We start from the raw sequence: 57,398 nt of genomic DNA on the forward strand, positions 1-57,398 counted from the left end.
TTCCCGGCCTCGCCAAGACAAAGCTGGTGACGACGCTGGCAACCGTGCTGGGGCTCAATTCCAGCCGCATCCAGTTCACGCCCGACCTGATGCCATCCGATATTCTCGGCTCCGAGGTCATGGACCAGGACGAGAACGGGCGACGCTCCTTTCGCTTCGTGGCGGGACCGATCTTCACCCAGCTGCTGATGGCCGACGAAATCAACCGCGCCAGCCCGCGCACGCAATCGGCCCTGCTGCAGGCGATGCAGGAATATCACGTCACCGTCGCTGGCCAGCGCAATGACCTGCCGCAGCCGTTCCACGTTCTGGCCACCCAGAACCCGCTGGAGCAGGAAGGCACCTATCCTCTTCCAGAAGCCCAACTCGACCGTTTCCTCATGCAGGTCGATGTCGGCTATCCGGAACTTGCGGCCGAACGGCAGATCCTGCTTGAGACGACCGGCCTTGACGAAGCGGAGGCAAATCCAGTTCTCGATGCCGCCAGACTTCTGGATATCCAGCACCTGATCCGCCAGATGCCCGTCAGCGAGAAGGTGGTGGATGCCATTCTGTCGCTGGTGCGCTCCGCAAGACCGGGCAATGGCAACGCCGCCACCGACAAGAACGTCGCCTGGGGCCCAGGCCCGCGCGCTGGCCAGTCGCTGATGCTCTGCGCCCGTGCCCGCGCACTCTATGACGGCCGGCTTGCACCTTCTATCGACGATATCGTCGCCCTTGCCGAGCCTGTCCTGCAGCATCGCATGGCGTTGACGTTTGCAGCCCGCGCCGAAGGCATGTCGGTGCGCGATGTGATCTCCAGCCTCGTCAATCAGATCAAGGGATAATGAATGGCCTCGATCGGGCAGATCGTCGAGCGTACCCCTTCGGGCGAGGTGCTGTCGCGAGCGCAGATGCGCGCACGGCTCATTCCCGATTGCATGGTCGAGGCAAAGCGCATCGCCAATACCGTCATCTCCGGCTGGCATGGTCGGCGCAAGCGCGGCATCGGCGAAAATTTCTGGCAGTTCCGGCCCTATAGCGACGGCGAAAGCCTGACGCGCATCGACTGGCGCCGCTCCGCACGCGACGACCATACCTATGTGCGCGACCGGGAATGGGAAGCGGCCCACACGATCTGGCTCTGGGCTGATCTCTCGCCCTCGATGATGTACAAATCCCGCTTCGGCACCGTTTCCAAGGAGAGCCGCGCGCTGGTCGTCATGCTGGCGCTGGCGGAAATTCTGGCGCGCTCGGGTGAACGGATCGGATGTCCCGGCGTCATGGAACCGCTGTCCGCCCGCAACGCCGCGGAACGGCTCGCCACCGCGTTGATGCACACGCCGCTCTCCGGTGGCCTGCCAGACACCGGCATGATCCGCGGCTGGAGCGATCTGGTGCTGATCGGCGACTTCCTCGACCCCGCCGATGAGATCATGGCGCGGCTCGGGCCGCTTGCTCGGCGCGGCATGCGCGGCCATGTCGTTGAGATCGCCGATCCCGCGGAAGAGACATTCCCTTATGCAGGCCGCACGGAATTCACCGATCCCGAGACCGGCGACAAGCTGACCGCCGGCCGTGCCGAAATCCTGGCCGAAGACTACCGCCGTGCCTATCTCGCGCGCCGCGATACGATGGGCACGGATCTCCGCCACATGGGCTGGACCTTCACGCCCCACCGCACCGATCATCTCGCCTCCGAGGCGCTGGTCGCGGTGCATATGTACCTTTCCGGCATGCCGGCGCGAGCGACACATGGGGGGCAGCTATGAGCTTCCTGTCGCTCTTTTTCGCCAATCCGATGATGCTTGCGGCGCTTGTCGCGCTACCCGCAATCTGGTGGCTCCTGCGCCTGACGCCGCCGAAGCCGGTGACCGAGGCCTTCCCGCCGCTGCGCATTCTTGCAAGCGTGCTGAAGCGCGAGGAAACGCCGTCGAAAAGCCCGTGGTGGCTGACGTTGCTGCGTATGCTGATGGCCGCCGCCGTCATCCTCGCCATCGCCGATCCGGTTCTCAATCCCCGCGCGAATACGCTGTCCGGTAGTGGCCCTCTCGTTCTCTTCATCGACAATGGTTGGGCGACTGCTCCGGACTGGGAGCGTCGGGTCAACACGATCGATGCCCTGCTGTCCGATGCCGAAAGCCGCGATGTTCCCGTCTCCGTGGTCTTCACCGCTGACCGTGAACAGAACGCCGTACCAATATCCCCGGCCGAGGCCCGCAACCGCCTTGCCGCCGCCGCACCCCAACCGCTGACGCCTGACAGGAAAGCCGCCTTCGCAGCACTTTCGGCAGCATTAAAGGGCTCCGCGCCCGGAACTGTCGCCTTCCTTTCGGATGGCGTCGCGTCCGGCGAAAACGACGTGATGGCTGATCTCGCCTCGCTCGCGCCTGCCGAGTTGCGGCTCATTGGCGGCAATCCCGAAGCCGTCGCCATCACCGCGTCCACCAACGAAGCGGATGCCATGTCCATATCCGTCAGTCGCCTTGATACGGCGGGCGCACGCGTTTTGCCGTTGACGGCCTATGATATCAGAGGACGCGCCATTTCCAGCGGAACCGTGTCCTTCAATGGTGGCGAGGCGACAGCGAAGGGCTCCATCGCTGCCCCGTTCGAACTGCGCAACGATTTCTCCCGCATTGGTATCGACGGTCAGGCAACGGCGGGCGGAACGTTCCTGCTTGACGACGGCTTCCGCCGCAGGCGCGTGGCGCTGCTGAGCGGTGAAGCCCGCGACCAGTCGCAGCCACTGCTCTCGCCGCTCTATTATATAAACCGGGCGCTGGCGCCCTATGCCGATCTCGTTCAGCCCAACGAAGCCGATCTGGCCGTGGCCATTCCCGAGCTTCTGTCGCAAAAACCGTCCATGCTGATCATGGCCGACATCGGCCGCCTGCCGGAAGAAACATACGCACCGCTTGGCAAGTGGATCGACAACGGTGGCACGCTGATCCGCTTTGCCGGCCCGCGCCTTGCCGCAGCCCCGGCAGATGATCCGCTGGTGCCGGTGACGCTGCGCCAGGGCGAGCGCGCGCTTGGCGGCGCGCTGTCCTGGTCCGAGCCGCAACCGCTTGCCGACTACCCCGCCCTCAGCCCGTTCGCCGGCATGCCCAAGCCGGAAGGCATCCTCGTCAAGCGTCAGGTTCTCGCCGAACCGACGGCGGATCTCTCCTCGCGCACCTGGGCAAGCCTTGCCGATGGGACGCCGTTGGTGACCACCAAGACCCAGGGCACGGGCCGCATCATCCTGTTCCATGTCAGCGCCGAAGCGACATGGTCGAACCTGCCGATCTCCGGCGCCTTCGTGGAAATGCTGCGACGAAGCGTGCAACTGTCTCGCAGCGGCGGTGTCGCAAGTGAAGGCGCGCCGAGCGGCCAGACACTGGCGCCCTACCGCTTGCTCAATGCCAATGGCGTTCTTGTCGGCGAGACGGCGCGTGCCCGTCCACTTGAGCCGAAGGCAGGTGCCGTTCCCGTCTCCGACGCGGAACATCCGCCGGGGCTCTATGGCTCCGAAGAAGGCTTCACGGCCGTCAACCTGCTTCCCGCCGGTGCAGAGCTGAAACCGATCAACACGGAAGGCTTGACTGTCGCCTATACCAGCGAGCCTTTACTCGGCGCGGAAACCGTCTCGTTCAAGCCAGCGCTGTTCACGATAGCGCTCGTGCTTGCGTTTATCGATACGCTCGTCGTGCTGTTCATGGCCGGGACCTTTGCCCGCATCCGCCTGTCGCGCGCCGCGACCGCAGCGGTTTTCTTAGCTGCCGCAACGGTGGCCACAATGTTGCCGGACGCCTCTCGCGCCGATGATAGCAAGCCGGGCGACGACGTGATCCTTCAACGGCTGGACAAGACGCATCTCGCCTATGTCGTCACCGGTGAAGCCGAGGTCGATCGCATTTCCGAGCGTGGCCTGGCCGGCCTCACGGATTTCCTCACCTATCGCACGACGCTGGAGCCCGGCCCGCCGGTCGGCCTCGACATATCCAACGACGAGCTTTCCTTCTATTCGCTCATTTACTGGCCGATATCAGCCAATGCCCCGATGCCGAGTACGCAGGCGATCAGCCGGGTGGATGCCTATATGCGCGCTGGTGGCACGGTGCTCTTCGATACACGCGACCAGTTCAATTCATTGAGCGGCGGCGCGGCAGCCAGTCCCAACGGCGAGCGGCTGCAGGCGATCCTCGCTGACCTTGACATTCCACCGCTCGAACCCGTGCCGACCGACAATGTGCTGACGAAATCCTTCTACCTGCTGTCAAGCTTCCCCGGCCGCTACGCCGGAAGCCCGCTCTGGATCGAAGCCCATCCGGACAGCACCGCTGCAGATGCAGGCCGCCCGGCCCGCACAGGCGATGGCGTTTCGCCAATCATGATCACGGGCAACGACCTCGCCGGGGCATGGGCCATCGACGGCAACGGCGCGCCGCTGCTGCCGACCGTTCCGCCTGACGAAATGCAGCGCGAATATGCCTATCGCGCCGGGGTCAACATCATGATGTACATGCTCACCGGCAACTACAAGGCAGACCAGGTTCACATCCCGGCGCTGCTCGAACGGCTTGGGCAATAGGAGACGACCATGACGATCTCCTTCTCCCCCCTCCTGCCCTGGATCGTGATCGGCGCATTTGCTGTCCTGGCGCTGCTGCTATCCGGGGTCAGCCTGTGGCGCGGCATTCGTGGCGCGGTACTGCGCAGCTTTGCGCTCGCAGCCCTGGTGCTTGCAATTGCCAATCCGGTGTTCTTCCAGGAAGAGCGCGAGCCGCTCTCCACGGTCGTCGCCGTCGTCGTCGATCGCAGTCAGAGCCAGGATTATGCCGGGCGACGCGAGACGACCGATGCAGCGCTCGCCGAACTCAAGGCGCGACTTGCCAAATTCCCGCAGATAGAACCGCGCATCGTCGAGGCCGCCGATGACGCCGACACCGAGGCCCCGGCCACCAGACTCTTTGGCGCGCTTTCGACCGCGCTTGCCGATGTGCCGCCCGCCCGCGTTGGCGGTGCCATCTTCATCACCGACGGCCAGATTCACGACATCCCCGATGTCAACCAGCCGCTTGGTTTCGATGCCCCCGTGCACGGGTTGATCACCGGCAAGGCCGACGAGTTCGATCGTCGCATCGAGATCCGCAGCGGCCCGCGTTTCGGCATTGTCGGCGAAGAACAGACCGTGACGTTCCGGGTTATTGACGACGGCGCGGCACCCGGCGGCACCGCCGAGGTATCGATCAGCCTCAACGGAAACCCGCTGGCGACAGAACGGGCGGAGCCGGGAATGGACATTCCCTTCTCCTTCAAGGTTCCACGCGGTGGCAGCAATATCCTAGAGTTCGCGGTTGCGTCCGTTGCCGGCGAGGTCACGGACACGAACAACCGCGCCGTCCATGTGCTGGATGGCATCCGGGAAAATCTGCGCGTCCTGCTTGTCTCCGGCGAGCCCCATGCCGGCGAGCGCGCCTGGCGCAACCTGCTGAAGTCAGACGCCGCCGTCGATCTCGTGCACTTCACCATTTTGCGGCCACCGGAAAAACAGGACGGAACCCCGATCAACGAGCTGTCGCTGATCGCCTTCCCGACTCGCGAACTGTTCGTCGACAAGATCAACGAATTCGACCTAATCATCTTCGACCGCTACCAGCATCGCGGCGTGCTGCCGATCCTCTATTACGACAATATCGCGCAATATGTCGAAAACGGCGGTGCGCTGCTGATCGCGGCAGGCCCCGAGCATGCGGGCGACGACTCGATCGCGACGACGCCACTTTCTGCCGTGCTGCCTGCGTCACCCACAGGCTACATGAATGAAAAGGCCTTTTATCCGCGCCTGTCGGAAGAAGGCCGCAAGCATCCGGTCACGCGCGGCCTGGAAGGCGCCGATTCCGAGCCGCCGCATTGGGGTCGGTGGTTCCGTACAGTCGATGTCAATCGCCCGCTCGGCCAGACGGTGATGGAGGCCGCGGATGGCAAGCCGCTGCTCGTGCTGAACCGCGTCGGCAAGGGGCGCGTCGCCATGCTGCTCTCGGATCAGGGCTGGCTCTGGTCGCGCGGCTTCGAGGGTGGCGGCCCAAGCGTGTCGCTTTATCGCCGCACCGCCCATTGGCTGATGCAGGAGCCGGCGCTGGAAGAAGAGGCGCTCACGGCGCGTGCCAGCGGCCGCTCGCTGGAAATCTCGCGCCAGACAATCAAGGGCGATCCCGGCCCGGCAAAGCTTGCCTATCCCTCTGGCCGACAAGAAGATTTGGCCCTGACCGAAGCCGGTCCCGGCCTCTACAAGGCAACCGTCCAGACGTCCGAGACCGGCTTGTTCGAAGTGACCAACGGCGATCTCTCGACCCTCGTCCATGTCGGCGCCGTCGATGCACCGGAATTCAAGGCGACGATCTCGACAGAGGAAACGCTGAAACCGTGGGCGGAAAAGACCAAGGGCCTCGTGCGCCGGGTGGCCGACGCGAGCGGCGCCCTCGACATGCCGCCGCTTCTGCCTGTGCGCGGCGCGGTCCGTGTCGCCGACGACAATCGCCTGTCGCTGCGCATGACGGATGAAACGGTGCTGAAAGGCATCAACTCGCTGCCGCTCTTTGCCGGCTTCCTCGGCCTTGGCCTGCTGCTTCTGGCGCTTTCGGCGACCTGGCACCGCGAAGGGCGTTGATGCGTCATCGGGCAGCGGCGATCATCTCCGCCAGCCGATAACACCCTTCAGCCGAGCATGGACATCCCCCACCATGGGGACGACGAGGACACGCGCGGGATCAACCGGGCCTGGGAATTCCAGTGCCGCGTATGCGACCCTCTCGAAACCGAGAGGCTGGTAATACGGCGGATCGCCAACGAGGATCACGCCCTCAGAGCCCTTCCGCCGCGCAGCTTCCACAGCGATCCGCACGAGTTCGCGGCCGATGCCCCGGTTCTTGTGGGAGGGTCGAACGGCAAGCGGGCCGAGCAGATGGCCGTTGACCGAACCGGCCAGAACCGGCGTCATCCGCACCGAGGCGATTGTCTCGCCATCATCGGCGCAGACAAAGGAAAGCGAAAGGTCGTGCGGCCCCTGCTCGCGGATACGGGCAGCAGCCCTGACGAACCGGCCGGGGCCGAATGCTTCTTCGTTGATGATTTCGATGGCAGCGTCGTGCGACGCATCTTCCGTCAGATAGACGAGATCGTGCTTTTTCATGAACATGAGGAAACCGGATATGCGAGACGTGTAAGGGTGATAGCGCGCCTGTCGGCGTTGAGCATCAGCGTCGTCGCGGGTTTCCTGGGAAGTACATCGACGAGAATTCCGAGTTGTTCAAAAAGACTGATTGGCCCGATAGCAGAAAAATTCCCGCCGTCAAAGCCAAAAACGCACTGTTCATCATCCAGCGGCTAGCGGATGCGATTTTGTCCGCTATCTATTGCCTCAAGAGCACGGGACAAAAGCTGCCCGAGGCCAAGGAGATGAGAACATGGGCATGCTGGTCGATGGCATATGGAAGGACGTCTGGTACGATACCAAGGAAACCAAGGGACATTTCAAGCGCGCGCAATCGCAGTTTCGCAACTGGGTGACATCAGATGGTTCCGCCGGTTCGAGCGGCGAAGGCGGTTTCAAGGCGGAAGCGGACCGCTACCATCTCTATGTGTCGCTCGCCTGCCCCTGGGCGCATCGCACCCTGATCTTCCGCAAGCTGAAGAAACTTGAAGGCCTGATCTCGGTTTCCATCGTCGATCCGCTGATGCTGTCGAATGGCTGGGAGTTCAAGAACGAAATCGGCGGCACCGTGGATCACCTCTTCGGTTCAGAAGCGCTGTGGCAGGTCTATGTGAAGGCCGACCCGACCTATTCCGGGCGCGTTACCGTGCCGGTGCTGTGGGACAAGAAGAGCAACCGGATGGTTTCCAACGAAAGCTCCGAAATCATTCGCATGTTCAACACAGCCTTCGACGGGTTGACCGGCTCTAACCTCGACGTCTACCCCGAAGATCTGCGCGAAGAGATCGATACCCTGAACAGCCGCATCTATGACGCCGTCAACAACGGCGTCTACAAGGCAGGGTTTGCAACGACCCAGGAAGCCTATGAGGAAAACGTCACGGTGCTCTTCGAGGCGCTGAACGAATTGGAAGACCGGCTTTCGACCCGCCGCTACCTGACCGGCGACCGGGTCACCGAAGCTGACTGGCGGCTTTTCACGACGCTTGTGCGCTTCGATCCCGTCTATGTCGGACACTTCAAGTGCAACATCCGCCGCGTTGCCGATTACCCGAACCTGCAGAATTATCTGCGCGACCTCTATCAGGTCGACGGCGTTGCCGAGACGGTCAATATGCGCCACATCAAGCAGCACTATTACCGCAGCCACACGACGATCAACCCCACCGGTGTCGTCCCCGTCGGCCCACTGCTCGATCTCGACGCGCCACATGGTCGCGAAAAGATCGGCGGCTGATCACCAGACGTCGGCGAAAGGCGCCTTGCCGGAAAGCTCGGCAAGGCGGCGAAGCGTGGCAGGTGTGGTCTCGGCAGGCAGATCATTCAGCGCGAAAAATCCCGCCTCCCGGATTTCGTAGTCGGCGCGCTTCGGTTCGGCCTGCACGACGTTGAGACAACGATAGAAGATGACGTGGTCTCGGCGGCTGGTCAGGCGGTTGTGATAGACGTGGACGAGTTCAGGAGGATCGCCAAGAACGAGGTTCCCCTCCTCCCGCAATTCCTTCGCCAGCGCCTCCCCTGCTGTCTCGTCCCGTTCGATGCCGCCGCCCGGCATAAGCCAGCCAGGGACATAGGACTGACGCACAAGGAAAACGCGCCCTTCCGCATCAAAGCAGGCCGCGCGAACCCCCATCGTCATGCCCCGAGCGCAGGCGAAATAACTATGAATCGCGCGGGTAAAGAGCCTTGCTCTCCAATTTCGCATCTCCGGCGGAATTTCGCTCATCGCGGCCGGTCTCCTTACTGTGAACAGGCAAATGCCGAATATCCCTGGCGAATGATTCCCCTTTCCCGGAATATGCGCTAGTTACCCAATATGTTTAAATTCGCGCATATTTCAGACATTCATTTGGGCCCTCTGCCTGATCTCTCGTTTCGCGAACTCGCCTCCAAGCGGATCACCGGCTTCGTCAACTGGCACCGCAATCGCCGCAATCATCTCGTCGGCAACACACTGAACCTGCTGATGGACGAGATCGAGCGCATCGATCCCGATCACCTCGCCATTACCGGCGATCTGGTCAACCTCGCATCATCTCGCGAAATCGAAATCATGACCGCGTGGCTGCACGAAGCCGGTGAGCCTGAAAACATCTCCGTGATACCAGGCAACCATGATGCCTATGTTCCAGGGGCTTATGAGAAAACGACCAAAGCCTGGTACCCCTATATGCGCGCCGACAAGGGGCCGCAGGAATGGGATGACGATTTCCACTGCTATCCTTACATGCGCGTACGAGGGCCCATTGCAATCATTGGCTGCTCAACGGCGGTTGCTACGCCCCCCTTTGCCGCCTCCGGCTACTTCGGCCAGCGACAGGCCCGCGAAACGGTCAACCTCCTGAAAGCAGCCGGCGACGCCGGGCTTTTCCGAGTGGTGATGATCCATCATCCGCCGATCCGCGGTGCAACCCCAATGCACAAGCGCATGCTCGGCATCCGTCGCTTTGCCGCGACGATTTCATCCGGCGGCGCCGAACTCGTGCTCCATGGCCACACGCATCTTAACACGGTTCATTGGCTGAAGGGGCAAACCAATCCTGTCCCGGTTGTCAGCATCGCATCGGCCTCGCAAGGACAAGGCGGAAAGAAACCACCGGCTGCATTCAATCTGTTTTCGATCACCGGCGAGCCAGGAAGCTGGAACCTGCTGAGGGAACGCTTCGAGCTTACCCTGGATGGCCGCTCCGTTACCCTTGCGGAGACGACACGTTTCTGAAAACCGCTCTCGCCAAAAAAGCAAAAGACGCTATCCTGTGAAATAAATGGAGCGGCTTGACCGTCCCTGCATAACCGGACAACGGCGCTTGGCGTTGCCTCGCCTCGAACCGGCAGATGTTCAAAATGGAGATGCACAATGTTTGCCCGTAATTTTGCACTGATAAGCCTGTTCCTCGCAAGCTCCGCCCTCGGTCTTTCCAGCGTTTACGCGGCGGGAGAGGACACCACGGCGCCGCCGGAAAAAACCAAGACCACGAGCCAATGCAAGGACGGCAAGGTCTGGAATGAAGCCAAAAAGGAATGCGCCAACGCCAAGAAGAGCGGCCTGGACGACGACACCCTGTTCAAGGCGGCCCGCGAACTTGCCTATGACGGCCAGTACGAGAACTCATTGAAAGTGCTTGATGCGGTGAGCGACCAAAACAGCGCCCGCATCCTGAACTATCGCGGCTACTCGAACCGCAAGGCCGGACGCATGGAACTCGGCATGCAGTATTACCGCAAGGCGATCCAGGCGGACGAAAACTACATCCTCGCGCGCTCTTATATGGGGCAGGCCTTGGTTCAGCAGGGCAAGATCGAGGAAGCCAAGGTACAGCTGATCGAGATCCGCGACCGCGGCGGCGAAAAGACATGGGCCTACCAGGCGCTGCTTGAGACGCTCGGCGGCGTGCGCCAGTACTAAGGTTTCGCGGCCCGCAATCGGCCGCATGTCATTTCAATATCGGGATTTTCGCGGCGATGCCCTGTCCAACGGACACGTGGCCATGTCGCGGGATCCCGATAGCAGTAAAATTATGGGGTCTCAGGCATTGGGCGGCTTGCGGATCATCGACCAAGTGTTTCATATCAACGAACGTAAAATCGATCGGGGCGAATAAGAACCCGACAGGAAACGTTTCATTGGAAGTGCAATGCGCCCAGCGCCGGATTCAAGCGAATTTCGACGGGACTTGGTCAGCCTGCTGCCCAAGTTGCGCCGCTTTGCGCTGACATTGACGCGCAATGCCGCCGACGCAGACGATCTGGTTCAGGAAGTCTGCGAAAGAGCGATCTCTCGCAACCATCTCTGGAACGGTGAAGGACGGCTTGAAAGCTGGATCTATGCAATGACGCGCAACCTCTGGGTCGATGAAATCAGAAAATGCAAGGTTCGCGCCGGTAGCGGTACGGTCAACGCCCAGGACCAGAACGAACTTTCGATCGACGCTGCCGGTGAAAAGGCCGTCTATGTCAACCAGCTACACAAGCTCATCCTCTCTATGCCGGAAGGTCTTGCCAGCGTCTTCGTCCTCGTCAACGTCGAGGGCCATAGCTACAAGGACGCCGCCGAGATTCTGAAAATTCCGATCGGCACCGTGATGAGCCGGCTCTCGACGGCACGGCTGCGGCTTGCAGCCATGATCACGGAAACATCCGAAAGGAGGGCTTGAAGGTTGCAAAACACAAAGGGTTTGGCCCTCGAAGTCCGGTTATCGGCTTATATTGACGGCGAAGTGAGCGAAGTTGAGCGGCGTGAGCTGGAGCATCTTGTCCATTACGATGATGAGGCGCGGTTGCTCCTGGAAATGTTGAAGGCCGGCAACAATTTCGGCAACAGCGCCTTCGAAGAGTTCCTGCATGATCCCGTGCCGCTGTCGCTGGTACGCCATATCAAGCAGGGCTCCGGCGCCATGCCGCGCAACGAACGCGCGCCCGTGGCGCCACAGCGCAAGAACCGTGTGAAAATCTGGCCCCGTGCTTTGGTCGCGTCCCTGGCGTTGTTCCTCGTCGGCGGTTCGACAGGTTTCATTATCGGAAAGGCGAGCAATGACACAGCCCTTCCCACAACCGCTGTCGCCGCAAGAACCTGGCTCGATGACATTGCCGACTATCATCGCATCTATGCGCGGCAGGCCAAACATCTCGTCGAAGTGCCCGCCTCCCAGGAAGAGACAATCAAATCCTGGCTGTCCCAAAGCGTCGGCATCCCCTTCCGCCTGCCCGACCTTGAAGCTCAAGGCTTGACGTTTCAAGGCGCGCGCCTTTTGGTTGCCGCCGGAAAACCCGTTGCGCAGCTGATGTACAAGTCGAGCGACGGCGACGTCGTCGCAATCTGTTTCCTGAAAAGCAAGCCCGGCAGCACAGATTCTCCCGCCACGGAAAGCATCCGCGACGACCTGGCCATGATTTCCTGGCAAAAATCAGGTGCATCCTATGTCGTGGTAGGTTCATCTGCGAAGGCAAACCTGCAGGAACTGGCAGACAGGGTCTCGGCTCAGATCATCTGATCTCGACATCTCAGCCCTATGCCGAGGATCTACCGGCATATCGTAATATCAAACACTTGCAGATGCTCGGGACAGGTCCGGGCATGGCGGAAGAGAGTTTTGAACTTTATCGGCAGTCTGAGCCGGCTCCTGCAAGCGGAACCGGCTTTTGTCATTCGACGACGGTGTTCAGAATTCCTGCCAGTCGCCGCCGGCATCCCCGCCGCCTTTTCCGCCGAAAGCGGAAGCGACCTTGCGGATCATGCCGGCTGCCGGCGATGATCGCGGGGTGGAGGACGGAACGGCTGCCTGAACCGTCCGTATAGAACCACCCTCGAAGCGGAATTTGGCAAGTTGCGAGGAAAGTGAGCCAGCTTCTGCAGCCAGCTTATGGCTCGCGGCAGACGTTTCTTCGACCATAGCCGCATTCTTCTGGGTGGACTGGTCCATCGTATTGACCGCGGCGTTGATCTCCTTGAGGGCAACCGACTGTTCGCGGGCCGCCTCGACGATCGAATTGACATGTCGGTTGATTTCCTGGACTTCGGCAACGATCTCCGTCAGCGCCTTGCCGGTTTCGCCGACAAGATTAACGCCGGAGCGAACCTGTACGCCGGAATTATTGATCAGAGCCTTGATTTCCTTTGCGGCATTGGCAGATCATTGGGCAAGCTCGCGAACTTCCTGGGCCACAACGGCAAACCCCTTGCCGGCCTCGCCAGCGCGCGCTGCCTCCACGCCGGCATTGAGGGCGAGAAGGTTGGTCTGGAAGGCGATATCATCGATAACGCTGATGATGTTGTTGATTTCGTTCGATGATCCCTCGATCTGTCCCATGGCCGCGACAGCCTTCTTGACGACCTCGCCGGAATGCTCCGCATTTGCCCTGGTCTTGGCGACAAGATTTCCGGCCTCCTCCGCGCGTTTGGTGCTGTCGTGGACTGTTGTCGAAATCTCGTCCAGAGCCGCTGCGGTCTGTTCGATCGAGGCCGCCTGTTGTTCGGTGCGACGTGCAAGATCATTCGCAGCAGAACTGATCTCTCGTGCGCCGGCATCGATCGAGAACGCATTGCCGCCGATCGCCTTCAGAGCGGAGTGGAGCTTCTCGACCGAGTTGTTGAAGTTTAAGCGCAGTTCGTCGAGCGCCGAGCCGAAAGGTTCCGACAAACGGAACTCAAGGTTGCCGTTGGCCATTTCTTCAAGCGCCTGCCCAAGCTGGGCGACAGCAGTGTTCGTTGCGCAGGCTTCCATTTCGCGTTCGCGTGCGGTCGCTTCCATCTGCGCACGTTCTGTGGCAGCGCGGGTTGCGTCGTTGTCTGCCTGTCGGGCCGCCTGCGAGCGGACGGTATCGCGCACCGAGCCCACGGCGCGTGCCAGGCTGCCGATCTGGTCACGACGGGCATCGAGCGCTTCGTCAGTCGCAAGTTCGCCCGCGGCCATCTTCTCCAACGCCTGCTGCAGCTTTGCCATCGGCACGGTAATCGACCGGCTCGCAAGGAACGCGGCAATGACGGCAAGGAGCACGGCGCCGCCGAGAGAATAAAACGCCAATGTCTGGAAACCGCTCGCGGTGGCGCGGACTTCGCCACCGACCGACTTGTTGAGGGCTTCCTGATAGTCGATGAATTTGTTGATGGCGCCCAGCCAGGAAACGAACAGCGGCCGCGCTTCAGCAAGAAGGAGTTCCTTCGCCTTGGCCGTATCGCCTTTTTCCTGCAGATTGATGATCTCAACAACAAGAGGATTGGTCTTGGACTGGATATCGGCGATTTCGCCGAGAATTTCCTTTTCGCGATCGGATGCACCGGCGGCAACCATATCCGCCATCTTCTTCTCGTTGTCGGCATAGGTGGCAGCGAGCTTGTCGATCAACTGCACCGCAGTCGCGCGCTCCTCTGGCGTCTCCACCAGGGTCACGTCGCGTATAGCAATCGCCCGATCGTGGACGCTGCCACGGAAGTTGATGGCAAAACGCTGCTTGACGCTGTTGATGTCGTTGATTGCGGCAAGATCGCTGTTGATGTCGTTGACCTTGGTGACCGATTGTTGGGTCAGAAGCAGCATCAGCAGGACCAGAAAGCCGAATCCTATGCCGAGACGCGTTCCGACACCGAACCGAAACGTCGATGTCATCCTGAATTCCTCCTCTTTGTGCTCTTGCAAAAAGCAGCGCACTTACTTTGAAAAAGAACATTCAAGACTGACCGGTCCCCGCCGGGTCTCTTGCGCCATCATGTCGCCTTGCCGGTTGCACCCGGCCGCCTTGCTCGAAAGGCATATTAGATTTTTGTGGTTAACAAATTGCTTTAACGAAGAGTTAAAACCAAAGCGAGAAATCTGGCTATTGACTACACGTCAAAAGATTCCTCGCGTCGCATGCGTATGTTCCGTATTCCCGATAGAAAAAGGGCTGCGACAGGATCGCAGCCCCTTGAATGGAAAATGCCACCCGTCACGGCCGGCGATTAACCGCGCTCCTCCAGAACACGGTTTGCGGCCGACACAATAGCTTCCAGAGATGCACCAACGATGTTCGTGTTGATGCCGGCCCCGAAGAGCTTGCCGCTCGGATGCTCCATCTCGACATAGGCGATGGCGGCTGCATTCGAGCCGTGCTGCAGCGAATGCTCGGAATAATCAGCCACCGACATATCGATGCCGAGATAGATCGACAGCGCATTGATGAAGCCATCGATCGGACCTGTACCCTTGCCTTCGATGCGCTTGGTCTCGCCATTGTCGGTGATCTCTGCGGCAACGATACGAACGCCCTTGTGCTCGCCCACCGGATAGGTGTGGTGATCGACGAATTTTATGCGCGCGCCCGGCTGGTCCACATAGCGCTCGATGAAGCGGGCGTGGATCGCCTTCGACGGCAGTTCCTTGCCACCCTCATCGGTGATGCGTTGGATGTCTTCGCGGAACTCCACCTGCAGGTTGCGCGGCAGGTTGATACCGTAGTCTTCCTGCAGGATATAGGCGATGCCGCCCTTGCCGGACTGCGAGTTGATGCGGATGATCGCCTCGTAGCTGCGACCGACGTCACGCGGATCGATCGGCAGATAGGGAACTTCCCACAGCGGCTTGTTGGCAACCTTGATCGCCTTCATGCCCTTGTTGATCGCATCCTGGTGCGAGCCGGAGAAGGCCGTATAGACCAGTTCACCGACATAAGGGTGGCGTTCCGGAATGATCATCTGGTTGGAATATTCGTAGACCTGCTTGATCCGCTCGATATCGGAGCAATCGATTTCCGGATCGATCCCTTGCGTGAACATGTTCAACGCCAGCGTCACGACGTCGACATTGCCGGTGCGCTCACCATTGCCGAACAGCGTTCCTTCGACGCGGTCTGCGCCGGCCATCAGGCCGAGTTCAGTGGCAGCGATGCCGGTGCCGCGGTCATTGTGCGGATGCAGCGAGATGATCAGGTTTTCGCGATTGTCGAGATTACGGCACATCCACTCGATCTGGTCGGCATAGATGTTCGGCGTCGCCATCTCGACGGTTGACGGCAGATTGAGGATCAGCTTGTTGTCGGCGGTCGGCTTGACGATTTCCGTGACCGCGTTGCAGATCTCCAGCGCCACTTCCAGCTCGGTGCCGGTAAAGCTTTCCGGCGAATATTCGAAGCGGAAGTCGCCGCCGGCCTTGGCGGCCATGTCGGTGATCATCTTGGCGGCATCGGTGGCGATCTGCTTGATGCCGGCAACGTCCTTGGCAAACACCACGCGGCGCTGCAGCTCGCTGGTGGAATTATAGAAATGCACGATCGGCTTGTTGGCGCCCTGCAGGGCCTCGAAGGTGCGGGTGATCAGTTCGGGACGGCACTGCACCAGAACCTGCAACGAGACGTCGTCCGCCACATTGCCCTCTTCGATGCACCAGCGGGCGAAGTCGAAATCGGTTTGCGAAGCCGAAGGAAAACCGATCTCGATTTCCTTGAAGCCCATGTCGAGCAGCAGCTGGAACATGCGCGCCTTGCGGTCGTGGCCCATGGGATCGACCAGCGATTGATTGCCGTCGCGCAGGTCGACCGAACACCAGATCGGCGCCTTGGTGATTGTCTTGCTGGGCCACGTGCGGTCCGGAATGTTGATCTGTGGATAGGGCTGATACTTCACCGAAGCGTCGGACATGCCCTGCTTGATAGAATGGGATTTCATGATCATTGCGGCTTCTCTTCGTCTTGAGGCGCATTGCCCGCATGCCATAACCGATCAGTGGTCGCAATGCGATGGCAAAATCTGCCCTTGATGGTTCTTTTCTTGAAGGATTTCAGAAGGTGAAAGGAGCTGGGGCCGGTAGGCTTTGGGCCACCGGGCGCTCCTTCAAAGAACCCGGCAACCGCTTATAAGGCCGAGAAGAAGAAGCGAGGCGCACGAACGGTTGCGCGCGGCAAAATGCCCGCGGGAAACCTGTTCGTTGATCTGTGCGCCAATCGTCTGCATACGTGTTGTATAACTGGGGAAAATTCCGGGGGCAAGAGAGCTGTCAGGAAAAAACCGGACAATGCTGTGCAGCCGGACAATGCTATGCAGATTGCGAAGGTTCCGGGATGCCGCTAGAACAACGGGATGACAATCATCCCGATCCGCGAAGTCGAAAACCGTCTGATCGAACTTGCCCGCCGTGTTGAAGGCGGCGAGACCATTACAGTCACGCTCGATGGCAAGCCGGTAATGGACCTTGTTCCCTCGCAGAAGAAGGGCGGGATCAATTGGGAAGGGCTGCGCGCTTTCAAACGCGAAAATGGCATCACGCAAATTTTCGGTGAGATTCCGGCCGATTTCGACAATCCGCTCCCGGAAGACTTCCTGATAACACCGTTACCGCCCTTTCCCGAAAAATAATGCGGCTACTCCTCGATACTCACATATTCATCGCGTTGGTGGAGGAGCGGATGCGCCATCTGCCAGCTTGGATCGGGCTAGAGATCGAATCGTCGCAAAATGATCTCTATCTGAGCGTTGCGAGGCTGTGGGAAATGGCCACAAATGGCGTCTCGGAAAGCTTCCTCTACCCGCCTCGCTTGAGTTATTGCCCGATTTAGCTCGAAACGCCAATGTGGCGTTTTTGTCGATCACTGAACATCATGCTCTCCGCCATGTGGAGCCCGAGCCATCGACACGCGATCCCTTCGATCGACTTCTCCTCGCGCAGTGCGCCGTTGAAAATCTGAAGCTTGTCACGATCGAGCACGCATTGCCGAACCATCCGCTTGCGCTCACGAAATAGCAAAAACCCCACCGGCACGAGCCGATGGGGTCAATAATGTTCGATCGGTCGTGCGATCAGATATCTGCGCCCGAAGTGACGATGCGCGAGACCAGACCGTAACCCTTGGCTTCCTCGGCGGAGAGCCAGTAGTCGCGATCCGTATCCTTGGCGATCTTTTCGATCGGCTGGCCGGTCGCCTCCGCAAAGATGCGGTTCAGGCGTTCGTTCATCTTGATGATTTCGCGCGCCTGGATCTCGATGTCAGAGGCCATGCCGCGGGTGCCGCCGGACGGTTGGTGAAGCAGGAAGCGGGTGTTCGGCAGGCAAATGCGACGCTCTTTCGGAGCAGCCACATAGATCAGCGCACCGGCGGAAGCGACCCAGCCGGAACCAATCATCCAGACCTTCGGCTTCACGAACTTGATCATGTCATGGATCGAGTCGCCGGATTCGACATGGCCGCCCGGGGAATTGACGAAGATGCGGATGTCTTCGTCGCTGGCGGCGGCAAGCGCCACGAGCTGCGAGCAAACCTTCTGCGCCAATTCCTGGTTGATCGGGCCATAGATAAAGATCGAGCGCGACTTGAACAGGTTCGCCTCGGTCTCCTTGCCCAAAGGCAGTTCCGTCTTCTTGTCTTCGTCGTCTTCGTTCATTCGCTGTCTCCCGCGAAATTCGTGTTGTTCTGCCGCAGTCAGATAAGGCGACTCGACTGCGAAAACAATGCAACAAAAGCGGTTGAGGATGAAAGAGCTAAGCTTGCGCTATGGTAAAAGACGCGAATTAAGGCAAATGCCGTATGGACTCGGCCCTGCCGGATAATAAGATGAGTTTCACGCATTTGCATCCGGCGGGTCCGCCTCCCACGCATCCGCCCGTCAGTGGGGAACTCAATGAAAAAAATCCTGTCTCTCGCCGCCGCTCTTCTCGCGGTCTCCTCAGCTCCCGCCTTCGCCCATCTGGACCCTGCCGAGCACGGTTCGCTGATGGCCGGCTTCACCCATCCGCTTTCCGGGCTTGACCATATGCTCGTCATGGTCGCTGTCGGCCTCTGGGCCGCACAGATCGGCGGGCGCGCGCTTTGGGTGGGCCCATCGGCCTTCGTCAGCACGATGGCGGTCGGCTTCGCGCTGGCCCTTGCTGGTGTCTCGCTTCCCTTCGTCGAGCCTGCGATCCTCGCTTCGATCGTCGCGCTTGGCCTCTTGGTCGCAATGGCCGTGCGTTTTGAAACCGTCGCCTGCGCCGCTGTCGTTGGCGTCTTCGCCCTCTTCCATGGCTATGCCCATGGCGGTGAGTTGGGAGCGGCAGGCGCCGTGCCCTTCGGCACCGGTTTCGTCATTGCCACGGCGCTGCTGCATGCCGCCGGCATCGGCCTTGGTCTCGGCATTGGCAGGCTTTCTGCCGGCGGTGTTCTTTCCCGCATTCTCGGCGGCATCACCGCACTTGCCGGTCTCGCGCTGATCTTCAACTGAGCAGACATAGCCTGAAACAGAAACGGCGGGCCAAAAGCCCGCCGTTTCTGTTTGGACATCATCCCCGTCCGCGATAGGGCTGCACACCCTGATCCGGCAGCCACACGGCTTCCGGCGGTGCGCCCGTCTGCCAGAAGACATCGATCGGGATACCACCGCGCGGATACCAGTAGGCACCGATCCTGAGCCACTTCGGCGACAGCAGATCCACCAGCCGCTTGGCGATGTCGATCGTGCAGTCCTCGTGGAAGGCACCGTGATTGCGGAAGGAATGCAGGTAGAGCTTCAGCGACTTGGATTCGACCAACCAGCCGTCCGGCACGTAATCGATGACAATATGCGCGAAGTCCGGCTGCCCCGTCATCGGGCAGAGCGAGGTGAATTCGGGTGCCGTGAAGCGCACCACGAAGTCAGTGCCGGCATGGTTACTCGGCACGCGCTCCAGTACAGCCGTTTCAGGGCTCATTGGTGCCTCAACGGCCTGCCCCAGTTGCGAGAGGCCGGAAACATCGGTCTTGCTCATGATTTCAATCCTTCAACGACTTTGACGCGGATGCCATGGGCTTTTTCACCCTCAGGCTCCACATGAATGGCGATCTTTGCGCCGGGATGAACGCCCCGAATGGCATCTTCAAGGCGGTCGCAGATATCGTGCGCTTCCCGAACCGGCATTACGGATGGAACAACCATGTGGAAATCCACGAAGATCGCCGGCCCGGCCTGACGCGTCTTGAGATCATGCACGCCGAGCGAACCTGCTCCATTTGCGGCAATTGCATGCTTGATCGCCTCTTCCTCATCAGCGGGAACAGCGCGATCCATCAACCCATCGACGGAGCGGGCAATGACCTTCCACCCCTGATAGAGAATGTTGCAGGCGACGATGACAGCCAGCAGCGGATCGAGCACCGCATAGCCGGTCGCGATCGCTGCAATGAGGCCGACGAGAACGCCGACGGACGTGACCACATCGGACAGGATGTGATGGCCATCCGCCTCCAGCGCAGGAGAACGAAGGCTCTTGCCGGCCCGGATCAGAATCCAGGCCCAGACCGCGTTGATGACGCCCGCCAGAAGGTTGATACCCAGACCCAGCACTGGAGCATCAGGCAGACGCGGAGCGAAGATCGCCGGGATAGCTTCCCCGACGATCAGCAGCGCTGCGACAACAATCAACACGCCCTCGATAACCGCAGAGAAATACTCAGCCTTGTAATGGCCGAAGGGATGGCCGGCATCCGCGGGCTTCGCCGCATAACCGATCACCACGAAGGCAACGACGGCGGCCACGACATTGACGATGGACTCGAGCCCATCCGACAGCAGGGCGACCGAGCCGGTTACCCACCAGGCCGCCATCTTGAGCCCCAGCACGGCAAGTGCCAGCGGAATGCCCCAGAAAGCGAGCCTCTGTGCCTTGTTCTTGTTGCTGTTCGTCATCAGCGAGTTCCCTGGCCAAATAAACAACCGCCGCGCCTGGTGGGGCGCGGCGGTCAAAAAAGTCGCGTCCGGAATGCTTAAGCAGCCTTGATCTTCGCCCGCTTGGCAAGATGGGCCACGACATTTTCGATCATGCGCATGCCGGCGTCTCCGCCGAGCGTCATAATCGATTCCGGATGGAATTGAACCGCCGCGACGGGTTCTTTCACATGTTCGATGCCCATGATTGTACCGTCATCGCTCTCGGCCGTGATCATGAAATCCCGCGGCAGGGTCGAAGGATCGGCAAAAATCGAGTGGTAGCGACCGACGGTGACTTCCTTGCCAAGACCCGAGAAGACGATACCCGGCTCCAGCACCCGGATGCGCGAAGGCTTACCGTGCATGGGGATGGCAAGCTGGCGCAAATCGCCGCCATAAGCTTCGGCCAGCGCCTGCAGTCCGAGGCAGACACCGAAGATCGGCAGGTTTCTCGCACGCGCCTTCTTGATCGTGGCCTTGCAATCGAAATCCTTCGGCATGCCCGGCCCGGGCGACAGCACGACGAGATCGGGCTTAAGCGTATCGAGCAGTTCCTCGGCAACAGGCGTGCGTACGGTCGTTACAGTCGCGCCCGTCTGGCGGAAGTAGTTGGCAAGCGTATGGACGAAACTGTCCTCGTGATCGACGAGCAGGATGTTGACGCCTGCGCCGACCGAGGCGACGTCGCGCCCTGCCTTGCCGCTGTTGGCCGATTTTGCATCACGGATGGCTGCGATCATGGCGGATGCCTTCAGTTCGGTTTCGGCCTCTTCCTCTTCCGGGTTGCTGTCGTTGAGCAGCGTCGCCCCCGCACGCACCTCGGCAATGCCGTCCTTGATGCGGATGGTGCGCAGCGTCAGGCCGGTGTTCATGTCGCCATTGAACCCGACCATGCCGATCGCGCCGCCATACCAGGCGCGCGGGCTCTTTTCATGGCTTTCGATGAAGCGCATCGCCCAGAGCTTTGGCGCACCGGTGACGGTGACGGCCCAGGCGTGGGAGAGGAAGCCGTCGAAGGCATCCATATCGTCGCGAAGGCGGCCTTCGATATGATCGACCGTGTGGATCAGGCGCGAATACATCTCGATCTGACGGCGGCCGATGACCTTGACGGAGCCCGGCTCGCAGACGCGGCTCTTGTCGTTGCGGTCGACGTCCGAGCACATGGTCAGCTCGGATTCGTCTTTCTTGGAGTTCAACAGCTTCAGAATCTGTTCGCTATCAGCGATCGGATCAGCACCGCGCTTGATCGTGCCAGAGATCGGGCAAGTCTCGATGCGGCGGCCGGAGACGCGCACGAACATCTCCGGCGAGGCGCCGACGAGATATTCCTGGTTTCCGAGATTGATGAAGAAGGAATAGGGCGACGGGTTGATCGCCTTCAGCCGGTTGGAAATTTCCGACGGCTTGCTGTCGCAGCGCTCGTAGAACTTCTGGCCCGGCACGACTTCAAACAGATCGCCACGGCGAAAGCTTTCCTTCGCCTTGGTCACCAGCTCGGCATATTCGCCGGGGCGATGGTCGCCATGCGGCGGGATGCTATCGACGGTGCGGAAAGCTTCCGGCACAATATCTCCGGCCTTGCCCTCGGTCGTCACGCCAGCCTTGGTGAAGTCATAGCGGTCGATCCAGGCCTTGGCCGAATAGTGATCGACCACAAGGATTTCGTCCGGCAGGAACAGCACCATGTCGCGCTGGTCATCGGGCCGTTTCAGCTTCAGCTCGATCGCGTCGAACTGGAAAGCAAGATCGTATCCGAAAGCGCCGTAAAGGCCGAGGCTGGAATCTTCCTGCGAATAGAACAGCGCGGTCACGGCACGAAGAACCGTGAAGACGGTCGGGATTTTCGAGCGCTCTTCCTCGGTAAAGACGCGATCCGGCATGTTGATCGTCAGGTCGATACGGCGGGTCGTGATCGAACCGATGGTGATATCGGCTACACCAGCGAGATGAGCGGAGATGATGTCGATCAGCGCTTCACCGCGCTCGTTATAGGCTTCGATCCAGAGTGCACGGCCGAAGGAGGAAATGGCAAGCGGCGGATCGACTATGGCGGTGTCCCAGCGGGTATAGCGGCCGGGATATTCGTAGTTGGACGAGAAGACCGCGCCGCGGCGCTCGTCGAGCCGATCGACATAGCTGGAGATCGCCTCCGCATAGGGAGCCTCGCGCCTGCGCCTGATAATGTCGATGCCGCCCTTGGTCGTATAGGTTTCCGCGCCATCGTTCAGAATTGTCGTCGCCATGTTCCACTCCGTTTCGGCCCGTTTTTCCCTGGAGCGGCCCGAATACAAAAAAGCCGCCTCGAAATCTCCGGGCGGCTTGTGCTCTCAATCACGCATGACTGGTCAAGGCCGCCTCAGCGAGCCCACCACCAGATCGAAAGGATGCGTGCCTGTGTCATGGCCGAAATTGTTAGCGCGGGATCAGGAAATGCGCAAGCGGGCCGCCGGAAATCGGCCCGGAAAAAAGCGTCGACCAGGTCATCCAGATGAAAAAGGCGACCTTTTCAGGCCGCCCTTTTCGCTGAAGCTCGGTTGAAGAGCTTCTAGAACCGCTGTGTGAGCGAAATCTTGAAGGTCCGACCCGGCTCGGAATAGTACTCCTTGCCCGGCACCGACGTCGCAAGGTTGACGTCACGCACGTTGATTGCGTCGTAGTAGGTCTTGTCGAAGACGTTGTAGATGCCAGCGCGCAAGGTCAGCCCTTCAGCTTGCTCGGGCTTCCACCAACCGGTCAGATCGACGATGCCGTAGCCTGCGGGCTTGAACGACGCGTCGCTCTTGCTCGGCACGGCCTTCGACGCAATCAGGGTCACGTCCGTGCCCCAGATTTCGGTGGCATAGCCTGCGCCCAGCACACCCTTCAACGGCGCAACGGAGCCGAGCTTGTCGTTCTCGGTCGTCGCATCGAGGTTCTTGCCATCGGCATAGGTCAACGAGCCGTTGATATGGAAACCGTTGTCAAAGCGCTTATAGCCGGAGAGTTCGACGCCGTAGATGCGGACACGATCGAGGTTGACAGTCTGGGTGATGCCCATCGGATAGCTCGGATCAAAGCCGGGCACCGCGACCGTATCGATGAAGTTGCGATACCGGTTGTAGAAGGTGGTAACGCGACCACCAAAGTCTTCGTCGCCGAGCTTCGCGCCCACTTCAAAGGCGTTGCTGGTTTCCGGCTTCAGGTTTTCATTGCCAAGACGGAGATAGGTACCCGGTGCACCGTAATCGAGGTAGAGCTCGTTGGCGGTCGGCGAACGGAACGCCATCGCCCACTGGGCAAACAGCTCGACATCTTCCGCCGCCTGATATTTTGCCAGCAACTTCGGGGAGAAAGCATCATCGCTCTGTCCCGGAGGCATGCCGTCATAGTTCGGATTTTCGGTATATGCCGCCGTTTCCTCGGGGGATTGATCGTACCAGTCATAGCGTAGGCCGGGCGTCAGCGAGAAGCCGGAAGAACCGAATGCAATCTCGTCTTCTAGATAAAGGCCAAGCTTCCTGGAGTCGACATCTGGCATGTCGGCCTGGTTGGTGTGGAGGAAGTTGCAGGGGTCGAACGGGCCGGACGGCACCGGTGCGCAGCTATCCTTGCCCGAAGAATATTGCGTGGTCTTGCCGATCGTGAAATCGCCGCCGGCGCGCAAGGTGTGGCTGAAGGCGCCGCTTTCGATTTCCTTCTCGATGTAACCCGCACCGCCGAAGGAACGATTTTCCACTTCGCTCAGACGGGAATAGTCCCCGATAACCGAGGTGTAGCGATATCCGTCCTTGCCGCTATCGCGGGTCAGGTCCTGCCAGTAGATGACGGCATTGGCGTTGTCGAACAGGGCATCATCATCGACGGCCTCGAACTCGTAGTTCAAGGAGATGCGATCGCGCTGCACATCGTCAAGTCCATCCCAGTCGCCCGGACGATAATTTCCGCCGACCGACTGTTCGGTGCGCAGATCGACGTCCTTGTTGCGGTCGAAGCGCTCGCCGGTCAGCGTGAAGGTGTGGCCGGTTTCGGTATACTGCTTGACCTTCACGAGGAAATTGTTCTGGTCGAAATCGGCCGGGTTTGCTTCCGTGCGGCCAGCACCATAGGCGTCGTTGTCGCCGTTCGTCTCCGTCTCGTGACCCTTCTTGTAGCCGCCTTGAAACAGGACTGCGGTGTTGTCAAAACGGGTGGCGACGGCAGCCGTCGTGCTCCAGCTGCGATCCTCGCTGTCATAGGCGAACTTGAAAATGCCGCCCCAGCTCTTGTCATCGCCGATCAGGTCTTCCGGCTGAAGGGTATTCAGCACCACGGCACCGCCGAGAGCACCATCGCCGGCGCGGCTCGAATCGGCACCACGCACGATGTCGACGGAGGAAAGCTCGTTGAAATCGAAGCTATCGATGCCGCCATCTGCGTCACGTGCGCCGTCGTCCAGATAGGGGATCGGGATACCGTCGATTGTAGTCTGGACACGCGGCCCCTCCAGACCACGGATATTGACGCTGCCATTGGTGCGGTTGAAGTTGACGCCCGGCTCAAGACTGCGGCCAAGATCGGTAAAGCTCGAAATCTGCTCGTCGTCTATCTGCTCTGCCGTGGTTTCAGCGGCGAGCGGCGTGTTGGCAACGCCCTTCTTCGGCGCCTTGACAGTGATCTTCTTCAGAACCGTGACACGATCCGTCTTTTCGGACGGATCGCTGGCATCCTGTGTGTAAGCGAGATGCGGGGCAGAAACGAGGGTGAGAAACGCCGCACAGGCCAGAAGACGAGCGCAGTGATGCCGGGTGTGCATATACCAATCCTTTTACGATGAACCGGGCTGGCTGCCGAGGCAATGTGCTCGAGGGGCTGGCTGGGCGATGTGACGTTTGTCACGGCGGAAAGTCATCCGCCTTCCTTTCGCCACATAAAAAACATGACTATTGTTGTCAACATATAACTGCGATTTTTGACTACGTTCCCCAACCGCTTTATTTTGCGGCGAAATATTTTCTCGCTGAGATCGAATGAAACCCAGCGCCACCTCCATGCGTTGAGCTTTCCCGTCGGCCATAAAGGCCACCAGGAGTGTCTCAATGTCCTTTCGGATCGCCGCAATCGTCCTGTTCGCCACCCTTCTCAGTGCAGCCAGTCTTCCCAAGGAAGGCCCAACACCTGAAAAGCGGCCCGAAACGGAACAGACGGCCCCCGCCGCGCAAAGTGAAAGTGAAACCGCGACCCCCATCCCCCGGCCCCCCGGAAAGGATGGTGACGTGAAAGGCCACGAGCAAAACAAACCTCCACAGGCGGATGATGCAAAGGCCTCGGACGAGAGCAAGAAAACGGATGAGGTCGGTGAGAAACCCGCCCCGCCCCCGCCGATCATGGCCGAAAGTGATCAGGACCACGCCGCCTGCATGGCCGAGCTGAAGGCAATCGGGGCAGAGTTCGAACCCGTCGATCGTATCGATGATGGCTCTGGGTGCGGCATCGACAAGCCCATCAAACTGACGACGGTTCTACCTGGCGTCGTGCTGAAGCCAGAAGGCACGATGCGTTGCGAAACGGCACTCGAACTGGCCCGCTGGACGAAGGAAGCGGTTTTTCCCGCGGCAAAAGCAGCGCTCGAAAGCGATGGCCAATTGACGACTATCAACCAGGCTTCGAGCTACATCTGCCGGCTGCGCAACAACGCCAAGACCGGCAAGATTTCCGAGCATGCCCGGGGCAATGCCATCGACATCGCCTCCTTCACCTTTAAGAGTGGAAAGACCATCGCGATTGAACCGCGCGACGAGGATTCGACGCTTTCAGGCGCTTTCCAGCGAGCCGTTACCGCGTCCGGCTGTCTCTATTTCGAAACCGTTCTCGATCCCGGCAGCGACGAAGCACATGAAAACCATCTGCATTTCGATGTACTGCAGCGCCGCGGCGGATATCGCTATTGCCGATAAGGAGCGATAGGGTGCTGCAGTTTCGAGAATCCGGCGGCGTTTGTTTTTAACCGCTTGTGGATTGGTCGGCCGCACCCCATCTGCTCAGCGCGGCATAGGCCGTGTCTCACAAGGATTTTTCCGAATGTCCGTCTCCACCTATTCCCTGTCGATCCCGGTTTTTCTGCGCGGCCTCGCCGTGCTTTCGGCCATCCTCGCCAAAGCGAAGATCCATGCCACTGAAAACGCAATCCCGCTCGAAACGCTTTTCAACGCGCGCCTTGCGCCAGATATGCTCACGCTTGCGGGCCAGATCCAGCGCGTCAGCGATACGTCGAAAAATGCCGTCGGCCGGCTGACGACAATCACCGCAGCCGGCTTTCCCGACACAGAACAGAGTTTTGAAGAGCTGGAGGAGCGGGTCCACAAAACGATCGCCTTCCTGGAAACCGTGACGCCTCAGGATATGGAAGGCAGCGGTGAACGTGAAGTAGCGATCAACCTCGGCAAGCTGAAATACACCTTCACCGGTACCGAATACCTGCTGACCTTCGCGATCCCGAACTTCTTCTTTCACCTCACGACGGCCTACGACATCCTGCGCAACCAGGGCGTTCCGGTTGGCAAGATTGACTATCTTGGCACATCTCAGGCGGCCGCCTGAGACTGACCTCCGTTCACGTCGGGGCGAGCTGAAAACGGTATTGAAGGCGACATGGGCTGAATGATTGCCGGTATCAAAACAGCCCTTCGATAAAGCCGTCGTCGTTGAGGAAAATCCTCTCCGACGATGGCACACTTGGCAGCCCGGGCATGGTCATGATCTCACCGGTGATAACGACCACGAAACCGGCGCCGGCCGAAAGCCGAACCTCGCGCACCGGGACCGTATGCCCCGTGGGAGCGCCGCGCAGATTGGGGTCGGTCGAGAAGGAATACTGGGTCTTTGCTATGCAGACCGGCAGGTTGCCATAGCCCTGCGCCTCCCATGCATGGAGCTGGTCACGCACCTGCTTGTCGGCGATCACCTCACCTGCATGGTAAATCTCGGTGGCAATCGTCTCGATCTTCTGGAACAGCGGCATGTCATCGGGATAGAGCGGTGAAAACTGCGCATGGCCGCCTTCCGCCAGCTCCACGACCTTGTGCGCCAGATCCTCGATCCCGCCCGACCCTTGCGCCCAATGGCGGCAGAGCACGGCTTCGGCGCCCAGTGTCGCGACATAATCCTTCACCGCCTGGATTTCCGCTTGAGTATCGGTTGCGAAGTGATTGATGGCGACGATGGCCGGCACGCCGAATTTCTTGACGTTCAGCACATGGCGGCCGAGATTGGCGCACCCCTTGCGCACAGCCTCGACATTTTCGCTCCCGAGATCCTCCTTCTTCACGCCGCCGTTCATCTTCATGGCACGAACCGTAGCGACCACGACCGCGACGTCGGGCTTCAACCCGGCTTTGCGGCATTTGATGTCGAAAAATTTCTCCGCCCCGAGATCGGCGCCGAATCCGGCTTCCGTCACCACATAGTCGGCAAGCTTGAGCGCCGTCGTCGTCGCCATTACCGAATTGCAGCCGTGAGCGATATTGGCAAAGGGACCGCCGTGAACGAAGGCGGGATTGTTTTCGAGCGTCTGGACAAGATTCGGCTGCAGCGCATCCTTCAAAAGCACAGCCATCGCACCATCAGCTTTGAGGTCGCGTGCGAAGACCGGTGTCCTGTCGCGGCGATAGCCGACGATGATGTTGCCTAGGCGAGCTTCGAGGTCCTTCAGGTCCCGTGAGAGACAGAGAATGGCCATGACCTCGGAGGCGACGGTGATGTCGAAACCCGTCTCGCGGGGGAAACCGTTGGCGACACCGCCGAGCGAGCCGACGATGTGGCGCAGCGCCCGGTCGTTCATGTCCATTACCCGCCGCCATGCGATGCGACGGACGTCTATGCCCTCTGCATTGCCCCAGTAGATGTGGTTGTCGATAAGGGCGGCCAGCAGATTGTGCGCCGAGGTAATTGCGTGAAAATCGCCGGTGAAATGAAGATTGATGTCTTCCATCGGCACGACTTGCGAATAACCACCGCCGGCAGCTCCGCCCTTCACACCGAAACACGGACCGAGCGAGGCTTCACGAATGCAGACCACCGCCTTTTTACCGATCCGGTTCAATCCGTCACCGAGCCCGACCGTGGTCGTCGTCTTGCCCTCGCCGGCCGGTGTCGGGTTTATAGCGGTCACAAGGATCAGCCGGCCATTCTTCTTCTCCCTTTGGCGAGCGATGAAGCCGGCGCTGACCTTCGCCTTGTCGTGGCCGTAGGGAACGAGATCTTCCGGCGGTATGCCGAGCCGCGCACCGATCTCGTAGATCGGCTTCTTGATGGCAGTGCGCGCAATTTCAATGTCCGACTTGACCTCGCCCATATGGTGTCTCCCCCGATGCACCTTGTTATGGCGACATAAAATCGCGAAAGGCGGCGCAACGCCAGCCTTTGTTTCAACGGCGTACAAAACCCGCCAACAGCTTTCACCGATGGCGGGGCAGGAGTGTCGTCCGAAGGAAAAATCAGCGAGCGAGAACGTCGCGCATTTCCACGAGGTTGGAGCGGACCCGCAGAATATAGAAGCCCATCGTCGCCAGATGCGTCGGCATGATCCAGCCATCCTCACGCCCGTTGGAGATGATCGCGGGCTGGATGCGCAAAGCCGCACGCAGTTGCTTGATGCTCTCTGTCCAGATCGGGTCTAGTCCACGCTGTGTGATAACAGCCTGGAAATCCGCACCAGCCGCCGCCATCACGCCGTAGTAGCCGTAAAGCTGGCCGTAGGCGAACCAGAACCGATCGTCCGCGCGCGTATCGAACCATCCGCCATTATGGTTTTCAGAGCGCTCGCGGATCATCGCTGACGTGTTGCCGAGATCGTTGGCGATACGATCGAGGAACTCGATCAGGTTGTCGGAGCGGCCGTCAAAGGTCGCTTCGCATTTGATGAGGCTTTCATTGAAGGCCTGAAGATCGCGCATGGCGCTGCGATAGAAGCTCGGCGTCGGCGTCTTCGGGCCGAAGGGGTCGAGCCCGAAATACCAGGCGGTTTCGTCGAACTGCATGTTGGAACGGGCGCGCTGCAGGTTGTTGTTGATGCCTGAGGTGCCGCGGACGCGACCGAGGGAGTCGACCAGTTCCACCGTTGTACGCCGGATCGCCTGGTTCACACCGCGCTGGAACGAAGCCTTGTTATCGAGCCAGGGCGTATCGTCCCAATCCATCCCGAACAGCCCAGTCTTGTAGAGCAGCATCGAGGAAATCCAGGCATTCTGATTGACATTGAAGTCGATGAGATCGGCGGAAACATCGACGATTGCCGAGCGTTCGCAGGTGCTTCCCGGAGCCGGTGCAGGGGCCGTTGCCAGTTCGGCTGTGCTTGCGTCGGGGGCAGTCGTGGTGTTCGCATTCGCGGTCGTTGCCGCCCCGCCCGACACGGGCTTGGTTGGCAATCCTGCGTCATTCTTGCGTGCCGCGAAATTATACCGGTCGACATAATCGGGATTGAAATTCGTCCATGCCTGGGTCTGCCAGATGAAATAGCCATAAAGGCCGAACAGGGCGATCAGGAAGATTCCGATCGGTCCCTTGATGATCCAGGCGCGGGAGCGGTACCACGTGGCGATTGCCACGAAAGGGGTCAGTATCCAGGAAATCGCCAATCCGATGCCGCGGCCGATGGCCGCAAAAACACGCTGGAAGAACGTGACGATCGGATCAAGCATTGGCGGTATCCTCCTTGAGCCCGTAAAGGCGTCTGCGAAATGCAGTCTTGTCCTTCAGATATGCACCTGTCAGCGTCGCCACAACATATTCGCGGAATTTTTCGCTGTAGCGTTCATAGGCTGCGTAAAAACCCTGCTTGTCGAAGACGAAGCGGGAAACGAAATCATCCGGCGTCAGCTGAGATATCAGCCGGTTGACCAGCCACTGATCGGGATGTTCGGGCGCTGCCCGCACCAGCTGGAACCGTTGCGCTGGCGGTACGTCCTGCATCTTGATGACGCCTGTTGCCATGACCGTGCGGATGGCATTCTGCAAGAACGGATAAATCCCGTTCTTCGCCACAGTGGCGGCATTGCGATGCATCCAAGTCTGCAGCCAGATGGCATCGATCGCATTCTGATCGACGGTCGGCTCCGTCTCATTGACCAGCGCACGGATCACCATGTCGGCGCGGTGCTGGTAGAGGCCCGATGTCTCCACCCAGGATGCCTGCGGCAATTGCAGCCGGTTTGTCGAAGCGAGGAAATCGAAGATGCGCTGGTGATCAGACAGGCCGATGTAACTTACCTGCCACGGCCGCGAACGACGGAAACCTGGAACGGATGGATCGCAGATCACCGTCGTCGTCTTGTCATCGAGGAAAATGTAGACGCCGCCGAAATGATTGGCCCAGAAGGCATCATGCCGGAAGACGAGCTTGTCGGGTACGAGAGCGTTTTCCCGGATATCGCCGGTCAGCTTCGCCAGTTCCACCATGCGGTTCAGCAGCGTGTCATCCGCCCATGCAGTCGGCACGGTTTTCAGACGATCGACGAGCGAGCGAAGCTCACCGGCCTTGCCCAGCATGTCCTCCGCGGAAAGAACCCGGAATCGGACCTCGTTGATCGACAGCAAGTCGTCGATATCGGTGACCACCGAAACGCTGTCTTCGATCTCCCCGTAAAGCGCATCGCGGATCGTCACCGCATTGATCGCGCGGGCATTGGCGGCGAAAAACTCGTGCATCAGGGCGGCAGTGTTGGAAAAGCTGGTGTGGACAACCGGCAGCTCTTCCTGCGCGGGTGTCATGATGATGAAACGGCGGTTGACGCGGTTCGGATCGAGATAGTCCCGGTCGCCGAGTTCATCGGCAATTTCGGGGGAGAAGCCGGTCATGTCGATCTGGAACGACGAAAGCCCCGTCGGGCGTAGTCCGAACCCGGCCAGCGCCTTGTTGTAGCGCGCGATCAGGTGTGGCTCCGAGATATCGAGCAGCCGGCCATAGATCAATTCGGCTTCGAGGAGGCGTTTCATGCTGTGCGGACGGACCTTGGCGAGAGTTCGTTATCTGTAGACGTCACGTCGATGCCCGATCTCGACAACGAGAATGACCAGACGCTGATCCTGAAGCCTGCAGAGGATTCGAAAGTCTCCGACCCGATAACGCCAGAGATCTCCAAGTTTCGAGCCCTGCAACGCCTGACCCAGTTGCCGGGGATTATCCATCGCCAGCACCCGGCGATACAAAAAGTCGACGATGCGTTGGGCGTCGGAAGAGCTTACTTTCTTCAGGCTCCTTTCGGCGACATCGGAGATTTCAATCGTCCAGGCCAAGTTCTCTCATGACCTCCTTGAAAGGACGGGTGCTGACCTCACCGCGTTCAATGCGCTCAACCACGCTTTCCGCAAGATAGATATCCTCCAGATCCTCGAGATGCTCCTCAATCGCCTGCCGGATATAATATGTCGCCGTGCGACCGGTGCGGGCGGCAAGGGCCTGCAGCCGTTCATAAGTCTCGTCAGGAAGACGAACTGCCGTTTGCTTGGCCATGACCAACTCCCCTGGGATACGCGTATCCCACATTATCATAACCATGACGCGACTTCCACTTGAAGGAATCAAACGTCTACCACCGCCCGTCCCTCTTCATTTCCTCGATCTCCCGCACCGCCCTTTCCCGCTGGCGTTCGCGGCGGATGATGTCGTTGACGGCGGCATCGTCGGATTTGTCGGTGTAGCGGAATTCGCTGTCGGCGTAGCGGTTGATCTCCTGCAGCACCATGGGCAGCGTCACGGGGCCGCGCAGTTCCTCGATCATCGCCTTCTTCTCGTCGTAGGGCCTGTGCATGAAGCTTGCGGCGTCCCTGAACCAGTCGTCCGGCAGTTCGACATCCATCGCCCGCATCTTGATCGCGTCCGTGATGTTCTTGATGGCGCGGCCGGTGAAGCGCGGTTCGGCAAGCTTGATCTCGTGCAGATAGGCACCAACATCGGCGAGCGTCGTGATCGCGCCCCTCGCCTTTTCGAAATGCTCCCAGACGGCCACCAGCCCCTCCTCCTTCGGCCGGGAATGGGCCTCGTAGGATTGCGATACGGCCTTCTTTATTTCCTGCCCAGCAAAGAGCGCATGCTCACCGAGCGGGATCTTGTGGTTCTTGCCGACCAGCATGGCGAAGATGTCGATGTAATCGGCCTCCGTCTGCGGCCCATCGACCAGCCAGCGGGCCCCCGCGCGCTGGCGCAGCGCATCGTCGACATTCTCCGGGTAGTTGGAAAACATACCGAAGGTGCAATTGCCGCGCACGACGGTCGAGGCCCCGGCAAAACTTTCCATCAACACCGCCGTCACCTCATGCTGGCCGGCGGAAGCGCGGTCATCAGAGCGCTTGGCCGCGACCTGATCGACGTCATCGATCGTGCCAAACCCAATGGCGCGCGGGTGGATGACGTTGTTGACGAATTCCTTGCAGTTCTGGCCCGACTTGCCCTGGTAGGAGGAAATCTGGTCGACGCCGAAATTCTCGTAATGGAAGGCGTAACCGGCGACTTCGCAGTAATCGTTGAGCATACCGGCCAGCATCTGGATCAGGATAGTCTTGCCGGTGCCCGGCATGCCGTCGCCGATGAAGGTGAAGAGGAAACCACCGAGCTCGACGAAGGGATTCATCTGCCGGTCGAAATCATAGGCCATCAGCATCTTGGCAAGCTTCAGCGCCTGATACTTGGCGATGTGGTTGCCGATGATCTCTTCCGGCTTCTTGAAGGTCATCACCAGCGGCTTGCGCTTGGCGCCGGGGGCGACATCGAAGCCATTCAGCGTGAAATCATCCTGATCAAGCCGAATATGCGCGTTTTCGAAGGCGGCAAGTCCTGTAAAGCGCGCCTTACGGCCAATCAGTCCCTCGATCGCCACACGGGCGAAAGCCCGCGCCCGGCTGGTCAGCGCCGGATCGTCAGGCGCGCCGGCAATCGTCTTGTCGAGCGCCGAGATCATCGACTTCAGCGCATCCTGTGGCGTGTCGAAGAGGAAATCGGGCTCTGCGCCATCCTCGACCGGCTCGCCTTCACCCGTCAGTGTGGAAGACAGATAGGCCGCGAAGGTGAAGGCGGCGACATAGGCCGAGGCCGAAAGCAGCGCCTTGAAGCGGCCCGCCTCCTCACCGGCAAGCGGCGCGGACGCGTTGCGCGATTGCAGGCTTTCGAGGTCGGTCTGGCGGGCAAAGACATCGGCAACCGCAAGCGCCACCTGCGAAGCGCGCCTTGCGCGATAGAGCAACGCATGCTGGGCGAGCGACATCAGCGGGTCGCCCGTATGCACGCTCTGTATCGTCTTGATCAGCTCCACGTCGCGCGTGCGGCGCTGGCCACCGGTCGAAACCGTCGAGACGAAACGCCTTCCCGTGCCGGCAAGCGGTGTCGATGAGGCTGGATCATCCGCTTCGAGAATGATCCGCCGGGTCACCAGCCCCTGCGCCACGGCCTGGTGCCTGGCGATATCGTCCTCATGCAATGTCGTCAGGCCGGTATTCAGGCTCATGGGGTCACACCTCGCTTACCACCTGGTTTCCGGAAATCACATGCACCTTGTAGTCGCCGAAGATCGCGGCGACATCGCCGGCAGCATAAAGCGCCTGATAGGCCTCGTGCGGCACCAGTGCATGCTTCTCGAAGGAACTGACCCCCATGCGCGTCGCTTCGAGATTGTCCGTATCGATATGGAATTCCTCGGAGGCCGGTGTCGAGGACCAAAAGCCGCGCTGGGCAGGACGTTCTGCCTTGGAGAAGACCTCCTGCACTGTCCAGGTCAGTAGCCAGGCATTCTCCAGCTTGCGCACCTTGGAGAGGATGTCGTTGATGCGCGCATTGTTCTCGGTGATCCCGGCCGAATAGAAAGGCCCGAGCACGATGCGGCGCAACTGCTTGGGATGCAGCTCCTCGAAATCCTTGTCGAGATTGGTGGCGATCGTCACCGGCGACAGGGAATAAGCGCTGTTCTTCAGCGTAAAATCATCGAAACGGCTGGCGAGTTCCGGATTGAGCAACCCACCGATCGGCAGCGGGATATCCTGGTCCGGGTTTAGCTTGCCATCGGGCGTCACCAGCAGATTGACGATCTTCTCGGACGAATCCTCGATCGTTGACATGTAGATCATCGGCAGCGTGCTGGTGCCGTCGAAGGCACCCCAGCACACCACGTAGTACGGCCGCATGGTCTTCGGATTGACGGCAACTCTTATCGTCTCGGGCAGGATGAAGGGCGAGAAAATGTCGCCCTTGCCGATCTGCTCCAGATAGAGCCGCTCGGCCATGCGCGCCTGAAGGTCGGTTGGAAACACCTTTTGCCGCAGAATGAAATCGGCCATTTCTGCGCGAAGCGCATCGGCAACGGGAATGCTGGCCAGCCGCTTCTCGGCCGTCTGCCGGTCGTTTTCGAGTTCCAGCACATTCTGGAACACCGGAAAGCCGCTTTCAGCGCGGGAAATGCGAAACTGGTCGATAAAGCCGACACGGTTTTCCCAGCAGGAGAAAGAGGATTTCAGCCGTGCGAGATAGGGAACGACGACTTCGCCGACCACGGAATTGCGGTAAAGCGGCGAATTGCGGTCGGCGAGGAAGATTTCCAGCCCGGCAAGGGCGGCGTGGATGGAGCCGAAATATTGGCCGACGGGGCCTTCGAGGGCGGCGTTCATGGGTGGTCAACCTTGCGGTGATGAGTGCGGGTTCGCCCCTCATCCGGCCTGTCGGCCACCTTCTCCCCGCTGGCGGGGAGAAGGGACAAGCGGCAAACTCCGTGGTGCCCTCTCCCCGCAGGCGGGGAGAGGGCTAGGGTTTGGGGCAATCCTGTGAACGAAGACGCACCGCGCATGGCTGCAAGCATCACGACTTCACGTAATTCGCAGCATTGTGCTTATCCATCACCGTCTGGAACCGCCGGGCAAAGGCATCATCCGCAAGTTTCTTCCGCCGCTGGATGTCCTGAGTCGAGAGCATGTTCTTCTCGTGCATCTCCAGGAGATCACCGATATGGCGCTGGGCAGCGGAACCGATGCCGGCCATGGTTTCCTCAGCCGCCGTATCCACTTGACTGCCGAGCGTGTTGATCTTGTGGGCGACATCCTGCTGGGCTGCTGTCTTCAGCGAATCTTCCAGCGCCTTGTAGAGCACGATGCGCTGCTCGGTATCGATCGTCAGCTTGTTGATCAGCGTGTTCTGGGCGGCGATCTGGTTGTTGAGCGAATCGACGAAGGTCTGGAACATCGAGGTGTAACGCTCGTAGGTCTGGCTTTCGGCCAGCAATTCCTGCTCCTTGGCCTGCTTCTCGTTATATTCCGTCGCCAGCACAGAGCGCTCGCCTTCGAGCTGGGTCCGCGAAATCTGGTCGGTGGAAGCCGCGATGCGGTTTTCGATATCCATCAACATCGGGTTCAGCTCCTCGATGCGCTTTTGCACCTCCTGCAGCTTGGCAATCGTACCCTTGCGCCGCTCGATCACCTGGATAAGGCTCGCCTCCGACGTCTTGTAGCGCTGGTCGAGGACGGATTTCTGCTCTTTCAGAATGCCGACGATAGTGTCGGACTTGGACAGCAGCTCCTGCAGGTTGCCGGCCAGAGACATGTTGCGGACGCGATCGGTGCGCATGCGCTGGGCGCTCTGCTTGGAGAAGATGCCGATGAATTTCTCATAGCCGGTGAAGGTCTTCATGCTCTCGAATTCGGCGCCGAAAACATTGGTCGCATCCTCAAGCCCGATGATCAGATCGGCGATATTGCCTTCCATCACCTTCTGCTGGCGGATTACGTCGTCGATGCGGGCATTCTCGATGTCGAAATTGGCATCGCCGAGCTTGGTGTCGGCCTTGGCGAACTGGTCGAGCACGACGGCCGACTGGTCCATCTTGCCACGCATCTCCTGAACGATTCCGCGGGTCTTTTCGATCTCGCTTTCAAAATTCTGAAGTGTCGCCATCGGATTTTCCCCCTGTTTGCCGATCATGACGCATCGCGTCGCCGGATTATTCGAAGCCGGACCGGATTATATAATGGTCCCCGCACTTTGAAGCACAAGGGTTGCAGGCGGGATTATTGCTATTTTGGCGCGGCGACCGATTTCAGATAGGCAACGACATTGGCGATATCGTTGGGTTTCTTCAGACCTGCAAAGGTCATTTTCGTCCCCGGCACCATCGCCTTGGGGCTCAGAAGATATTCCGAGATCCGCGCCTCGTCCCAGACTTTCCCATCGGCGCCGAACTCGGTCATGGCCGAGGAGTAGCTGTAGTTTGGCACTGTCGCGACCGGACGACCGATGACGCCGAGAAGGCTCGGGCCGACCCGGTTGGTGGGTTCGGTTGCGGTGTGGCAGGCACCGCATTTGCGGAATACGGCGGCCCCGGCTTCGGCATCGCCGGCGGCCTGGGCAGCGACGGCGGAAAGACAGAGACAGAGGATGGAGAAAAACAGACGCGGCATCATGACAACCCCGGAAAGGCAGAAAGCGCCACCATGGCACGAAGCGCCGCCTTCGCGAAAGCCGTCAAACCTCGTTCATCAGGTCGTCCCAATGCCGGCGGCAATAGGAAACATACTTCTCGTTGCCGCCCACCTCGATCTGCGCACCCTCGCGAATGACCCGCCCTTCGGCATCAAGCCGTACCACCATCGTCGCCTTGCGACCGCAATGGCAGATGGTGCGCACTTCACGCAGCTCGTCGGCGATGGCCAGCAATGCCATTGAGCCGGGAAAAAGCTTGCCCTGAAAATCGGTCCGCAGACCATAGGCCATGACCGGAATGCCGATCCGATCGGCAACACGCGCCAGCTGCCAGACCTGTTCTTCCGCCAGGAACTGCGCCTCGTCGACGAAGACGCAGGCGATCTTTTCCTCGTCGTGAAGCCGCTCGATCATCGCATAGAGATCGTCCCCGTGAGCGAAAGCCGTCGCATCGGCACTCAACCCGATGCGCGACGATATCCGGCCCTTTCCGGCGCGATCGTCGAAGGCCGCGATCAGCACCAGCGCGCGCATGCCGCGTTCCTGATAGTTGTAGGAAGCCTGCAGCAGCAGGGTGGATTTCCCTGCATTCATCGTGGCGTAGCTGAAATAGAGTTTGGCCATGGCTTTCTGTCCTCGTATGCTCATCCCGTTCATGAACAGACAGGGCGGGGAACACTAGAGCGCCGATCACGAAAACCACAGAAAATCGATCGATCACGGCACTCCATCAGCATTGCGACATATGACGTCGCTTTGGGCGGGCGTGTCCGGCGATTGTCCCAATACACTCCACGCAACACCAGGGCGCTTGAAAAGGCGAAAAATTGGTGATTGGCTAAAGTCATAAATGACAGGGGAACGACAAAATGAACCACGCATTCTCATTGAAATTCATAGCTGCCGCAACTGTTTCGCTTATCGCACTCGGTGGTTCCTCGGCCTTTGCCGCCGAACCGGAAAACTGTGGCACCGTGCGCTTCTCCGACGTCGGCTGGACCGACATCACCGCAACGACGGCAACCGTCAGCACCGTTCTGAAGGGCCTCGGCTACCAGACGGAAACGACCGTTCTTTCCGTGCCTGTCACCTACCAGTCGCTGAAGAACAAGGACATTGACGTCTTCCTCGGCAACTGGATGCCGACCCAGGAAAATGACGTTCGCCCGTTCCTCGATGACAAGTCGGTCGAATCCTTCGGCCCGAACCTCGAGGGCGCCAAATACACGCTCGCGACCAATACCAAGGGCGCCCAACTTGGCATCAAGGATTTCAAGGACATTGCCGCGCACAAGGATGATCTGGGCGGCAAGATCTATGGCATCGAGCCGGGCAATGACGGTAACCGCCTGATCATGGACATGGTCGACAAGAACACCTTCGACCTTACCGGTTTCGAAGTGGTCGAATCCTCCGAACAGGGCATGCTCGCCGAAGTCGCGCGCGCCGAAAAGGATGGTGGACCGATCGTTTTCCTCGGCTGGGAACCCCACCCGATGAACGCCAATTTCAAGCTCACCTATCTTTCGGGCGGCGATGACATCTTCGGGCCGAACTTCGGCGGAGCGTCGGTGTTCACCAACGTGCGCGCGGGCTACATCACGGAGTGCCCGAATGTCGGCAAGCTGCTGACAAACCTCAAGTTCTCGCTCCAGATGGAAAACGAGATCATGGGCAAGATCTTGAACGAGAGCAAGGACCCGGAAGCTGCAGCCACCGAGTGGCTGAAAGCCAACCCAACCGCTGTCGATCCCTGGCTTGCAGGCGTAACCACCAAGGACGGCGCCGACGCCGCGAGCGCAGTCAAGACCGCACTCGGCCTCTGAATAAAATTTGTGCCCGCCTCTAAAAAGGCCGGCCTGACGATCGCAAACGTACTCATGCGGGCGGCATATCCGCCCGCATCCCGACGCGCATCGCATCCCATGTCTGCAGTCCTGTCATTGAGGATTTCGCCTGTAGATGCCCCATCAACTTTGAAATCGGGTTTCAATTCGTGGATTGGCTGACAACTACCAAGATTCCAATTGGTCCCTGGGCCAAAGCCGTCGTCGATTGGCTGACAACCAACGGTGAAGGCGTGTTCGACTTCCTGAAAGTCGTGCTGCAGGCCGGCATCAATGCCGTGCTGTTCGTGTTGCAAGGCCCCTATCTCACCAGCCCCGGCGGCAAGCTGGGATACGCCCTTGCGATGATCCTGCTGATTACCTGCCTCGCCTGGTATTTCCGCCGCTCCATCGGCGTCACGTTGTTTACCTTCTTCGGGCTGCTGCTGATCGTTAACCAGGGCTTCTGGAAGGAAACGACTGAAACGCTGGCGCTGGTGCTCGCCGCAACCGGGGTCAGCATGCTGGTCGGCGTACCGCTCGGCATCGCCGCTGCGCGGCGGCCCTGGTTCTATGCGATATTGCGGCCTGCACTCGACCTGATGCAGACGATCCCCACCTTCGTCTACCTCATTCCGGCGCTGATCTTGTTTGGCCTTGGCATGGTTCCGGGCCTGATCGCAACGGTGATCTTCGCCATTCCCGCACCAATCCGCCTGACGCGTCTCGGCATCATCTCCACGCCGCCATCGCTCGTGGAAGCAGCAGTGTCCTTCGGTGCGACGCCCTCGCAGGTCTTGCGCAAGATCGAACTTCCCTTTGCCATGCCGCAGATCATGGCGGGTCTTACCCAGACCATCATGTTGTCGCTGTCGATGGTGGTGATTGCGGCACTGGTGGGTGCCAAGGGCCTCGGCGTGCCGGTCGTGCGCGCACTCAACACCGTCAACATCTCGATGGGCTTCGAAGCCGGCCTCTGCATCGTCATTCTCGCGATCATTCTCGATCGTCTTTTCCGGTCTTCCGATGAAGGAGAAGGCGCATGAGCGACGCGGTCGTATTCAAGAATGTCGACATCGTCTTCGGCAACAGGCCTGAAACCGCTCTGGCCATGGTCGATCAGGGCAAGACCCGCGACGAGATCGGCGCTGCGACTGGCCTCGTGCTGGGCGTGGCAGATGCCTCATTGACCATCCATGAGGGCGAAATTCTCGTGCTCATGGGCCTTTCCGGTTCCGGCAAATCCACGCTTCTGCGTGCGGTGAACGGCCTTGCCCCCGTCGTGCGCGGCAGCGTCGAGGTCAGGACCGGCAATGGTTCGCTCAACCCCTACAAGACGACGACAAAGGCCCTGCGCGATTTTCGCATGCACACCGTCTCCATGGTGTTCCAGCAGTTCGCACTGCTTCCTTGGCGAACCGTCGCCGACAATGTCGGTTTCGGTCTCGAGCTTGCCGGTGTGCCGGAAGCTGAGCTGAAGACGCGCGTCGCCGAGCAGCTGGAGCTGGTAAACCTCACGAAATGGGCCGGTCGGCAAGTGAAGGAACTTTCGGGCGGCATGCAGCAGCGCGTCGGCCTAGCCCGTGCTTTTGCCACCGGCGCACCGATCCTGCTGATGGACGAGCCCTTCTCCGCGCTCGATCCGCTGATCCGCACCCGCCTGCAGGACGAACTTCTTGAGTTCCAGCGCCGCCTGAAGAAGACCATCCTCTTCGTCAGCCACGATCTGGATGAGGCCTTCCGCATCGGCAACCGCATCGCCATCATGGAAGGCGGACGCATCATCCAGTGCGGCACGCCGCAGGAGATCGTCAAGAACCCGGCCAACCAGTATGTCGCCGATTTCGTCCAGCATATGAACCCGATCACGATGCTGATGGCCATGGACGTGATGCAACCGGGCGTCAGCCGCGATTCCGCCGGCGTCAGTGCTACCGCCAAGCCAACCACGCCGCTTGTCGATATCCTCGACGCCATGGCCCGCCAGCCCGGCAGCATCGGCGTGGTGGACAACGGCGCCATCGTCGGCACCATCAGCGCGCAGAACGTCGTGGAAAGCCTGACGCGGCACAAGAACAGAGACGTGTAGATCAGCGTCGAACCGGCAGGTTCCGACAACAACAATTCTAAGCTAAAACGCACATCGCCCGGAGGTCTCTTCCGGGCGGTGCCGTTTTAGGGAAATGAGGATCATGAACGACAAACCTTCCGTCCTGCGTGAAACCGACGATGAGGCGCGCACGCTTGCCCGGACCCTGCTGCGCTCGGCGCGAAGTGCGGCTCTCGCCGTTCTGGAACCCGGACAAGACGGTTTCCCATTCGTCAGCCGCGCGCTGGTCGGCACTGATATCGATGCGACGCCTGTCATCCTGATCTCGAAGCTTTCGACCCATACGCAGGCGCTGGCCGCCGATAGCCGCTGCTCGCTTCTGGTCGGCGAAATCGGCAAGGGTGATCCGCTGGCCCATGCACGGCTGACCGTGCAATGCCAGGCAGAGAAGGTCGAACGCGACAATCCGCGTCATTTGCAGCTCCGCGAACGCTTTCTCCGCCGTCATCCCAAGGCGCAGCTTTATGTCGATTTTCCCGATTTCGCCTTTTTCCGACTCCCCCCTCTCCGCGCCAGCCTGAACGGTGGATTCGGCCGCGCCTATGTGCTGGAAGGCCATGAACTGATCATCCAATCGCCTGCTATCTACGAGCTTGCCGCCATGGAAGGTCGCGCTATCGGTCATATGAACAGCGATCATGCGGACGCCGCCAGCCGCTATGCGCGAACGTTCTGCAAGGCAACGGAAGACGGATGGCGAATCAGTGGCATCGATGCTGCCGGCCTTGATCTTGCGCTCGCGGACCAGCTGAAACGCCTCGAATTCGACGAACCGCTGCAATCCGCCGCTGAACTGCGCCCGTTGCTCCTCCGGCTTTACGGTTAACTCGTCTCAGCTACCCCTAATTCTCGCACTAGCCCGTTGCCCTTTCATTCATCACGTCTAATTATCTCCCGATTATTAGTATGACTAAAGCGTGATGAAATCCCACATCGGAGTGCGCAATGCCTGAAATTTCCTCTGAAACCCATCAGAAAGCCGAGATCGCCGCCGAGTTTTTGTCCGCGATGGCAAATCCGAAGCGTCTGCTGATTCTCAATTCGCTGATCAAGGAGGAGATGGCTGTCGGCGCATTGGCCGTTCGGGTCGGCCTGAGCCAGTCGGCGCTTTCGCAGCATCTGTCGAAGTTGCGTGCACAAAACCTCGTAACCACAAGGCGCGACGCCCAGACCATCTATTATTCCTGCGCGTCCGAGCAGGTGCTGAAGGTTCTGGATACGCTGAAGGACATTTATCGGAGCGATGAGGAAGACGTTAAGCCGCTCAAGCAGCTTCGCGCTTAAACGCTTCTCAGTTCCGCCCGATTGGCGGGGCAAATATCATATGTAGACGATGCCTTTGGGTCGTCTGCACGCCGCCTCCTGTTGCAGATGAACGGATCAGGTCCCCGGACATCCAACATCAGGCGTTTGTCCTGTCGCGCCCGGATAAACGGATCCGGGCGCGACAGGCAGTGATCACAACCCGGCAGCGACGGCAATATTGCCCTTTATCCGTCACTCACAGGACACACCCGTAATCGCACGACAAGGTTGTGCCTGGCTTGCCTTTGCCTCCACGGAACGCCGGCATGGTGTAGCTGACGACGATCCGATCCCTGGCTCTGCAGGCAGTCCTCCAAAAGCTTCGAAGAAGCTTCACCCTTCAGCAACTGCGGAACTGACCAATCTTCGCTCTGTCGATATCGAAGGCCGCGAAAAGCCCGGGTTCGGCATTGCTATGAGCCTTGTCATATAATGGCCGAACACCAACCTCGTTCACACGGCGACTGTGTTGCTCATAGCGCATCCGCCAGGAACGAGGCCACATAGACGAGCGGCGCATTCCAGTTGATCGCGATCTCATTGCTGCCATAGGCGGCGATATCGTCGACATAGCAGGTCTGTGGCACGCAACCCTGCAAACGGTTGCGGGCAATCTCATCCACCGGTGTGGAGTTGGGCCCACCGGCCAGAGAGCCGACCGGCGGGTTTGGGAAACTTGCGTCGACTTGATGGGCATACCAGCGGCTATGCTGGTTATGGGGCGAGACGCTGCCATAGCCGGTGACATAGGACATGTTCATGGCATTGCGGCCGAGAATGTAATCCATGCTTTCGCGGATACCCTGCAACAGGCCTCGGTCCCCGGAAAGATCGTATCCCGCAGCCATGACAATCATGTTCTGCAGGATCGCGTGGTTTGAGCCCCAGTCATAGCGGCTTTCGGCCGGACGGTAGATCTGGCCGAAAGGTTCCTTTTGCTGCAGCTTGAGGAAGTTGCCGGCCGCGGATACCACGCTCTTGCGGATCATCGACAGATCCTTCTTCGGCAGTTTGTCGCCATAGAGCGCCAGATTGATCCGCCCGAGCGCTGCCGGATTGCGCCAGTGAAAGGCGCCGGCCGGTGAAAAGATCGGACCTGCCCAATAGGGCGAGGCATGAAGCGCCGTCAGATATTTCTTCTCGCCCGTGGAGATGAAAAGCTCGGCGGCGGCCCAATACGTCTCGTCGATGACATCGTCGTCGTCATAGTCGCCACCGCCCTGCAAGCCATCGGACGTCGGCGCGTAGAGAACAGGGTTGGCGGCAGCAGCCAGCCAGGCCTTCTTCGCGGCTGTTAAAAGCTTCTGGGAAAAGTCATCGTCATAGGCGGCAAATAATCGAGCGCCCTGGGCCGCCGTCGCTGCAAAATCCAGCGTCGCGGCAGTGGACGGCCGGTGAAGCGCACGCTCCTGAGCGTCCATATGCGGCAGAAGCGGAAGAACCGTCCACGCGGTATCATGGACCTTGTGATGAACCATGCCGGCAAGCGGCTGCCCATCCGGCACGATCATCTTCAGCAGAAATTCAAGCTCCCAGCGTGCCTCGTCGAGAAGATCGGGCACGCCGTTGCCATTCTCCGGTATCCGCGACAGGCTGTCGCTCAACGCTGCCGAGGCTCCGCCGCCGTAGATCATGCCGCGCTCGAAGGTGCCAAGCAGTTGCGCCGCCGAGATGGCACCGTTGACCGCGTATTTGCCGTTGTCGCCCGCGTCGTACCACCCTCCCGTCACGTCGAGCCGATAGCCGCAGTGCCAATCGCCATACAGCGTTTCGGCCGCCGATCCGCTCAGGCATCCGACATCGCTGTCGCCCTTGTTTTCCTCCTGGTTGATATGGCCGGCAGGCCGCGCATAGGCAGCACCTGCGATGGCGCCATCGATCTCGATGCCGCTGCGCTGTGGATAGAACCAGGAGAGAGCGTCGATCCTGAGCTTGGAATAGACATCGCGGCCGATCGAGAACGAAAAGCTGGTCGCGTCGCCAACGACAATCCGGTAGCCTTCGCCGGCCCTGTGGAAGGCGGAAAAATCAGCGACATGAGTATCGGCCCCGACTGTCGGATCGAAACCCGCAAGCTTTGTCGTGCCCTCTCCCACCGTAGCGCCGGACGCGTCTATGAGTCTGAAATCCAACGGCTTCGCGGACGAGGAAATGATGGTAACCCGCTTGGGACCATCCAGAAAATAACCGGATTGATTGACAAGAGGAGGCAGCACCTCAAGCGGGCTGGGTGTTCCAGACGGCAAAGGGGTGGCCGCCATCGCAGCCGTGGCCGGCTTCGTATCGACCTCCGCCAGCGTCACATCGTCGATGCAGAGATGCCACGGTCCTTGGGCGCCGCCAAGGTGAAAGACAAGCTGCGCCGGCGCCGCCTCCGTGGCGACGAAAATCGTCGAAATGTCTGTCGGGTCTTCGCCGGCGCGGCCATCGATCCGAACCTGGGCCGTCCAGGGTTCGGCGGCCCGCTGCACCAGGATCGGGAAGCGATGCTCCTCGCGGCTTTCGGTCTTTATCTTCAGGCGATAGGTCTTGCCGGGCTTCAAGCTGAGGTCGTTGACGCCCATGAGCCGGTCCCACATCTGCCCGCCCGCAGGAACTGCCGCGCAGAGCTTGCCGTTATCGCGCGAAAGCACGACATCGCCACTTCCCCAGAAGCCATCCTTGGCCTGCTCGAAAGCCCCGTCCACGATAGTTTCTTCCGCGCGCGCTTGCACGAGAAGCAGGCCCAGCACAACAAGGGCCACGCAGGCCACGCCATTTCGCAAGATCATGTCCTGAAGCCGTTTCGGATACGAGCGTCTGCAATCTGCCGCAAACAGGTTAAGCTTCCTCAAAGACACCGTTTTGAAGCTTATCAATTGACCCAAAACAACCGCTCCAGCCGCATACTTGACGCTCCAAGGCACCCTGATAGTTTGCCCAGTAGGTAAAGATTCCCAGCCATTCAGATTGCCCAGAGTTTGTCAGGGAAAGTGGAAACCGGTTTTCCCGAAAAGACAAACGAAAACAAAAGAATCTAGAGGATGCCTGGTTCAATGTGAACCAGGCATCCTCTAAAGCGGATTTTGGAGGGAAAGCTCTCCACGACCGCGATAGAAAAGGAATCCGTCCATGTCCGAACGTCTCGAACGCCTGATTGACCAGGGCACGGGCCGCATACCCGCCGATATCGTTCTTAAAGGCGGGCGTTTCTTCGATCTGGCGACCGGGGAGCTCGTCGCCTCCGACATCGCAATCTGCGGCGACCGGATCGTCGGGACCTATGGTTCCTATCAGGGCGAAACGGAAATCGACATTTCCGGAAAGATCGTCGTTCCCGGCTTCATCGATACGCATCTGCACATCGAATCCTCGCTCGTCACGCCACATGAGTTCGACCGCTGCGTCCTGCCCTATGGCGTGACGACAGTGATCTGCGATCCACACGAAATTGCCAATGTGCTCGGCACCGGGGGCATCCAGTACTTCCTCGATAGCGCCCTCGAAACCATCATGGATATCCGCGTCCAGCTTTCGAGCTGCGTGCCGGCCACGCATCTGGAAACCTCCGGCGCCGACTTGCCCATCGAGAAGCTGCTGCCGTTCCGCGATCATGAAAAGGTCATCGGCCTTGCGGAATTCATGAATTTCCCCGGCGTCATCCACAAGGATCCCGTCTGCCTCGCCAAGCTCGAAGCCTTCCAGGACGGCCATATCGACGGTCACGCGCCGCTGCTGCGCGGCCTTGACCTCAACGGCTACCTCTCCGCCGGCATCCGTACTGACCACGAATGCACGACGGCGGAGGAAGCACTCGAAAAGATCCGTAAGGGCATGCATATCCTCGTGCGCGAGGGCTCGGTATCCAAGGACCTGCATGCGCTGATGCCGATTATCACCGAACGGCTTTCGCCATTCCTTGCGCTCTGCACCGACGACCGCAATCCGCTCGATATCGCCGAGGAAGGTCATCTCGACTATATGATCCGCACGGCAATTGCAGCAGGCGTCGCGCCGCTGGCGGTCTATCGCGCGGCCTCCATCTCGGCCGCCCGCGCCTTCGGCCTCAGGGATCGCGGCCTCGTCGCCCCCGGCTGGCGCGCCGATCTCGTGGTTATCGACAGCCTGGAAAATTGCCGGTCGGAGATGGTCTTCTCGGGTGGACGACGCGTAACAGACGCGCTCTTTGCCACCCGTCGTCCCGTTGCGCCGGTCGGCCTCGACAGCGTGAAGGCCGGCCATGTCAACGCCGCGGCGTTCGGCGTGCCCTATACGGAGGGCGAGACTTCGGTCATCGGCGTGCTACCGGGCAAGATCATCACCGAACATCGCCGCTTCAAGCTGCCCGCCGATGGCAACCAGACGGGCATCGATCTCGGCCGAGATATCATCAAGGTCGCCGTCATCGAGCGACACGGCATCAACGGCAATCATGCCAATGGTTTCGTGCAAGGTTTCGGCCTGAAGACGGGTGCGATCGCCTCGACAGTCGGTCACGACAGCCACAATATCTGCGTCGTCGGCGTCAACGAGGATGACATGGCGCTTGCCGCCAATCGGCTCGGCGAGATCAAGGGCGGCTTCGTCGTCGTCCAGGATGGCAAGGTGACCGGCGAAATCGCGCTGCCCGTCGCAGGATTGATGAGCCTCGAACCCTACGAGAGCGTGCGCGACACACTGCACCATCTGCGGCAAGCCGCCTTCGCGCTGGGAGCAACCCTGCAGGAACCCTTCCTGCAACTCGCCTTCCTGCCGCTGCCCGTCATTCCACATCTCAAGATTTCAGACCGCGGACTGGTGGATGTCGATAAGTTCATGCTGATCGGGTGATACAGTTTCAAGTTGGCTTGCCGGATGGCGCCATTTAAGATGACGTTGAAAGGCTGAACCATGACCAAACTTGAACATATCGAAAAATCCGTGACGGACCTCGCACCCGATGAATTTCAGAAGTTCGCGGCTTGGTTCGAGAGACTTCAGGCAACGCGATGGGACGCCCAAATTCAGGCAGACGCGGAACGCGGTGCTCTGGATAACCTTGCCGATAGCGCCATTTCCGATTTTCGCGCGGGACGGACCCGAAAGCTGTGAGGCATCACGCCACAGATCGTTTCTGGCAGAGCTATGAGACACTTCCCGGCGGAATCCAGGAATTGGCGGATCGCAACTTCGAAAAATTGAAGCAAGATCCCCATCACCCCTCACTCCATCTCAAGAAGGTCGGGCGTTTCTGGTCTGTCCGCGTAGGGAAATCATGGCGAGCCCTCGCGGTGAACGACGGCGAAGATATGATCTGGTTCTGGATCTGCTCCCATACTGATTACGACAAGCTGTTAAAGTGAAAGTTTCCCGCAAAACGCATCCAGCGCATCGAGCGCAACCTCACCATCGTCCACGCGCGCTTCGAAACCCGGCATCGGCAAAAGTTCAACAACCTTTACATCCTTCGGCAACTGCACCGATTGCGGGCCGCGTCGGAGATTGAAAACGAAGAGCAGCCGCTCGCCATCTTTCTCGCGGGTAAAGGCGAGAATATCCTGATTGGTTTCTATAAAGCGCATCGAACCGTCGCGCAGCGCCGGACGTTCCTTCCGGAAAGCAAGCGTCTGGCGGTAATGTGCCAGAACGGAATCTTCCACCTTTTCCTGCGCATCGGCGGCGAGCACTTTGTGTATCTCAGGAACTGGCAGCCAGGGCTTACTCTTGGAGAACCCGGCATTGGCGGATTTGACCTCCCACGGCATCGGCGTTCGGCACCCGTCACGCCCCTTGAAGGATGGCCAGAAGCGAATGCCGTAGGGGTCGCGCAGGTCCTCGAAGGCGAGCTCGGCCTCCGGCAGCGACAGTTCCTCTCCCTGATACAGGCAAATCGAACCCCGCAGCGCCGACAAGACCGTAATCGCAAGCTTTGCCACGCGCTCGCGCTCGTCATCCTTCTCGATGAAACGGCTGATATGGCGGGTGACGTCGTGGTTGGAAAAGGCCCAGCAAACCCACCCATCCGTCACCGCATCCTGAAACGCCGTAACGCAGCGGCGGATATGGGTTGCCGTGAAATCCGGCCCCAGAAGATCGAAGGTGTAGCACATATGCAGCTTGTCGCCGCCGCTCGTATAGGCGGCAACGGTCTTCAGTGATCGTGCACCATCGCCCACCTCACCCACGGAGGCGCGGTCGCCGAACTCGTCGAGCAGCGCCCGGAAGCGCTGAAGGAACCCGACATTCTCCGGCTGGGTCTTGTCGTGGAGATGGTTCTGCATGCCATACGGATTGACGTCGGGCGCATCGAGACCGATCGCCTCTTCGTCATGGACCAGCGGCGGGTTATCCCGCAATTCCTTGTCGTGGAAATAGAAGTTCACGGTATCGAGCCGGAAACCATCGACACCCCGCTCCAGCCAGAAACGTACCGTGTCGAGCAGCGCATCCTGCACATCCGGATTGTGGAAGTTCAGGTCCGGTTGCGAGCCGAGGAAGTTGTGCATGTAATATTGCTTGCGCACGCCGTCCCATTCCCAGGCCGGCCCGCCAAAGATCGATAGCCAGTTATTGGGCGCCGTGCCATCCGGCTTGGGATCGGCCCAGACATACCAGTCAGCCCGGTCGTTCGTCCGGCTTGAACGACTTTCCTTGAACCAGGGATGCTGGTCTGACGTATGCGAGATCACCTGATCGATGATCACTTTCAGGCCAAGATCATGAGCCTTCTTCAGCAGCGCATCGAAATCCTTGAGCGTTCCGAACATCGGATCGACGTCACAGTAATCCGAGACATCATAGCCCATGTCGGCCATCGGTGACGTGAAAAAGGGCGAAAGCCAGATCGCGTCGACGCCGAGGCCTGCAATATAGGACAGCCGTTGCGTGATCCCGTTAAGATCTCCCAGACCATCCCCTGTCGTGTCCTGGAAAGACCGCGGATAGACCTGATAGATGACGGCACCACGCCACCAGTCGGGATCGGACTTAACGGGAGAGGCCATCGGAAGCTCCATGGCTGGAGGAACATGATGACAAGATGTATCGTCCTGATGCAGCGGAGTAAACGGTTCGGGAGCCGGTTTTGTTGCGGTGCAAATTGCGTGTTGGCGGCGAAGTTCCCGTGACAATCTTCCATTGATAATACCCCGCCCCAACCCTGTCCCGCAGGCGGGAAGACCGGATCACCAAGCTTGCCACTCCTCTAGAAATACCCTTGCCTTCTCCCCCTGCTTGCCCCTATCCGGAGATGAGACACTGGAGGAGAATAGAAATGGCGGGCAGCTTGCTTTCGATCGGCGAATGTATGGTGGAACTCATGCAGGCTGAGGGGGATCTGCTGCGCAAGGGTTATGCCGGCGATACCTTCAACACTGCCTATTATGCCCGCCGCTTCCTGCCAAGCGATTGGTCCGTCGATTACCTGACGGCCGTCGGCACCGATACGGTCTCGGAAGACATGCTTGCCTTCATGAAAAAGACCGGCGTCGGTACAAGTGCTATCCGCCGCATCGAGGGTCGCTCGCCTGGCCTCTACATGATCCACCTGAAGGATGGCGAGCGCAGCTTTTCCTATTGGCGTTCGACATCGGCTGCAAAGCTGCTGGCCGACGATGCCGACCATCTGCGCGCGCGTATCGAAACCGCCGACGTCATCGTCTTTTCCGGCATCACCCTTGCCATCTTGGCCCCGGATGGCGTTGAGACCCTGCTATCGGAATTGCGCCGCGCCAGAGCCACAGGCAAGTTCGTCGTCTTCGATCCGAATATCCGCCCTCGCCTATGGGATGATCGCCAGCGTATGCTGGACACCATCTCCGATGGCGCCCGCGCGGCCGGTCTCGTCATGCCGAGCTTCGACGACGAGGCGAGCCATTTCGGAGATGCCGATATCCCGGCAACGATCGCACGATACCGCAGCCTCGGGGTCGAAAACATCGTCGTCAAGGATGGAGCGAACGGCTTAACCCTAAGCTTCGCCGGACAAGAGGACATCTTCGTCCCTGCGGAAAAAGTGGAGAAGATCATCGACACGACCAGCGCCGGCGACAGCTTCAACGGTGCGTTCCTCGCCCACTATGCCATCGACGGAAATGCAAAGTCAGCCGCCGAGTTTGCCGCCAAGGCGGCTGCCGCCGTCATCCAGCATCACGGCGCGCTGATCAGCGCCGACAAGCTGCCGACGCCGTAAGAGACAACGAGATTTACCGCCGCTTCTTCTTGTTTTCGAAGGGATTTTCCGAAGCGCGCAGATGGATGCGGATCGGCACGCCGGGCATGTCGAAATCATTGCGCAGGCCGTTGATCAGATAGCGGATATAGCTTTCCGGCACGGCATCGGGCCGTGTGCAGGAGATCATGAAGCCCGGCGGGCGCGCCTTGACCTGCGTCATGTATTTCAGCTTCAGGCGACGACCTGAGACGGCCGGTGGCGGATGCTGGGTCTGCACGCCATCGAGCCAGCGGTTGAGACGCGCCGTCGAAATACGGCGGTTCCAGACCTTGTCGGTATCGATGATCGACTGCATCAACTTGTCGAGACCGTAGCCTGTCTGGCCAGAAATCGGCACGGCGCGAATACCGCGCGCCTGCGGCAGCAACCGCTCGGTCTTTTCGCGCAGATCGGCAAGAACCGCCTGCGGATCCTCGACCAGATCCCACTTGTTGAAAGCGAGGATAGCGGCGCGCCCTTCGCGGATCACGAGATCGGCGAGCTGCAGGTCCTGCTTTTCAAAGGGGATGGTCGCATCGAAAACGATGACGACGGATTCGGCAAAACGGATCGAGCGCAAACTGTCGGCAACGGAGAGCTTTTCGAGCTTCTCCTGCACACGCGCCTTCTTGCGCATGCCGGCGGTGTCGAACATCTTGATGGTGCGACCGCGCCATTCCCACTCGACGGAAATACTGTCGCGGGTGATGCCGGCCTCGGGGCCAGTCAGCAGCCGGTCTTCGCCGAGGAAGCGGTTGATCAGGGTCGACTTGCCGGCATTCGGTCGGCCGATGATGGCGACGCGCAGCGGCTTTGTCTCGTCATATTCGGGCTCGAAATCCTCGTCGTCCTCGGCACCGGCAAGGGCCGCTTCATCGCGCACATCGACATTCGTCTCGGCTTCATCGACTTCAGGCGGAAACGCACGGTCCTCACCGATCGCAGCGACGATCGCGTCGCGCAGGTCGATCATGCCCTGACCGTGTTCGGCGGAAATCGCGACGGGCTCGCCGAGACCGAGCGTGAAGGCATCGTAGTAGCCCCCGTCCGATCCTTTGGCTTCGGACTTGTTGGCAACCAGCACCACCGGCTTGCCGCGGCGCCGCAGCATCTCGCCCAGCGTCTCATCGGCCGGGGTCAGGCCGTATTTGGCATCGACAACAAACAGCGTGATGTCGGCTTCATCAATGGCTGCTTCTGTCTGCAACCACATGCGGCCCTGAAGGGTTTCAGGCCCCGATTGCTCGAGGCCCGCCGTATCAACGATGGTGAAGCGCAGATCGACGAGCTTGGCGTCGCCCGGACGCCGGTCGCGGGTTACGCCCGGCGTGTCGTCGACAAGCGCCAGCTTCTTTCCGACCAGACGGTTGAAAAGCGTGGACTTGCCGACATTAGGGCGCCCGACGATGGCGACGGTGAAGTTCATCGAAAATTCCTGTTCGTCACGCGCCCCGTTCAGGACGCCTTGCCGCTGGCAGTGATCAGATCGAGCAGCATCTGGGCGCGGTTTGCCAGATTGCGGGGGCTTTGGGCATCATCAGCAATCTGCTGGAACCAGCCTTTTGCCTTGGCCATGTCCCCAGCCTTGTAGGCGGCAAGGCCGAGTGTCTCACGGGCCGAATGACGAAGACCATTCTGCGGCACCGCAAGCAGCTCAACCTCGGCCGAAACCTGCTCGTAGGTGCCGGTATCGACCAGCAGATAAGCGGCGCGGATACGGGCTGCATCGCGCATCGCGGCAGGAACGCTGTTGTCCTTGGCGATATCGGAGAAAACAGCGATGGCGCCAGCAGTATCACCTTTTTGCGCCTGAAGTGTTGCAGCGCGCATGCGAGCCAATACTGGATAGGCGCCGTAACCATCTTTTTCCAGCGTATTGAAGGCCGCCAGTGCTTCATCCGTCTTGTTGGCCTTGGCGAGCGTCAGAGCCGCCAGAAATTCGTCGCCGGACTTCGATGCGGAGCTTTCGCGCCAGTACTCATAGCCGACCTTGCCGATGGTTCCGAGCACAATCAGAACGGCGATGGCGACGATGACGCCGCCGAAACGGGTCCAGACGCTCCGCATCTGATCGGAACGCAGTTCGTCATTGACCTCGCGGATAAAGCTGTCGTCTTGGTTCGCCATTCCTGCTCCGGATAACCGGCCTTCTTATACTAGATGATCGGAAAGATTTTGCGCCTTCTACCCCATTTTGCGGCGGTTGTAAGGGGGGCAGCACGAATTGCCCTATCCCATGACGATCGGCGACACGCCGATCAACAGTTCATGCAGCCGCCAGACGAACAATCCATAGACGATCAGACCGCCAATGACAGCCATGACATCGTAGCCGTAGGAGACGAAAACCGGGTGCGTTATCAATCCGAAGCGCCAGCGGCGCTTCATCGAAATCCTGAGGATCACGCCCCAAGCGAGGAATGTGCCGAACAGCAGAACGGAGTTGGTCTCGCCATTGGCCAAGAGATGGGCCAGCGCCCAGATCTTGATGGCGAGCACGGCCGGATGCTTGGTGGCAACCTTGATCTTACCGGCCGGCAGAAAGGCCGCAACCAGACAGATGCAGGCAAGGATCATCAGCGTCAGCGCGATGTGGCTGAGGAATTTCGGAGGCGTATAAAGAATGCCGCTCGTGGCGCGCGAAGCATCGAAGCCATAGGCGATAAGACAGAGACCAACGAGCGCACAGATGCCATGGATAGCATGCCATGCACCTTTTCCACCCTTGGCGATGACGGCGTCACGCAAGCCCGGCGCGAAACTGCGCACGAGGTGAATGCCGAGAAAAATTACGATACCCAGAACAAGAATTGCCATTGTCGACACCGCTTACATGATTTCATCTGTCGTCCGGCTTAAAGCTATCGCGACTTGATTTCCAGTGCGATCAAAGGATTGCCTCATTCTTGACGCAGGGGTTTCGGCCACCAACCGGCTCGCGCCCCCCCCGACACCCTGCCCCTTTGACGTATTCGTTCCAGGTCATGCCATGCTTCTTCGTTTCGCCATCGCTTCCGTCGCCCTGCTGTCAGCCATGCCGTCCGCCCAGGCAGTGCAGCCACCGCAGCCTGCGACAAACCCCGAGCAGATGGTGATCGTTTCCTTCGATGGCGCGCATGACAACAGGCTTTGGGAAAAGAGCCTGGACATGGGAAAGCGCACCGGCGCGCATTTTACCTATTTCCTCTCCTGCACCTTCCTGATGACGAAGGCCGAAGGCGGTCTCTCCTATCAGGCGCCAGGCCACAAGGCTGCACGCTCGAACGTCGGCTTCGCCCAGTCGCAGGAAGAGATCGCGGCTCGCGCGCGCCACATCTGGCAGGCACATCTTGCCGGCCATGATATCGGCAGCCATGCCTGCGGCCACTTCGACGGCAAGACCTGGAGCAAGGCCGATTGGAGCCGCGAGTTTTCGGCTTTCAACGCAGCCCTTGCCAACGCCTGGACCGCAGCCGGCATTCCAGAGGAAAAACCGCAGGGCTGGGACGACTTTGTCCGCACCGATATCAAGGGGTTCCGTGCGCCTTATCTCTCGACCAGCGACGGCCTGCTGCCGGCGCTGAAGGACGCCGGTTTCGCTTATGATGCGAGCCTTGTGACCAAGGGGCCGGGCATGCCCGCAACATCAGAGGGCATGCCACGCTTCGGCCTGCCGCTTATCCCGGAAGGCCCACAGAAGCGACGGGTGATCGGCATGGATTACAATCTCTTCGTCCGCCACTCCATGGGCGTCGAAAACAAGAAGGACAGCGCCACCTTCGAGGCCCGTGCACTCGACGCCTACCGCAACGCCTTCAATGCCCAATACGACGGCGACCGTATTCCGCTGCAGCTCGGCTTTCACTTCGTCGAGATGAACGGCGGAGCCTACTGGCGCGCGCTCGACCGCTTCCTGACGGAAACTTGCAGCAAGCCGGATGTCGCCTGCGTCAACTATCCGGAAGCCTTGGCAAGGCTCGCAAACGAAAAGAAGGCGGATCGCTCCGCCTTCTGATTGGTCTTTTGTCTGGTATCATCCCGTCAAACGGGCTTGGCATCTTCTTCACTGCGGGTTTCAAGGTATCGCTGCTCAATAGCCGGTAGCGGCTCGTCATAGATCGCCGCTTCAAATGCTTTGAGACGTTTATAAATCGACAGCAACTCGACAATCGTTGTCCACGAATTGACCAGATACTGGAACGATTCCCGCACCTGCCCGAATACATTCTGAATCTGGCTCATTACACCCAGCGTCAGCTTGCCCGCGACAATCGACGGCACAAGAACGAAAGTGCCGAACAGATTGTCCGCCTGCAGATAGAAGATGCGGGCGACGTTGAAATACATGTAGTGGAAGTAAAGGCGAAAATAGTTACGCCGGACATTGGCAAAAAGCTGCGCCACGGTGATCGGATCTGCACGATCGTCGTGATCTTCGCCGTAGACGAGTTCCTTACGATAGGCCGCCTCGACGCGCTGATTGCGAAACTCGAGGCCCGGCAGCTTGATACCGACCAGCGCCAGGAACACCGTGCCAAACAGCGACCAGCAGATCGCCGCCCAGACCAGGGCATGCGGCACCACGCCGATGACGGGCAATTCCGTGACCGTCGTGGAGAATTTGAAGAGCACCGGCAAAAACGCAATCAACGTCATGATCGAGCTCACAAGGTTGACGCCGAGGCTTTCGACCGTGGACGAGAAGCGCATCGTATCTTCCTGAACACGCTGGGAAGCACCTTCGATGTGGCGCAGCTTCGGCCAATGCGACATGTAGAATTCGTTCATCGCCGTGCGCCAGCGGAAGATGTAGTGGCTGACGAAGAACAGATTGAGCACGCCGACGGTGATCGCGACAAAGGCAATGCCCGCAAAGCCGGTCATGCCCCAATAGAGATCGGCGGCCGTCGGTATCGGCGCCTGGCGCGCCAAAGCGCGCTGGATCATGTCATAGAACGGTCCGTACCAGGCGTTGATCGCCACGCTCACCTGAACAGAGAAATAGGTGTTGAAAACAACCAGCGCGGAACCGAGCACCGACCATCCTTGCCAGCGATGCGGACTGTAGGTGAACCAGAAGGCGGAAAACAACCCGGCCATCAACATGTAATAGATATAGAACCAGAGAAACGGCGGGGTCCAAAAGACGGATACGCCGACAACCGGGTCCGTACCTTCCGGCAAAGGCGGAAGCCCGACAAGCGCGCCGAAATCGCGTGCCCCCCCGTACCAAACGAATACTGCAAGCAACGTCCAGATAATAACGGATAGGAAGAAAAGCTTGGGCTTGGGAAAAAAGGAAATGAACAAGACAGTCCGACTTTCGCTGGTGGCGGGCGAAGCACCCGCTTTCTCGAAGCGGGAAACTAGGGCAAAAGCCTTTGTCTGCCAATCACAAGCGCGGAACGTTACCGTTATTTAATCGAACGCTTTTGCGGTGCTGACGAAGACGCCATCGCGGCTGAAATGCGCCGTCCTTCCAGCCCGATGATCAAGGCGCAGGCCAGCGCTCTTTCGCACTGCAACACGATTGGGACAAACCACAAAATTTGAAGCTCTCGATCAGCATCGGGAATGCTTTGCGGACGACAAAAATCAGACTCCATCCGGCAATGTCAGGACCTTCGGCCCGTTGCGAGTGACAACGACGGTATGCTCATATTGCACCGTCGGCGCGCGCGGCTCGCTGTAGAGCGTCCAGGCATCATCGCCACTTTCGGCCCAATGCGCACCGAGAGACAGGAACGGCTCGACGGTGAACACCATGCCCTCTTCCATCCGGCGCTTCTCATGCTTGTCCGGCCAGGTCGCGATCTCGCCCGGTTCCTCATGCAGCGAGCGTCCCACACCATGGCTGGCGAGGTTGGTGACCAGCGTATAGCGGTTTTTCTTCGCAAAGCTTCCGATCGCATTGCCGATGGCCGCCAGCGGCCGGCCAGAGCGAACCTCGTTCAGCCCCACCCACATGGCGCGCTTGCCATCGCGGCAAAGCCGCTCGATCTGCGGCTTGACCGGCGGCACGGCGAAAGAGGCGCCGGTGTCGGAAAAGAACCCGTTCTTCTCGGCGGAAACATCGATATTGACGAGGTCGCCAGCCGCAATGACCCGCGGGCCGGGAATACCGTGCGCCACTTCCTCATTGACGGAAATGCAGGTCGCGCCGGGAAAATCATAGGACAACTCCGGGGCCGAACGCGCACCTGCCTCTTCCAGCAAGCGCCGGCCAATCGCATCGAGTTCGGCCGTCGTCATGCCGGGCTCGAGCGCCGCCCCCATCATCTGCACGGCGCGGGCGCAAATGCGGCCGATTTCCTTCAGCCGCTCCAGATCATCGTCATTGTTCAGGGTCATGTCATCTCGCTTTCAGGACGTATGTAACGCGCCGAAAGCGCCTGATAAAGCCCCCCAATCCTTACGCAGCAGGCTTGCCTTGCGCCAACGCCGCACGAACAAGCGGCGCGACCTTGGTGCCATAGAGCTCGATGCCACGCATGATCTGGTCATGAGGCATCAGGCCGATCGCCATCTGCAACAGGAAGCGATCATTCTTGAAGATACGCTGGTGGCGGACGATCTTTTCCGCGACCGTCTCGGGATCACCCAGGAACAGATTGCCGTTCGGCCCGATCGACTGGTTGAAATGCGCCCGGCTCGTCGGCCCCCAACCCCGCTCGCGGCCGATACGGTTCATAACTTCCGCCTGCGGGCCGTAGAACTGGTCGGCCGCCTGGTCCGTCGTGTCAGCTATGAAGCCGTGAACATTGATGCTGGTCTTGAGCTTCGACGCATCTTGACCGGCGCGGCGCGCGGCCTCGCGATAGAGATCGAACAGGGGCGCATAGCGCGCGGGCTCGCCGCCGATGATCGCAAGCGCGACCGGCAGACCGAGCGTACCGGCCCGCGCCACCGATTGCGGCGTGCCGCCGACGGCAATCCAGATCGGTATCCTGTCCTGCAGCGGACGCGGATAAACGCCACGCCCATGAATGGAGGCCCGCTTGCTGCCTTCCCAAGTGACCGTTTCGCCGTCGCGGATGGCCAGAAGAAGATCGAGCTTCTCCGAGAAGAGATCGTCATAATCTTCGAGATTGTAGCCGAAGAGCGGAAAGGACTCGATGAACGAGCCGCGCCCGGCCATGATCTCTGCCCGGCCCGCCGAAATCAGGTCCAATGTCGCAAATTGCTGGAATACACGCACGGGATCATCGGAAGACAGAACGGTCACCGCGCTGGTCAACCGGATCGATTTCGTCTTGGCCGCCGCAGCCGCGAGGATGACGGCCGGCGCAGAGGCGGCGTA

At 59.8% G+C, this 57,398-nt stretch carries 51 protein-coding genes and 1 pseudogene (2 of these 52 only partly in view); 23 read left to right on the forward strand and 29 right to left on the reverse strand.

The window, feature by feature from the left end; all coding sequences use genetic code 11:
- The 4 genes in view from QO002_RS16765 to QO002_RS16780 are tightly spaced (at most 9 nt apart) and all read left to right on the forward strand, a layout consistent with a single transcriptional unit that may run on beyond the window.
- Positions 1-827 carry the 3' portion of an AAA family ATPase gene (locus QO002_RS16765; RefSeq protein ID WP_307231684.1) on the forward strand. 187 nt of this gene lie to the left of the window's left edge, so 827 of the gene's 1,014 nt are visible here — the last part of the coding sequence; the start codon falls outside the window, past its left edge; its stop codon occupies positions 825-827.
- Positions 828-830: 3 nt separating this feature from the next.
- Positions 831-1,751 carry a DUF58 domain-containing protein gene (locus QO002_RS16770; RefSeq protein WP_307231685.1) on the forward strand — a complete coding sequence of 307 codons (921 nt, stop codon included), beginning with the start codon at positions 831-833 and terminating at the stop codon, positions 1,749-1,751.
- Entirely contained in the window at positions 1,748-4,555 is a 2,808-nt protein-coding gene (locus QO002_RS16775; RefSeq protein ID WP_307231688.1) for a DUF4159 domain-containing protein, read from the forward strand. Before QO002_RS16770 ends, QO002_RS16775 begins: the two co-directional genes overlap by 4 nt.
- A 9-nt stretch (positions 4,556-4,564) precedes the next feature.
- The gene (locus QO002_RS16780; RefSeq protein WP_307231690.1) at positions 4,565-6,634 is read left to right on the forward strand and encodes a hypothetical protein; all 2,070 of its coding nucleotides are present in this window, start codon (positions 4,565-4,567) and stop codon (positions 6,632-6,634) included.
- 21 nt (positions 6,635-6,655) lie between these two features.
- Here the strand turns inward: QO002_RS16780 and QO002_RS16785 are convergent, their stop codons facing one another.
- Positions 6,656-7,156: a GNAT family N-acetyltransferase gene (locus QO002_RS16785; RefSeq protein WP_307231691.1), complete on the reverse strand. Its 501-nt coding sequence runs from the start codon at positions 7,154-7,156 to the stop codon at positions 6,656-6,658.
- Between the two features lie 274 nt (positions 7,157-7,430).
- Here QO002_RS16785 and QO002_RS16790 point away from each other — a divergent pair, with 274 nt between their 5' ends.
- Positions 7,431-8,414 carry a glutathione S-transferase family protein gene (locus QO002_RS16790; RefSeq protein WP_307231693.1) on the forward strand — a complete coding sequence of 328 codons (984 nt, stop codon included), beginning with the start codon at positions 7,431-7,433 and terminating at the stop codon, positions 8,412-8,414.
- On the opposite strand, the gene QO002_RS16795 is transcribed toward QO002_RS16790, so the two are convergent.
- The gene (locus tag QO002_RS16795; protein ID WP_307231694.1) at positions 8,415-8,903 is read right to left on the reverse strand and encodes an NUDIX domain-containing protein; all 489 of its coding nucleotides are present in this window, start codon (positions 8,901-8,903) and stop codon (positions 8,415-8,417) included.
- Between the two features lie 90 nt (positions 8,904-8,993).
- On the opposite strand from QO002_RS16795, the gene QO002_RS16800 reads away from it, so the two are divergent.
- The 4 genes from QO002_RS16800 (at position 8,994) to QO002_RS16815 (ending at position 12,168) form a co-directional block, all read left to right on the forward strand.
- The gene (locus QO002_RS16800; RefSeq protein WP_307231696.1) at positions 8,994-9,896 is read left to right on the forward strand and encodes a metallophosphoesterase family protein; all 903 of its coding nucleotides are present in this window, start codon (positions 8,994-8,996) and stop codon (positions 9,894-9,896) included.
- A gap of 138 nt (positions 9,897-10,034) precedes the next feature.
- A complete protein-coding gene (locus QO002_RS16805) occupies positions 10,035-10,583 on the forward strand; it encodes a tetratricopeptide repeat protein (protein WP_307231698.1) in 549 nt (182 codons plus the stop codon).
- A 229-nt stretch (positions 10,584-10,812) separates the two neighbouring features.
- On the forward strand, positions 10,813-11,331 hold the full coding sequence (locus QO002_RS16810) for an RNA polymerase sigma factor (RefSeq protein ID WP_307231700.1): 519 nt from the start codon (positions 10,813-10,815) through the stop codon (positions 11,329-11,331).
- Positions 11,332-11,334: 3 nt separating this feature from the next.
- On the forward strand, positions 11,335-12,168 hold the full coding sequence (locus tag QO002_RS16815; protein ID WP_307231702.1) for an anti-sigma factor family protein: 834 nt from the start codon (positions 11,335-11,337) through the stop codon (positions 12,166-12,168).
- 168 nt (positions 12,169-12,336) lie between these two features.
- Here the strand turns inward: QO002_RS16815 and QO002_RS16820 are convergent, their stop codons facing one another.
- The 3 genes and pseudogenes from QO002_RS16820 to leuA form a co-directional block, all read right to left on the reverse strand.
- Entirely contained in the window at positions 12,337-12,597 is a 261-nt protein-coding gene (locus tag QO002_RS16820; protein ID WP_307233569.1) for a hypothetical protein, read from the reverse strand.
- Positions 12,598-14,280, reverse strand: a pseudogene (locus QO002_RS16825) (methyl-accepting chemotaxis protein); the annotation flags it as partial.
- A gap of 332 nt (positions 14,281-14,612) precedes the next feature.
- Positions 14,613-16,319, reverse strand: coding sequence for a 2-isopropylmalate synthase (gene leuA, locus QO002_RS16830; RefSeq protein WP_307231704.1), 1,707 nt, complete (start codon positions 16,317-16,319; stop codon positions 14,613-14,615).
- A gap of 405 nt (positions 16,320-16,724) precedes the next feature.
- On the opposite strand from leuA, the gene QO002_RS16835 reads away from it, so the two are divergent.
- Entirely contained in the window at positions 16,725-17,000 is a 276-nt protein-coding gene (locus QO002_RS16835) for a type II toxin-antitoxin system Phd/YefM family antitoxin (RefSeq protein ID WP_307231706.1), read from the forward strand.
- Between the two features lie 441 nt (positions 17,001-17,441).
- On the opposite strand, the gene QO002_RS16840 is transcribed toward QO002_RS16835, so the two are convergent.
- Complete coding sequence (locus QO002_RS16840; protein ID WP_307231708.1) at positions 17,442-18,023, reverse strand: ATP-dependent Clp protease proteolytic subunit; 582 nt, start codon at positions 18,021-18,023, stop codon at positions 17,442-17,444.
- A 237-nt stretch (positions 18,024-18,260) separates the two neighbouring features.
- On the opposite strand from QO002_RS16840, the gene QO002_RS16845 reads away from it, so the two are divergent.
- Positions 18,261-18,839, forward strand: a complete 579-nt coding sequence (locus tag QO002_RS16845; protein ID WP_307231710.1) for a HupE/UreJ family protein — start codon at positions 18,261-18,263, stop codon at positions 18,837-18,839.
- A gap of 58 nt (positions 18,840-18,897) precedes the next feature.
- On the opposite strand, the gene queF is transcribed toward QO002_RS16845, so the two are convergent.
- The 5 genes from queF to QO002_RS16870 all read right to left on the reverse strand — a co-directional run bounded on the left by queF (position 18,898) and on the right by QO002_RS16870 (position 25,335).
- Positions 18,898-19,362, reverse strand: coding sequence for a preQ(1) synthase (gene queF, locus QO002_RS16850; RefSeq protein WP_307231712.1), 465 nt, complete (start codon positions 19,360-19,362; stop codon positions 18,898-18,900).
- Positions 19,359-20,279: a cation diffusion facilitator family transporter gene (locus tag QO002_RS16855; protein WP_307231714.1), complete on the reverse strand. Its 921-nt coding sequence runs from the start codon at positions 20,277-20,279 to the stop codon at positions 19,359-19,361. Before QO002_RS16855 ends, queF begins: the two co-directional genes overlap by 4 nt.
- A gap of 77 nt (positions 20,280-20,356) precedes the next feature.
- The gene (locus QO002_RS16860; protein WP_307231716.1) at positions 20,357-22,546 is read right to left on the reverse strand and encodes an anthranilate synthase; all 2,190 of its coding nucleotides are present in this window, start codon (positions 22,544-22,546) and stop codon (positions 20,357-20,359) included.
- A gap of 302 nt (positions 22,547-22,848) precedes the next feature.
- The gene (locus QO002_RS16865) at positions 22,849-25,074 is read right to left on the reverse strand and encodes a TonB-dependent hemoglobin/transferrin/lactoferrin family receptor (RefSeq protein WP_307231718.1); all 2,226 of its coding nucleotides are present in this window, start codon (positions 25,072-25,074) and stop codon (positions 22,849-22,851) included.
- Positions 25,075-25,086: 12 nt separating this feature from the next.
- Positions 25,087-25,335, reverse strand: coding sequence for a hypothetical protein (locus tag QO002_RS16870; RefSeq protein ID WP_307231721.1), 249 nt, complete (start codon positions 25,333-25,335; stop codon positions 25,087-25,089).
- A gap of 22 nt (positions 25,336-25,357) precedes the next feature.
- Between QO002_RS16870 and QO002_RS16875 the strand changes: the two genes are divergently transcribed.
- Together QO002_RS16875 and QO002_RS16880 are read left to right on the forward strand one after the other, a co-directional pair.
- Positions 25,358-26,215, forward strand: coding sequence for an extensin family protein (locus QO002_RS16875; protein ID WP_307231723.1), 858 nt, complete (start codon positions 25,358-25,360; stop codon positions 26,213-26,215).
- Between the two features lie 124 nt (positions 26,216-26,339).
- Positions 26,340-26,858: a DUF1993 domain-containing protein gene (locus QO002_RS16880; RefSeq protein WP_307231725.1), complete on the forward strand. Its 519-nt coding sequence runs from the start codon at positions 26,340-26,342 to the stop codon at positions 26,856-26,858.
- A 73-nt stretch (positions 26,859-26,931) separates the two neighbouring features.
- Here the strand turns inward: QO002_RS16880 and QO002_RS16885 are convergent, their stop codons facing one another.
- From QO002_RS16885 to QO002_RS16930, 10 genes are all read right to left on the reverse strand, one after another.
- Positions 26,932-28,611 (reverse strand): formate--tetrahydrofolate ligase, encoded by a 1,680-nt coding sequence (locus QO002_RS16885; RefSeq protein ID WP_307231727.1) that lies wholly within the window; start codon positions 28,609-28,611, stop codon positions 26,932-26,934.
- 142 nt (positions 28,612-28,753) lie between these two features.
- Positions 28,754-29,956 carry a DUF2333 family protein gene (locus tag QO002_RS16890; protein ID WP_307231729.1) on the reverse strand — a complete coding sequence of 401 codons (1,203 nt, stop codon included), beginning with the start codon at positions 29,954-29,956 and terminating at the stop codon, positions 28,754-28,756.
- Positions 29,949-31,250: a DUF6638 family protein gene (locus tag QO002_RS16895; RefSeq protein WP_307231731.1), complete on the reverse strand. Its 1,302-nt coding sequence runs from the start codon at positions 31,248-31,250 to the stop codon at positions 29,949-29,951. The genes QO002_RS16890 and QO002_RS16895 overlap by 8 nt, the downstream gene beginning before the upstream one ends.
- Before the next feature lie 30 nt (positions 31,251-31,280).
- Positions 31,281-31,550, reverse strand: coding sequence for a type II toxin-antitoxin system RelE family toxin (locus tag QO002_RS16900; protein WP_307231733.1), 270 nt, complete (start codon positions 31,548-31,550; stop codon positions 31,281-31,283).
- Positions 31,534-31,767 carry a type II toxin-antitoxin system RelB family antitoxin gene (relB, locus tag QO002_RS16905; RefSeq protein WP_307231736.1) on the reverse strand — a complete coding sequence of 78 codons (234 nt, stop codon included), beginning with the start codon at positions 31,765-31,767 and terminating at the stop codon, positions 31,534-31,536. The genes QO002_RS16900 and relB overlap by 17 nt, the downstream gene beginning before the upstream one ends.
- Positions 31,768-31,843: 76 nt before the next feature.
- Positions 31,844-33,754 carry an AAA family ATPase gene (locus QO002_RS16910; RefSeq protein ID WP_307231737.1) on the reverse strand — a complete coding sequence of 637 codons (1,911 nt, stop codon included), beginning with the start codon at positions 33,752-33,754 and terminating at the stop codon, positions 31,844-31,846.
- Positions 33,755-33,758: 4 nt separating this feature from the next.
- Complete coding sequence (locus QO002_RS16915; protein WP_307231739.1) at positions 33,759-34,907, reverse strand: hypothetical protein; 1,149 nt, start codon at positions 34,905-34,907, stop codon at positions 33,759-33,761.
- A gap of 187 nt (positions 34,908-35,094) precedes the next feature.
- A complete protein-coding gene (locus tag QO002_RS16920; RefSeq protein ID WP_307231741.1) occupies positions 35,095-36,183 on the reverse strand; it encodes a hypothetical protein in 1,089 nt (362 codons plus the stop codon).
- A gap of 119 nt (positions 36,184-36,302) precedes the next feature.
- A complete protein-coding gene (locus QO002_RS16925) occupies positions 36,303-36,686 on the reverse strand; it encodes a c-type cytochrome (RefSeq protein WP_370878554.1) in 384 nt (127 codons plus the stop codon).
- Positions 36,687-36,750: 64 nt separating this feature from the next.
- The gene (locus QO002_RS16930; RefSeq protein WP_307231745.1) at positions 36,751-37,332 is read right to left on the reverse strand and encodes a thymidine kinase; all 582 of its coding nucleotides are present in this window, start codon (positions 37,330-37,332) and stop codon (positions 36,751-36,753) included.
- A gap of 245 nt (positions 37,333-37,577) precedes the next feature.
- On the opposite strand from QO002_RS16930, the gene QO002_RS16935 reads away from it, so the two are divergent.
- The 5 genes from QO002_RS16935 (at position 37,578) to QO002_RS16955 (ending at position 41,928) form a co-directional block, all read left to right on the forward strand.
- Complete coding sequence (locus QO002_RS16935) at positions 37,578-38,534, forward strand: choline ABC transporter substrate-binding protein (RefSeq protein ID WP_307231748.1); 957 nt, start codon at positions 37,578-37,580, stop codon at positions 38,532-38,534.
- Positions 38,535-38,704: 170 nt separating this feature from the next.
- Positions 38,705-39,580 (forward strand): choline ABC transporter permease subunit, encoded by an 876-nt coding sequence (gene choW / locus QO002_RS16940; RefSeq protein ID WP_307231750.1) that lies wholly within the window; start codon positions 38,705-38,707, stop codon positions 39,578-39,580.
- Complete coding sequence (gene choV / locus QO002_RS16945) at positions 39,577-40,623, forward strand: choline ABC transporter ATP-binding protein (RefSeq protein ID WP_307231752.1); 1,047 nt, start codon at positions 39,577-39,579, stop codon at positions 40,621-40,623. The genes choW and choV overlap by 4 nt, the downstream gene beginning before the upstream one ends.
- A 103-nt stretch (positions 40,624-40,726) precedes the next feature.
- Positions 40,727-41,470, forward strand: coding sequence for a HugZ family pyridoxamine 5'-phosphate oxidase (locus QO002_RS16950; RefSeq protein ID WP_307231754.1), 744 nt, complete (start codon positions 40,727-40,729; stop codon positions 41,468-41,470).
- A gap of 119 nt (positions 41,471-41,589) precedes the next feature.
- Positions 41,590-41,928: an ArsR/SmtB family transcription factor gene (locus QO002_RS16955; RefSeq protein ID WP_307231756.1), complete on the forward strand. Its 339-nt coding sequence runs from the start codon at positions 41,590-41,592 to the stop codon at positions 41,926-41,928.
- 494 nt (positions 41,929-42,422) lie between these two features.
- On the opposite strand, the gene QO002_RS16960 is transcribed toward QO002_RS16955, so the two are convergent.
- Positions 42,423-44,720, reverse strand: coding sequence for a glycoside hydrolase family 9 protein (locus QO002_RS16960; RefSeq protein WP_307231758.1), 2,298 nt, complete (start codon positions 44,718-44,720; stop codon positions 42,423-42,425).
- A 340-nt stretch (positions 44,721-45,060) separates the two neighbouring features.
- On the opposite strand from QO002_RS16960, the gene ade reads away from it, so the two are divergent.
- The 3 genes from ade to QO002_RS31125 are packed head-to-tail and all read left to right on the forward strand — an operon-like array spanning position 45,061 to position 47,270.
- Positions 45,061-46,758, forward strand: coding sequence for an adenine deaminase (gene ade, locus QO002_RS16965; RefSeq protein WP_307231760.1), 1,698 nt, complete (start codon positions 45,061-45,063; stop codon positions 46,756-46,758).
- Between the two features lie 60 nt (positions 46,759-46,818).
- On the forward strand, positions 46,819-47,019 hold the full coding sequence (locus tag QO002_RS16970; RefSeq protein WP_307231762.1) for a hypothetical protein: 201 nt from the start codon (positions 46,819-46,821) through the stop codon (positions 47,017-47,019).
- Positions 47,016-47,270 carry a ParE family toxin-like protein gene (locus QO002_RS31125; protein ID WP_442417764.1) on the forward strand — a complete coding sequence of 85 codons (255 nt, stop codon included), beginning with the start codon at positions 47,016-47,018 and terminating at the stop codon, positions 47,268-47,270. Before QO002_RS16970 ends, QO002_RS31125 begins: the two co-directional genes overlap by 4 nt.
- Here the strand turns inward: QO002_RS31125 and bglA are convergent.
- Entirely contained in the window at positions 47,262-48,911 is a 1,650-nt protein-coding gene (gene bglA / locus QO002_RS16975; RefSeq protein WP_307231764.1) for a beta-galactosidase BglA, read from the reverse strand. The genes QO002_RS31125 and bglA overlap by 9 nt on opposite strands.
- A gap of 269 nt (positions 48,912-49,180) precedes the next feature.
- Here bglA and QO002_RS16980 point away from each other — a divergent pair, with 269 nt between their 5' ends.
- Positions 49,181-50,098: a sugar kinase gene (locus QO002_RS16980; RefSeq protein WP_307231766.1), complete on the forward strand. Its 918-nt coding sequence runs from the start codon at positions 49,181-49,183 to the stop codon at positions 50,096-50,098.
- A 13-nt stretch (positions 50,099-50,111) separates the two neighbouring features.
- On the opposite strand, the gene der is transcribed toward QO002_RS16980, so the two are convergent.
- The 3 genes from der to QO002_RS16995 form a co-directional block, all read right to left on the reverse strand.
- A complete protein-coding gene (der, locus tag QO002_RS16985) occupies positions 50,112-51,545 on the reverse strand; it encodes a ribosome biogenesis GTPase Der (protein WP_307231768.1) in 1,434 nt (477 codons plus the stop codon).
- Positions 51,546-51,574: 29 nt separating this feature from the next.
- A complete protein-coding gene (locus tag QO002_RS16990) occupies positions 51,575-52,246 on the reverse strand; it encodes a tetratricopeptide repeat protein (RefSeq protein ID WP_307231770.1) in 672 nt (223 codons plus the stop codon).
- A 102-nt stretch (positions 52,247-52,348) separates the two neighbouring features.
- Positions 52,349-52,936, reverse strand: coding sequence for an NnrU family protein (locus QO002_RS16995; protein WP_307231772.1), 588 nt, complete (start codon positions 52,934-52,936; stop codon positions 52,349-52,351).
- 172 nt (positions 52,937-53,108) lie between these two features.
- Here QO002_RS16995 and QO002_RS17000 point away from each other — a divergent pair, with 172 nt between their 5' ends.
- Positions 53,109-54,113, forward strand: coding sequence for a polysaccharide deacetylase family protein (locus QO002_RS17000; RefSeq protein ID WP_307231774.1), 1,005 nt, complete (start codon positions 53,109-53,111; stop codon positions 54,111-54,113).
- 26 nt (positions 54,114-54,139) lie between these two features.
- On the opposite strand, the gene bacA is transcribed toward QO002_RS17000, so the two are convergent.
- The 3 genes from bacA to QO002_RS17015 all read right to left on the reverse strand — a co-directional run.
- Positions 54,140-55,408 (reverse strand): bacteroid development protein BacA, encoded by a 1,269-nt coding sequence (gene bacA, locus QO002_RS17005; protein ID WP_307231776.1) that lies wholly within the window; start codon positions 55,406-55,408, stop codon positions 54,140-54,142.
- A gap of 285 nt (positions 55,409-55,693) precedes the next feature.
- The gene (gene map, locus QO002_RS17010; RefSeq protein WP_307231778.1) at positions 55,694-56,449 is read right to left on the reverse strand and encodes a type I methionyl aminopeptidase; all 756 of its coding nucleotides are present in this window, start codon (positions 56,447-56,449) and stop codon (positions 55,694-55,696) included.
- A gap of 61 nt (positions 56,450-56,510) precedes the next feature.
- Positions 56,511-57,398: the 3' portion of an LLM class flavin-dependent oxidoreductase gene (locus QO002_RS17015; RefSeq protein WP_307231780.1), read on the reverse strand. 162 nt of this gene lie beyond the right edge of the window; the window shows 888 of its 1,050 coding nt (coding positions 163-1,050); the start codon falls outside the window, past its right edge — the gene reads right to left on this strand; it ends in the stop codon at positions 56,511-56,513.

It is taken from the genome of Pararhizobium capsulatum DSM 1112 (assembly GCF_030814475.1).
Taxonomy (GTDB): Bacteria; Pseudomonadota; Alphaproteobacteria; order Rhizobiales; family Rhizobiaceae; genus Pararhizobium; species Pararhizobium capsulatum.

What these genes read in the sequence shown, in the direction of transcription:
- QO002_RS16770 (WP_307231685.1), top strand. Translation starts at nt 831, where the DNA reads ATGGCCTCGATCGGGCAGATCGTCGAGCGTACCCCTTCGGGCGAGGTG.
- QO002_RS16775 (WP_307231688.1), top strand. Translation starts at nt 1,748, where the DNA reads ATGAGCTTCCTGTCGCTCTTTTTCGCCAATCCGATGATGCTTGCGGCG.
- QO002_RS16780 (WP_307231690.1), top strand. Translation starts at nt 4,565, where the DNA reads ATGACGATCTCCTTCTCCCCCCTCCTGCCCTGGATCGTGATCGGCGCA.
- QO002_RS16785 (WP_307231691.1), bottom strand. Translation starts at nt 7,156, where the DNA reads ATGAAAAAGCACGATCTCGTCTATCTGACGGAAGATGCGTCGCACGAC.
- QO002_RS16790 (WP_307231693.1), top strand. Translation starts at nt 7,431, where the DNA reads ATGGGCATGCTGGTCGATGGCATATGGAAGGACGTCTGGTACGATACC.
- QO002_RS16795 (WP_307231694.1), bottom strand. Translation starts at nt 8,903, where the DNA reads ATGAGCGAAATTCCGCCGGAGATGCGAAATTGGAGAGCAAGGCTCTTT.
- QO002_RS16800 (WP_307231696.1), top strand. Translation starts at nt 8,994, where the DNA reads ATGTTTAAATTCGCGCATATTTCAGACATTCATTTGGGCCCTCTGCCT.
- QO002_RS16805 (WP_307231698.1), top strand. Translation starts at nt 10,035, where the DNA reads ATGTTTGCCCGTAATTTTGCACTGATAAGCCTGTTCCTCGCAAGCTCC.
- QO002_RS16810 (WP_307231700.1), top strand. Translation starts at nt 10,813, where the DNA reads ATGCGCCCAGCGCCGGATTCAAGCGAATTTCGACGGGACTTGGTCAGC.
- QO002_RS16820 (WP_307233569.1), bottom strand. Translation starts at nt 12,597, where the DNA reads ATGGACCAGTCCACCCAGAAGAATGCGGCTATGGTCGAAGAAACGTCT.
- leuA (WP_307231704.1), bottom strand. Translation starts at nt 16,319, where the DNA reads ATGATCATGAAATCCCATTCTATCAAGCAGGGCATGTCCGACGCTTCG.
- QO002_RS16835 (WP_307231706.1), top strand. Translation starts at nt 16,725, where the DNA reads ATGACAATCATCCCGATCCGCGAAGTCGAAAACCGTCTGATCGAACTT.
- QO002_RS16840 (WP_307231708.1), bottom strand. Translation starts at nt 18,023, where the DNA reads ATGAACGAAGACGACGAAGACAAGAAGACGGAACTGCCTTTGGGCAAG.
- QO002_RS16845 (WP_307231710.1), top strand. Translation starts at nt 18,261, where the DNA reads ATGAAAAAAATCCTGTCTCTCGCCGCCGCTCTTCTCGCGGTCTCCTCA.
- queF (WP_307231712.1), bottom strand. Translation starts at nt 19,362, where the DNA reads ATGAGCAAGACCGATGTTTCCGGCCTCTCGCAACTGGGGCAGGCCGTT.
- QO002_RS16855 (WP_307231714.1), bottom strand. Translation starts at nt 20,279, where the DNA reads ATGACGAACAGCAACAAGAACAAGGCACAGAGGCTCGCTTTCTGGGGC.
- QO002_RS16860 (WP_307231716.1), bottom strand. Translation starts at nt 22,546, where the DNA reads ATGGCGACGACAATTCTGAACGATGGCGCGGAAACCTATACGACCAAG.
- QO002_RS16865 (WP_307231718.1), bottom strand. Translation starts at nt 25,074, where the DNA reads ATGCACACCCGGCATCACTGCGCTCGTCTTCTGGCCTGTGCGGCGTTT.
- QO002_RS16870 (WP_307231721.1), bottom strand. Translation starts at nt 25,335, where the DNA reads ATGGCCGACGGGAAAGCTCAACGCATGGAGGTGGCGCTGGGTTTCATT.
- QO002_RS16875 (WP_307231723.1), top strand. Translation starts at nt 25,358, where the DNA reads ATGTCCTTTCGGATCGCCGCAATCGTCCTGTTCGCCACCCTTCTCAGT.
- QO002_RS16880 (WP_307231725.1), top strand. Translation starts at nt 26,340, where the DNA reads ATGTCCGTCTCCACCTATTCCCTGTCGATCCCGGTTTTTCTGCGCGGC.
- QO002_RS16885 (WP_307231727.1), bottom strand. Translation starts at nt 28,611, where the DNA reads ATGGGCGAGGTCAAGTCGGACATTGAAATTGCGCGCACTGCCATCAAG.
- QO002_RS16890 (WP_307231729.1), bottom strand. Translation starts at nt 29,956, where the DNA reads ATGCTTGATCCGATCGTCACGTTCTTCCAGCGTGTTTTTGCGGCCATC.
- QO002_RS16895 (WP_307231731.1), bottom strand. Translation starts at nt 31,250, where the DNA reads ATGAAACGCCTCCTCGAAGCCGAATTGATCTATGGCCGGCTGCTCGAT.
- relB (WP_307231736.1), bottom strand. Translation starts at nt 31,767, where the DNA reads ATGGCCAAGCAAACGGCAGTTCGTCTTCCTGACGAGACTTATGAACGG.
- QO002_RS16910 (WP_307231737.1), bottom strand. Translation starts at nt 33,754, where the DNA reads ATGAGCCTGAATACCGGCCTGACGACATTGCATGAGGACGATATCGCC.
- QO002_RS16915 (WP_307231739.1), bottom strand. Translation starts at nt 34,907, where the DNA reads ATGAACGCCGCCCTCGAAGGCCCCGTCGGCCAATATTTCGGCTCCATC.
- QO002_RS16920 (WP_307231741.1), bottom strand. Translation starts at nt 36,183, where the DNA reads ATGGCGACACTTCAGAATTTTGAAAGCGAGATCGAAAAGACCCGCGGA.
- QO002_RS16925 (WP_370878554.1), bottom strand. Translation starts at nt 36,686, where the DNA reads ATGCCGCGTCTGTTTTTCTCCATCCTCTGTCTCTGTCTTTCCGCCGTC.
- QO002_RS16930 (WP_307231745.1), bottom strand. Translation starts at nt 37,332, where the DNA reads ATGGCCAAACTCTATTTCAGCTACGCCACGATGAATGCAGGGAAATCC.
- QO002_RS16935 (WP_307231748.1), top strand. Translation starts at nt 37,578, where the DNA reads ATGAACCACGCATTCTCATTGAAATTCATAGCTGCCGCAACTGTTTCG.
- choV (WP_307231752.1), top strand. Translation starts at nt 39,577, where the DNA reads ATGAGCGACGCGGTCGTATTCAAGAATGTCGACATCGTCTTCGGCAAC.
- QO002_RS16950 (WP_307231754.1), top strand. Translation starts at nt 40,727, where the DNA reads ATGAACGACAAACCTTCCGTCCTGCGTGAAACCGACGATGAGGCGCGC.
- QO002_RS16955 (WP_307231756.1), top strand. Translation starts at nt 41,590, where the DNA reads ATGCCTGAAATTTCCTCTGAAACCCATCAGAAAGCCGAGATCGCCGCC.
- QO002_RS16960 (WP_307231758.1), bottom strand. Translation starts at nt 44,720, where the DNA reads ATGATCTTGCGAAATGGCGTGGCCTGCGTGGCCCTTGTTGTGCTGGGC.
- ade (WP_307231760.1), top strand. Translation starts at nt 45,061, where the DNA reads ATGTCCGAACGTCTCGAACGCCTGATTGACCAGGGCACGGGCCGCATA.
- QO002_RS16970 (WP_307231762.1), top strand. Translation starts at nt 46,819, where the DNA reads ATGACCAAACTTGAACATATCGAAAAATCCGTGACGGACCTCGCACCC.
- bglA (WP_307231764.1), bottom strand. Translation starts at nt 48,911, where the DNA reads ATGGCCTCTCCCGTTAAGTCCGATCCCGACTGGTGGCGTGGTGCCGTC.
- QO002_RS16980 (WP_307231766.1), top strand. Translation starts at nt 49,181, where the DNA reads ATGGCGGGCAGCTTGCTTTCGATCGGCGAATGTATGGTGGAACTCATG.
- der (WP_307231768.1), bottom strand. Translation starts at nt 51,545, where the DNA reads ATGAACTTCACCGTCGCCATCGTCGGGCGCCCTAATGTCGGCAAGTCC.
- QO002_RS16990 (WP_307231770.1), bottom strand. Translation starts at nt 52,246, where the DNA reads ATGGCGAACCAAGACGACAGCTTTATCCGCGAGGTCAATGACGAACTG.
- QO002_RS16995 (WP_307231772.1), bottom strand. Translation starts at nt 52,936, where the DNA reads ATGGCAATTCTTGTTCTGGGTATCGTAATTTTTCTCGGCATTCACCTC.
- QO002_RS17000 (WP_307231774.1), top strand. Translation starts at nt 53,109, where the DNA reads ATGCTTCTTCGTTTCGCCATCGCTTCCGTCGCCCTGCTGTCAGCCATG.
- map (WP_307231778.1), bottom strand. Translation starts at nt 56,449, where the DNA reads ATGACCCTGAACAATGACGATGATCTGGAGCGGCTGAAGGAAATCGGC.